Source organism: Kocuria rhizosphaerae, assembly GCF_044462265.1.
In the GTDB taxonomy this organism is placed as follows: domain Bacteria; phylum Actinomycetota; class Actinomycetes; order Actinomycetales; family Micrococcaceae; genus Kocuria; species Kocuria rhizosphaerae.
In genome coordinates this window covers 1-42,869 of record NZ_JBISWL010000077.1, presented here as the reverse complement: position 1 = coordinate 42,869, position 42,869 = coordinate 1, and the positions used below count along the sequence as shown (strand labels likewise).

Annotated in this window: 39 protein-coding genes, 1 tRNA gene and 1 pseudogene; 17 read left to right on the top strand and 24 right to left on the bottom strand. The window is 72.4% G+C overall.

Annotation, left to right across the window (positions count from 1 at the left end; translation table 11 throughout):
- Positions 1 to 33 precede the first annotated feature (33 nt).
- From ACH9EU_RS09210 to ACH9EU_RS09175, 8 genes and pseudogenes are all read right to left on the bottom strand, one after another.
- On the bottom strand, positions 34 to 300 hold the full coding sequence (locus ACH9EU_RS09210) for a DUF4235 domain-containing protein (RefSeq protein WP_396413633.1): 267 nt from the start codon (positions 298 to 300) through the stop codon (positions 34 to 36).
- A 112-nt stretch (positions 301 to 412) separates the two neighbouring features.
- On the bottom strand, positions 413 to 871 hold the full coding sequence (mnhG, locus tag ACH9EU_RS09205) for a monovalent cation/H(+) antiporter subunit G (protein WP_396413635.1): 459 nt from the start codon (positions 869 to 871) through the stop codon (positions 413 to 415).
- A complete protein-coding gene (locus tag ACH9EU_RS09200) occupies positions 868 to 1,140 on the bottom strand; it encodes a monovalent cation/H+ antiporter complex subunit F (RefSeq protein WP_396413632.1) in 273 nt (90 codons plus the stop codon). The genes mnhG and ACH9EU_RS09200 overlap by 4 nt, the downstream gene beginning before the upstream one ends.
- Positions 1,137 to 1,301, bottom strand: a complete 165-nt coding sequence (locus ACH9EU_RS09195) for a hypothetical protein (protein WP_396413631.1) — start codon at positions 1,299 to 1,301, stop codon at positions 1,137 to 1,139. The genes ACH9EU_RS09200 and ACH9EU_RS09195 overlap by 4 nt, the downstream gene beginning before the upstream one ends.
- 164 nt (positions 1,302 to 1,465) lie before the next feature.
- Positions 1,466 to 1,741, bottom strand: a pseudogene (locus ACH9EU_RS09190) (Na+/H+ antiporter subunit E); the annotation flags it as partial.
- A 56-nt stretch (positions 1,742 to 1,797) separates the two neighbouring features.
- Complete coding sequence (locus ACH9EU_RS09185; RefSeq protein WP_396413630.1) at positions 1,798 to 3,438, bottom strand: Na+/H+ antiporter subunit D; 1,641 nt, start codon at positions 3,436 to 3,438, stop codon at positions 1,798 to 1,800.
- Positions 3,435 to 3,926, bottom strand: coding sequence for a Na(+)/H(+) antiporter subunit C (locus ACH9EU_RS09180; protein ID WP_396413629.1), 492 nt, complete (start codon positions 3,924 to 3,926; stop codon positions 3,435 to 3,437). Before ACH9EU_RS09180 ends, ACH9EU_RS09185 begins: the two co-directional genes overlap by 4 nt.
- Entirely contained in the window at positions 3,923 to 7,027 is a 3,105-nt protein-coding gene (locus ACH9EU_RS09175; protein WP_396413628.1) for a Na+/H+ antiporter subunit A, read from the bottom strand. Before ACH9EU_RS09175 ends, ACH9EU_RS09180 begins: the two co-directional genes overlap by 4 nt.
- Before the next feature lie 231 nt (positions 7,028 to 7,258).
- Here ACH9EU_RS09175 and ACH9EU_RS09170 point away from each other — a divergent pair, with 231 nt between their 5' ends.
- Positions 7,259 to 8,581 (top strand): MFS transporter, encoded by a 1,323-nt coding sequence (locus ACH9EU_RS09170; RefSeq protein WP_396413627.1) that lies wholly within the window; start codon positions 7,259 to 7,261, stop codon positions 8,579 to 8,581.
- Between the two features lie 15 nt (positions 8,582 to 8,596).
- Here the strand turns inward: ACH9EU_RS09170 and dcd are convergent, their stop codons facing one another.
- Complete coding sequence (dcd, locus tag ACH9EU_RS09165; protein WP_396413626.1) at positions 8,597 to 9,172, bottom strand: dCTP deaminase; 576 nt, start codon at positions 9,170 to 9,172, stop codon at positions 8,597 to 8,599.
- A 118-nt stretch (positions 9,173 to 9,290) separates the two neighbouring features.
- On the opposite strand from dcd, the gene ACH9EU_RS09160 reads away from it, so the two are divergent.
- The 7 genes from ACH9EU_RS09160 (at position 9,291) to ACH9EU_RS09130 (ending at position 15,669) form a co-directional block, all read left to right on the top strand.
- Positions 9,291 to 9,364: transfer RNA gene (locus tag ACH9EU_RS09160), tRNA-Gly, on the top strand.
- A 172-nt stretch (positions 9,365 to 9,536) separates the two neighbouring features.
- Positions 9,537 to 9,983, top strand: coding sequence for an aspartate 1-decarboxylase (panD, locus tag ACH9EU_RS09155; RefSeq protein ID WP_396413634.1), 447 nt, complete (start codon positions 9,537 to 9,539; stop codon positions 9,981 to 9,983).
- An 89-nt stretch (positions 9,984 to 10,072) separates the two neighbouring features.
- Positions 10,073 to 10,999 carry an AEC family transporter gene (locus ACH9EU_RS09150; protein ID WP_396413625.1) on the top strand — a complete coding sequence of 309 codons (927 nt, stop codon included), beginning with the start codon at positions 10,073 to 10,075 and terminating at the stop codon, positions 10,997 to 10,999.
- 217 nt (positions 11,000 to 11,216) lie between these two features.
- Positions 11,217 to 12,536, top strand: coding sequence for an extracellular solute-binding protein (locus tag ACH9EU_RS09145; RefSeq protein WP_396413624.1), 1,320 nt, complete (start codon positions 11,217 to 11,219; stop codon positions 12,534 to 12,536).
- The gene (locus tag ACH9EU_RS09140) at positions 12,533 to 13,519 is read left to right on the top strand and encodes an ABC transporter permease subunit (RefSeq protein WP_396413623.1); all 987 of its coding nucleotides are present in this window, start codon (positions 12,533 to 12,535) and stop codon (positions 13,517 to 13,519) included. The genes ACH9EU_RS09145 and ACH9EU_RS09140 overlap by 4 nt, the downstream gene beginning before the upstream one ends.
- Before the next feature lie 6 nt (positions 13,520 to 13,525).
- Positions 13,526 to 14,359, top strand: a complete 834-nt coding sequence (locus tag ACH9EU_RS09135; protein ID WP_396413622.1) for an ABC transporter permease subunit — start codon at positions 13,526 to 13,528, stop codon at positions 14,357 to 14,359.
- A gap of 50 nt (positions 14,360 to 14,409) precedes the next feature.
- Positions 14,410 to 15,669, top strand: coding sequence for an ATP-binding cassette domain-containing protein (locus ACH9EU_RS09130; RefSeq protein WP_396413621.1), 1,260 nt, complete (start codon positions 14,410 to 14,412; stop codon positions 15,667 to 15,669).
- A 103-nt stretch (positions 15,670 to 15,772) separates the two neighbouring features.
- On the opposite strand, the gene ACH9EU_RS09125 is transcribed toward ACH9EU_RS09130, so the two are convergent.
- A complete protein-coding gene (locus ACH9EU_RS09125; RefSeq protein ID WP_396413620.1) occupies positions 15,773 to 16,423 on the bottom strand; it encodes a hypothetical protein in 651 nt (216 codons plus the stop codon).
- A 111-nt stretch (positions 16,424 to 16,534) separates the two neighbouring features.
- On the opposite strand from ACH9EU_RS09125, the gene ACH9EU_RS09120 reads away from it, so the two are divergent.
- Positions 16,535 to 17,515, top strand: coding sequence for a hypothetical protein (locus ACH9EU_RS09120; protein WP_396413619.1), 981 nt, complete (start codon positions 16,535 to 16,537; stop codon positions 17,513 to 17,515).
- 34 nt (positions 17,516 to 17,549) lie between these two features.
- Here the strand turns inward: ACH9EU_RS09120 and ACH9EU_RS09115 are convergent, their stop codons facing one another.
- From ACH9EU_RS09115 to ACH9EU_RS09065, 11 genes are all read right to left on the bottom strand, one after another.
- Positions 17,550 to 19,442 carry a thioredoxin-like domain-containing protein gene (locus ACH9EU_RS09115; protein WP_396413618.1) on the bottom strand — a complete coding sequence of 631 codons (1,893 nt, stop codon included), beginning with the start codon at positions 19,440 to 19,442 and terminating at the stop codon, positions 17,550 to 17,552.
- Positions 19,443 to 19,618: 176 nt separating this feature from the next.
- Positions 19,619 to 21,772, bottom strand: a complete 2,154-nt coding sequence (locus ACH9EU_RS09110) for a cytochrome c oxidase assembly protein (RefSeq protein WP_396413617.1) — start codon at positions 21,770 to 21,772, stop codon at positions 19,619 to 19,621.
- A 179-nt stretch (positions 21,773 to 21,951) separates the two neighbouring features.
- The gene (locus ACH9EU_RS09105) at positions 21,952 to 22,506 is read right to left on the bottom strand and encodes a copper resistance protein CopC (RefSeq protein ID WP_396413616.1); all 555 of its coding nucleotides are present in this window, start codon (positions 22,504 to 22,506) and stop codon (positions 21,952 to 21,954) included.
- A 205-nt stretch (positions 22,507 to 22,711) separates the two neighbouring features.
- Positions 22,712 to 22,996 carry an HU family DNA-binding protein gene (locus tag ACH9EU_RS09100; protein ID WP_396413615.1) on the bottom strand — a complete coding sequence of 95 codons (285 nt, stop codon included), beginning with the start codon at positions 22,994 to 22,996 and terminating at the stop codon, positions 22,712 to 22,714.
- Positions 22,997 to 23,069: 73 nt separating this feature from the next.
- Positions 23,070 to 23,375: a 30S ribosomal protein S14 gene (gene rpsN, locus ACH9EU_RS09095; RefSeq protein ID WP_396413614.1), complete on the bottom strand. Its 306-nt coding sequence runs from the start codon at positions 23,373 to 23,375 to the stop codon at positions 23,070 to 23,072.
- 4 nt (positions 23,376 to 23,379) lie between these two features.
- Complete coding sequence (rpmG, locus tag ACH9EU_RS09090; protein WP_017832642.1) at positions 23,380 to 23,547, bottom strand: 50S ribosomal protein L33; 168 nt, start codon at positions 23,545 to 23,547, stop codon at positions 23,380 to 23,382.
- 1 nt (position 23,548) lies between these two features.
- Positions 23,549 to 23,785 carry a 50S ribosomal protein L28 gene (gene rpmB / locus ACH9EU_RS09085; protein WP_396413613.1) on the bottom strand — a complete coding sequence of 79 codons (237 nt, stop codon included), beginning with the start codon at positions 23,783 to 23,785 and terminating at the stop codon, positions 23,549 to 23,551.
- A 275-nt stretch (positions 23,786 to 24,060) separates the two neighbouring features.
- The gene (locus ACH9EU_RS09080; protein WP_396413612.1) at positions 24,061 to 24,930 is read right to left on the bottom strand and encodes a GDSL-type esterase/lipase family protein; all 870 of its coding nucleotides are present in this window, start codon (positions 24,928 to 24,930) and stop codon (positions 24,061 to 24,063) included.
- Positions 24,931 to 24,979: 49 nt separating this feature from the next.
- Positions 24,980 to 27,187, bottom strand: a complete 2,208-nt coding sequence (malQ, locus tag ACH9EU_RS09075; protein ID WP_396413611.1) for a 4-alpha-glucanotransferase — start codon at positions 27,185 to 27,187, stop codon at positions 24,980 to 24,982.
- Positions 27,188 to 27,283: 96 nt separating this feature from the next.
- The gene (locus tag ACH9EU_RS09070) at positions 27,284 to 28,342 is read right to left on the bottom strand and encodes an alcohol dehydrogenase catalytic domain-containing protein (RefSeq protein ID WP_396413610.1); all 1,059 of its coding nucleotides are present in this window, start codon (positions 28,340 to 28,342) and stop codon (positions 27,284 to 27,286) included.
- A gap of 121 nt (positions 28,343 to 28,463) precedes the next feature.
- Positions 28,464 to 29,456, bottom strand: coding sequence for an MsnO8 family LLM class oxidoreductase (locus ACH9EU_RS09065; RefSeq protein WP_396413609.1), 993 nt, complete (start codon positions 29,454 to 29,456; stop codon positions 28,464 to 28,466).
- 158 nt (positions 29,457 to 29,614) lie between these two features.
- Here ACH9EU_RS09065 and ACH9EU_RS09060 point away from each other — a divergent pair, with 158 nt between their 5' ends.
- Positions 29,615 to 30,331 (top strand): HAD-IA family hydrolase, encoded by a 717-nt coding sequence (locus ACH9EU_RS09060; protein ID WP_396413608.1) that lies wholly within the window; start codon positions 29,615 to 29,617, stop codon positions 30,329 to 30,331.
- Positions 30,332 to 30,335: 4 nt separating this feature from the next.
- On the opposite strand, the gene ACH9EU_RS09055 is transcribed toward ACH9EU_RS09060, so the two are convergent.
- Both ACH9EU_RS09055 and ACH9EU_RS09050 read right to left on the bottom strand, forming a co-directional pair.
- Entirely contained in the window at positions 30,336 to 31,181 is an 846-nt protein-coding gene (locus ACH9EU_RS09055; RefSeq protein WP_396413607.1) for an aldolase/citrate lyase family protein, read from the bottom strand.
- Positions 31,182 to 31,290: 109 nt separating this feature from the next.
- The gene (locus ACH9EU_RS09050) at positions 31,291 to 32,367 is read right to left on the bottom strand and encodes a glutathione S-transferase C-terminal domain-containing protein (RefSeq protein WP_396413606.1); all 1,077 of its coding nucleotides are present in this window, start codon (positions 32,365 to 32,367) and stop codon (positions 31,291 to 31,293) included.
- A gap of 190 nt (positions 32,368 to 32,557) precedes the next feature.
- Between ACH9EU_RS09050 and ACH9EU_RS09045 the strand changes: the two genes are divergently transcribed.
- A complete protein-coding gene (locus ACH9EU_RS09045; protein WP_396413605.1) occupies positions 32,558 to 33,283 on the top strand; it encodes a hypothetical protein in 726 nt (241 codons plus the stop codon).
- Positions 33,284 to 33,357: 74 nt separating this feature from the next.
- Complete coding sequence (locus ACH9EU_RS09040) at positions 33,358 to 33,840, top strand: MarR family transcriptional regulator (RefSeq protein WP_396413604.1); 483 nt, start codon at positions 33,358 to 33,360, stop codon at positions 33,838 to 33,840.
- A 375-nt stretch (positions 33,841 to 34,215) separates the two neighbouring features.
- On the opposite strand, the gene catA is transcribed toward ACH9EU_RS09040, so the two are convergent.
- The gene (catA, locus tag ACH9EU_RS09035; protein ID WP_396413603.1) at positions 34,216 to 35,112 is read right to left on the bottom strand and encodes a catechol 1,2-dioxygenase; all 897 of its coding nucleotides are present in this window, start codon (positions 35,110 to 35,112) and stop codon (positions 34,216 to 34,218) included.
- Positions 35,113 to 35,441: 329 nt separating this feature from the next.
- On the opposite strand from catA, the gene benA reads away from it, so the two are divergent.
- The 5 genes from benA to ACH9EU_RS09010 all read left to right on the top strand — a co-directional run bounded on the left by benA (position 35,442) and on the right by ACH9EU_RS09010 (position 42,817).
- Positions 35,442 to 36,824 carry a benzoate 1,2-dioxygenase large subunit gene (benA, locus tag ACH9EU_RS09030; protein ID WP_396413602.1) on the top strand — a complete coding sequence of 461 codons (1,383 nt, stop codon included), beginning with the start codon at positions 35,442 to 35,444 and terminating at the stop codon, positions 36,822 to 36,824.
- Between the two features lie 40 nt (positions 36,825 to 36,864).
- Positions 36,865 to 37,401 carry a benzoate 1,2-dioxygenase small subunit gene (gene benB, locus ACH9EU_RS09025; RefSeq protein WP_396413601.1) on the top strand — a complete coding sequence of 179 codons (537 nt, stop codon included), beginning with the start codon at positions 36,865 to 36,867 and terminating at the stop codon, positions 37,399 to 37,401.
- Between the two features lie 120 nt (positions 37,402 to 37,521).
- Positions 37,522 to 39,096, top strand: coding sequence for a benzoate 1,2-dioxygenase electron transfer component BenC (benC, locus tag ACH9EU_RS09020; protein ID WP_396413600.1), 1,575 nt, complete (start codon positions 37,522 to 37,524; stop codon positions 39,094 to 39,096).
- Positions 39,096 to 39,923, top strand: coding sequence for a 1,6-dihydroxycyclohexa-2,4-diene-1-carboxylate dehydrogenase (locus ACH9EU_RS09015; protein WP_396413599.1), 828 nt, complete (start codon positions 39,096 to 39,098; stop codon positions 39,921 to 39,923). Before benC ends, ACH9EU_RS09015 begins: the two co-directional genes overlap by 1 nt.
- Before the next feature lie 62 nt (positions 39,924 to 39,985).
- Entirely contained in the window at positions 39,986 to 42,817 is a 2,832-nt protein-coding gene (locus tag ACH9EU_RS09010) for an AAA family ATPase (protein WP_396413598.1), read from the top strand.
- Positions 42,818 to 42,869: the final 52 nt, after the last annotated feature.

Genomic DNA, 42,869 nt, shown 5'->3' with positions numbered 1-42,869 from the left:
GGGGCCCCTCGGGCGGGCCGGTCCGGATCTGCCTCAGACCTCGGAGCGGCTCGAGGCCTGCGGCTTGCCCTCGAGCTGGGCCACCTTGCGGCTGATGGCCACCTTGATGACGGTGCCGACGAGACCGGTCACGACCGCCCAGACGATGATGGCGGCCCACGCCTCGTCCGGGTCCGGGTTCTTGGAGGGCGGCGGGTTGCCCGTGACGCGCTGCCACACGGAGCCGAGCACCTTGTGGGACAACGCCACACCGCCCAGGGAGGCGCCGGTGCCGAGGAGGTCGAGGACTCTGGTGTTCATGGGCTGCTGCTCCTTGGGGTCGTGGGAACGGGGTCGTGGGAACGAGGTCGTGGGAACGGTTCCGGGAGGACCGGGCCGCCCGGCAGGGCCCCGGTGCTCCCTCCCGCTCAGCCTAACGTCTTCCCGAGGATCCGTCAGTCTGCTGTCCGTCGGCCTGCTTCCCGTCCGGGCTGGGGACCGGCGGGCCCGGCACGGGCAGGTCCGGCGGGTCGCCCTCTCCCGCCCGCTCGAGCACCTCCCGCAGGTCGTCCTGCGTGAGCGTCGTCCGGTTGAGGTGCTTGGTGCGGTAGGTGGATCGGCCCACCATGTGCGCCGAGACGGGCACCGTCAGCAGCTGGAAGATCCAGCCGAGCGCGATCAGGGGGACCATGACCGGGTCCCGGTTCTCGAGGGCCACCGCGGTGAGCAGCAGGAGCAGTCCGAAGACCTGGGGCTTGGTGCCGGCGTGCATGCGGGTCAGGAGGTCGGGGAAGCGGACGAGGCCGACGGCGGCGGCCAGGGACATGAGCGCCCCGAGGACCAGGCACACGGCCGCGGCGGCGTCGAGGACGCTGTCCAGCACGGCGCTCACCGCCCGTGCTCGGCGGTCTGGGTGGCGAAGCGCGCCACGGTCACGGACCCGATGAACCCGACCAGGGAGACGATGACCATGAGGACGAGATTGTTGAGGTGCCCGTGGTAGGCCATGTCGACGGCGAGGCCGGCCGCGACGATGGCCAGCAGCACGTCGGTGGCCACCACACGGTCCAGCAGGGAGGGACCCCGGGCCAGGCGGTACAGGGTGCCCGCGGCGGCCGCGCCCAGCAGCACGGCCGCGACGGCGACGGCGATCTGGCTCACGAGTGGTCCTCCTCGGTCCGGTCGGTCGGGGCGTCCCCGTGGCGTCCGAGCTGGATCTGCTGCCCGGCGGTGGTCGGGGAGCTGATCGCAGCGCCGTGCCGTCCGCCCCCGGTGCCCCGGGGTTCCGCACGCAGGGCGGCGAGCTCCTCCCGCGTCCCCATGATGCGGATCCACGCCGCCTCGGTCCGCAGGACGGCCCGGCGGAAGGACTCCGCCTCCTCGGGCGTGCGGACGTTGAGGGCGTGGAAGTACAGGGTGGAGGTCGACCGGNCCGGTCGACCTCCACGACGAACGAGCCGGGGATCAGGGTCATGGTGTGTCCGGTGGCGGTCAGGAGGAGGTCGGAGCGGGTGCGCAGCCCCACCGCCACCACGGCGTTGTGCACGCGGGGTCCGACCAGGACGGCGGTGAGCATCACCTGGATGCTCGCCGTGGCGACCTGCCAGACGAAGGTGACGAGGAAGACCGCGAAGTGGAGCGGGTGGAACCGCCCGGACAGCTGCACCGGCGGCAGGTAGAGCATCCAGGTCACGAGCAGGGCCAGGACCGCGCCGACCACCAGGTTGCCCAGACCGAAGTCGCCCCACAGCGCACCCCACACGAACACCAGCCACACGAGCAGCGGGAGCTCCACCAGCAGGGAGTTCTTGGGCCGGCTCACGGGGATCCCTCCAGGACGGGACGGGGCGCCGACTCGGGCGAGAGCACGGCCTCGACGTAGCGCTCGGGGTGGACGAGGTTCTCCGCTGCGTTGTCGGCGAGCTGGAACAGTGGGCCGGCGAAGACCGTCAGCCCCACGCCCACGGCGACGAGCGCGGAGGCCGCGCCGAGCATCGAGGAGGACATGAGCCGCACGTCGCCCTTGCCCGCGAAGCGGCCCGCCCGGTGGTCGACCGGCCCCGAGCTGAGCAGGAATCGCGACCCTGCCGGGACAGGGGCCAGCAGGATGGGGTCCGGGTACTCCGCGTCCTCCGGGCTGCGCAGGAAGACACGGTTCCACACCCGGATCAGGGCCAGGAGGGTCAGCAGGGACACCAGGACGGCGCCGCCGACGAGCACGTAGGTGAGAACGCCCCCCTGGTCCACGCCGGCCTGCAGCAGCCCCGTCTTGCCCAGGAAGCCCGAGAACGGCGGGATTCCCCCCAGGTTGAGCGCGGGCACCAGGTAGAGCAGCGCCAGCAGCGGCGAGAGGCGCGCCATCCCCGCGAGCCGGTCGACGTTGGTCGAGCCGCCGCGGCGCTCGACGAGACCCGCCACGAGGAACAGGCTGGTCTGGATCACGATGTGGTGCGCCACGTAGTACACCGTCGCGGCGAGCGCGTTCTGGCCGCCCACGGCCACACCGAACACCATGTAGCCGATGTGGCTGATGAGCGTGAACGAGAGCATGCGCTTGATGTCGATCTGGGCGAGTGCGCCGAGGATGCCCACCACCATGGTCAGCAGGGCGACCACCATGAGCAGGTCGTCGACGCGTTCGCCGGGGAACAGGAGGGTCTCCGTGCGGATGACCGAGTACACGCCGACCTTGGTCAGCAGGCCCGCGAACACCGCGGTGACGGGCGCGGACGCCGTCGGATAGGAGTCCGGGAGCCAGAAGGACAGCGGGAACACCGCGGCCTTCACGCCGAACGCGACGAGCAGCATGAGGTGGAGCTGCATCTGGGTGCCCACCGGAAGGTCCGCCAGCTTTCCCGACAGGTCCGCCATGTTCACCGTGCCGGTGGCCGCGTAGATCATCCCGATCGAGATGAGGAACAGCACGGAGGAGATCACCGAGACGACCACGTAGGTCACGCCGGTGCGGATCCGCTGGACGGTCCCGCCCATCGTCATGAGGACGTACGACGCCGTGAGCAGGATCTCGAAGCCCACGTACAGGTTGAAGAGGTCGCCGGCGAGGAAGGCGTTGGACACCCCGGCCACGAGGATGAGGAACGAGGGGTGGAAGATCGAGATGGGTCCCTCCGCGTCGCCGTCCGCCACGCCCTGCCCGCTCGCGTAGACGAGCACGGCGAGCGAGACCACCGTGGAGACCACCAGCATGAGGGACGAGAGCTGGTCCACGACCATGACGACGCCGAACGGCGCCGGCCACCCGCCCAGGTGCACGGCCTGGGGGCCGATGTCCCAGGTGCTGAAGAGCACCGTGACCTCGACCGCCAGCGTGAGCACGAGGGAGCCGATGGCCACGGCCCGCTGCAGGGCGTTGCGCCGCAGCAGCACCAGGCTCAGGGCGGCGCCGAGGAAGGGGATGATGACGGCCAGCGGGGCGAGCTGGGCGAGGTTGACGGTCACCGGGCGCCCCCTCTCCCGGCACCGGGGTGGCCCGGCGTCTCGACGGCCTCGTCCGGGTCCCGGGGGCGGGAGGCCTCCTCGAACTCGGTCGTGTCGGCGGGGATCTCGGCGTCGTCCTCCACGTCGTAGGAGGACTGGCGCGCCACGCGGCGGTCCTCGACGTCGTCCTGGATCTCGTCCCGGCGACCGAGCACCCAGGAGCGGTAGATCAGGCCCAGGAGGAACGCGGTGACCGCCAGGGAGATGACGATGGCGGTGAGGATCAGCGCCTGCGGCAACGGGTCGCTGTAGTCCCCGGCCTTGATCGCCCCGTCGTAGAGGGGGGCGTAGCCCGGCACGCCCCCGGCGTGCAGGATGAGCAGGTTCGTCCCGTTGGTCAGCAGCATCAGCCCCAGCAGCACGCGCGTGAGGGAACGCTCGAGCAGCAGGTACACGCCCACGGCGTACAGCACGCCCATCACGACCAGCAGGGTCAGGTTCACGCTCATCGGCGCTCGGCTCCTTCCTCGGCGCGCTCACGGCGTGCTGTGACCGCGGTGGGTGCGGTGGCCGAGGTGACCGCGGTGGACCCTGCCGTCCGCTGGCGCGAGACGCGGATGCGGGTGCCACGGCCACGGGCGCGGCGACGGCGCACGGCCTCCTCCTCGATCCGCTCGTCGATCCGCCCGCCCAGCGCGCGCAGGATGTCCAGGACGAGGCCGACGACGATGAGGTAGACCGCGACGTCGAACACGAGCGCGGTCACGAACTTCACGTGCCCGAAGACGGGGAGGTCCGTCTCGAAGGTGAAGCTCTGCATCACGGACCCGCCGGCGAGGACGGGGGCGACGGCGTACAGGGCCGCGAGCGCGAGACCGGTTCCGAGCATGGTGCCCGCGTTGATCGGCGTCGCCCGCTCCAGCTCGTAGCGCCCGCCCGCCAGGTAGCGCACGGCGAGGGCCAGGCCCGCCATGAGGCCACCGGCGAATCCTCCGCCGGGGTCGTTGTGCCCCGCGACCAGCAGGTACAGCGAGACCATCATGAACGTGTGGAACAGGAGGCGGGTCACGACCTCGAAGACGATGGAGCGCCGTTCCGGGGCCAGGGTCCGGCCGGCCAGCAGATAGGGGTCCGCCGGCCCCTCGGCGAACCGGCGGACCTGCTGCACGTGCGGGAACGCCTCCTCGGCGGGGGTGACGGCCGCGGCGTTGCGGCCGCGGATGACCCGGAGCTGCTCGGTGGTGGGTGCCTCCGTGGACCGGACGATGCGGTCCCCCCGGCCCGTGACGAAGATCAGCGACGCCACGCCGGTGGCCGCCAGGACGAGCACGGTGATCTCCCCGAACGTGTCCCAGGCCCGGATGTCGACCAGGATCACGTTGACCACGTTGTGCCCGTCCCCGAGCTCGTAGGCCATCCGGGGCAGCTCCAGGGAGATGGGGTCGGCCGTGCGGGAGGAGATGCTGAACGCGGCCAGGGCCATCATGAACAGCCCGAAGACCACCGCGATCGTCCCGCGCAGGAGTCTGCGGCCCGAGGGGTTCCGGTGCCACAGGGGAGCCGGCAGGGACCGGAGCGCGAGCACGAAGGCCACCAGCAGGACGGTCTCGACCAGCGTCTGGGTCAGGGCGAGGTCCGGGGCGCCCTGCAGGGCGAAGATCAGCGCGAGCCCGTAGCCGGTCACCGAGACGAGCAGCACCGCGAGGAAGCGTTTCTGGGCCAGGGGCACCAGCAGCGCGGCCACGAGCATCGCCGCGCCCGCGATCAGCTGGGCCGGGCCGTCCGAGATCCGCAGCGTCCCCAGCGGCGGGGTCTCCTGCACGAAGAGCGCGACGAGCGGCACGACGATCGCCGTGACGAGGATGACCGAGAGGTAGAACATCAGCGAACCGCGCTGGGTGCGCCCGGTGATCCAGACCGCGGCGAGGTCCAGGACGTTGATGACCCTGCGGTAGACGAGCTCTCCGGCGGGCAGGGACGGCAGGGAGCGCTGGAAGCCGGCCACGCGGCGGCGCCCGAGGTGCAGCAGCAGACCGGCGGCGACGATCAGCGCCGACAGCCCGAGGGCCGGCGTGAGCCCGTGCCACAGCGCCAGGTAGGGTTCGTGCCCGCCCGTGGCGGGGAACTGGTCGACGTAGGGCCGCAGCATCGCGTCGACCGGCCCCGGCCACAGGCCGTAGCCCACGCCGAGCGCGGAGAGCACCAGCGGGGCCGCCAGGAAGCCGGGCTCGACGCGCTGCATGTCGCTGATCACGGACCGGCCGTCCGCTCCGGCGTCGAGCTCGGAGAACTCGGCCGTCTTCTCCCCGAACCCGCCCCACAGGAACCGGGCGCTGTAGGCGACGGTCAGCACGGAGCCCACCACGAGACCCGCCAGCACGGCGATCGCCGCGGGGCCGTCCAGGTCGTGCGCGAACGCCGTCAGCACCGACTCCTTGGCCACGAACCCGGCCAGCGGCGGCAGCCCGGCCATCGACGCGGCGGAGACGAGCGCGACGGCGAACAGCACGGGGACGCGCCGGGCCAGGCCCGACAGGCGGCGGATGTCGCGGGTGCCCGCGCGGTGGTCGATGATCCCGACCACGAGGAACAGCGCGGCCTTGAACAGCCCGTGCGCGAGCAGCATCGCCATCCCGGCCTGGGCGGTGTCGGCGTCGCCGTGGCCGACCACGACGACGAGGAAGCCGAGCTGGCTGACGGTGCCGTAGGCGAGGATCAGCTTGAGGTCGTACTGGCGCAGCGCCGCCCAGCCGCCGAACAGCATGGTGCCCAGGCCCAGGACCACGACGACGGGCTGCCACAGCGCCGTCTCCGCGAAGCCGGGGGCGAAGCGGGCCACCAGGTAGACCCCGGCCTTGACCATCGCGGCGGCGTGCAGGTACGCGGACACGGGGGTGGGCGCGGCCATCGCGGCCGGCAGCCAGAAGTGCAGGGGGACGAGAGCCGACTTCGCCACGGCGCCGACGAGCAGCAGGAGCACCGCGACGTCCACCACGGTCCCGCGCCCCATCAGCTCGGGCGCCGCCTCGAGCACCTCGGAGATCCGGTAGGTGCCCGCCGCCTGGCCCAGCATGACCACGCCGACGAGCATGGTCAGGCCCCCCGCCGTGGTGATCACGAGGGCCTGGAGCGCCGCGCGCCGTGCGGACAGCCTCGTCCGGCTGTAGCTGATGAGCAGGAACGACAGGACGGTCGTGATCTCCCAGAAGACGTACAGCACGAGCATGTCGTCGGCGGTCACCAGGCCGAACATCGCACCGGCGAACGCGAGGAGCTGCGCGCCGAAGCCCCCGACCCCGGTGGCCCCCGACTTGAAGTAGCGGGCGCAGTAGAGGAGCACGAGCGAGCCCACCCCGAGCACCAGCAGCGACATGGTCCAGGCCAGGGCGTCCATCCGCAGGACGAGCTCCAGTCGCAGGGAGGGGATCCAGCGCGTGCCCTCGGTCCAGCCGCCCTCGCCCCCGTAGACGCGCGGCGCGGAGGCGAGCAGCCACAGCAGTCCCGCGAGGGGCACCGCGGCCAGGACGTAGAAGGCGTTGCGCCCCATGCGGGCGAACAGCACCGGGGCGACGACGGCCGTGGCTGCGTGGAGCAGGAGCACAGCGAGCATCGGGCGCCTCCGGGAGCGGGGAAGAAGGTCTGCGGGCGTCGAGGGACCCGGACGCGGGGCTCGGAGGTCCTGTGCGAGCACGGGTGTCCGGGGGCGCTCCCGGGAACGATCAGGTTATCAAAGGGGGTCTCCGGCCCTGCACGTGGCCGTCCTCACACCCGGCCCGGACGGCCGCCGCCGGGACGCGGGTCCTGCCGGGCCGCGGCCCGCCGCGGGCCTAGCATGGCTGCCATGGACGCCCCCGCCCCCGGCCCCGCCGCCCCGCTGCCCGCCCTGGCGACCGGGCCTCGCGTGCCGCGGCGCTCCCACGTGTGGGCGTGGAGCCTGTGGGACGCGGGTTCTGCGGCCTTCAACGCCGTGATGACCACGTTCGTGTTCACCGTCTACCTGACGGGCGACGCCTTCGGCGGCGAGGACCACGCGTCGCGGGTGCTCGGCTTCGGCATCGGCGCCGCGGGCGTCGTCGTGGCGCTGCTCGCCCCCGTGGTCGGCCAGCGCAGCGACGGCGCCGGCCGGCGCAGGTTCTGGCTCGGCGTCAACACGATGCTCACGGCGCTCCTGACGGCCCTCTGCTTCTTCGTGTACCCCGAGGAGCCCTTCCTCTACCTCGGGGTCGGGCTGCTCGCCCTCGCCAACGTCTTCGACGAGTTCGCGGTCGTCAACTACAACGCGATGCTGCCGGGGATCGCCGGCCGCGACCACATCGGCCGGGTGAGCGGCCAGGGGTGGGCGATGGGCTACTTCGGCGGGATCCTCGCCCTGTCGATCGTCCTGTTCGGCTTCGTGACCCCGGGCCTGCTGGGGCTGCCCGAGGAGGACGCCCTCAACGTGCGGGCGGTCGCCCTGTTCTCCGGGCTGTGGATCGCGCTGTTCTCCGTGCCGGTCCTGCTCGTGGTCCCCGAGGCCCGGCCCACCCGCCGCGGGCCGCGCCCGTCCGTGGCGCAGTCCTACCGTCAGCTGTGGCGGACGCTGCGCCGGCTGTACCGGGAGGCCCCGCAGACCCTGTGGTTCCTCCTCTCCTCCGCGGTCTTCCGGGACGGGCTCAATGCGGTGTTCACCTTCGGCGGCGTGATCGCGGCCGGGACGTTCGGCTTCGCCCTCAGCGACGTCATCGTCTTCGCGATCGTCGGCAACGTGGCCGCGGGGGTGGGCGCGCTCGTGGGCGGACGGCTGGACGACCGGGTGGGGCCCAAACGGGTCATCGTCGTGTCCTTGACGTGCATCGTGCTCGCCGGCGCGCCCCTGCTGATCCTCGACGGGACGGCCGCGTTCTGGGTCTGCGGCCTCCTGCTGTGCCTGTTCGTGGGGCCGGCCCAGTCCGCCTCCCGGACCTTCCTGGGCCGGCTGGTCCCGGCCGGGCAGGAGGGAGCGCTCTACGGTCTCTACGCCACGACCGGGCGGGCCGTGAGCTTCCTGGCGCCCACGCTCTTCGCGGTGTTCGTCTCGGTGCTCGGGGCGCAGCGCTGGGGCATCCTGGGGATCCTGCTGGTGATCGTCACCGGCCTCCTCCTGCTCCTGGGGACACGGGACCCACGGCGCGCGGAGGCCGGCTGACCCGGCGCCAGGCCCTCAGAGGGGGGTGCGGGTGAAGCCGAGGTGGCTGCGCGACGCCGTGGGCCCGCGCTGGCCCTGGTACCGGTTGGCGTAGGCGCCGTCCCCGTAGGGGTGCTCCGCCGGCGAGGAGAGCCGGAAGAAGCACAGCTGTCCGACCTTGGAGCCGGGCCACAGCTTGATGGGCAGGGTCGCCATGTTGGACAGCTCCAGGGTCACGTGGCCCGAGAACCCGGGGTCGATGAACCCGGCCGTCGAGTGGGTCAGCAGCCCCAGCCGGCCCAGCGACGACTTGCCCTCGAGCCGGGCGGCGATGTCCGCCGGCAGGGTCACCTTCTCGTAGGTGGACCCGAGCACGAACTCCCCCGGGTGGAGGACGAACGCCTCGTCCGGGTCGACCTCGACCAGGCGCGTGAGCTCGGGCTGCTCCACGGCGGGGTCGATGTGCGCGTACTTGTGGTTGTCGAAGAGCCGGAACCAGCGGTCCAGCCGGACGTCGATGCTGGCGGGCTGGATCAGGGCGGGGTCGTAGGGTTCGAGGACGACCCGGCCGCCGTCGAGCTCCCGGCGAATGTCGCGGTCAGAGATCAGCACGGTCCCCAAGGTATCGCACGGGCGGGGCGGTGCCGTGTCGCGCCGGTGATCCTCCCCCGGCACGTGGTGTACAGTGTTCAGGTGTCCCCGGCCGGTGCCGCACCGGACGGACCGACGCGCGGCCGTAGCTCAATGGTAGAGCGCACGCTTCCCAAGCCTGATACGCGGGTTCGATTCCCGTCGGCCGCTCCACCACGGCGAACGCCCCGGTCACACATGACCGGGGCGTTCGCCGTCCCCGCGGGCTTGCCGGTAGAATGGGCTGGCGCCCCGACCCGCGCGACGCGCCGGGGCCGCGCCCGCACCGCCCGGCGGCCCGGGCGCACGCCATCCGCACCCGCCCATGAGGAGCACCTCTCCCGTCATGCTGCGCACCATGTTCAAGGCCAAGATCCACCGGGCGACCGTGACCCAGGCGGACCTCCACTACGTCGGTTCGGTCACCGTCGACCAGGACCTGCTCGACGCCGCCGACATCCTCCCCGGCGAGCTCGTCGCCATCGTGGACGTCACCAACGGCGCACGGCTCGAGACGTACACCATCGCCGGCGAGCGCGGCTCCGGCGTCGTCGGGATCAACGGCGCCGCCGCGCACCTGGTGCACCCCGGTGACCTCGTGATCCTCATCAGCTACGCGCAGATGGACGACGCCGAGGCGCGCGCCCACGTGCCCAGCGTGGTCCACGTGGACCGGGAGAACCGGATCGTGGACCTGGGGGCCGACCCGGCCGAGGCCCTGCTCGACGACGTCGCCCGCCCCCCGCACTCCCGCACCCTCGCCGCGGCCCGGGCCGACCTGCCCGTCGCGTGACCCGTGCCGCGCCCGGTCCCGTGCCGGGCATGGGGTAGAACGGTAGGGGCCCGCACCCGCGGACCCGCGGCAGGGCGAGGGAGGGTCCCGTGACCGGAGTGTTCTCGGGGTTCTTCATCGTCTGGGCGGTGATCCTGAGCGGGTGGTTCGTCGGCCGCCGGGGCGTGCTCGGCCCCCAGGGTCAGCTGATCCTGAGCAAGTTCGCCTTCTACGTGGCGAGCCCGCCCCTGCTCTTCCTCACCATCGCGGAGGCCGACGTCCGCCTCATCCTCTCCGCGCCGCTGGTGGTGGCGGCCGTGTCGGCCGTGGCCACCGCGCTCGTCCACGCCGCGATCGCACGCTGGGCGCTGCGCCGGGACGCGGCGACCACGATGATGGGCGCCCAGGCGGCCTCGCAGGTCAACTCGGCCAACCTCGGCATTCCCATCGCCACGTTCGTGCTCGGGGACCCGTCCATGGTGGTCCCGGTGATCCTGTTCCAGCTCGCGCTCAACACCCCGGTGTACCTCACGATCATGGACGTCCTCACGGACGGGCGCCGCCCGAGCCTGGGCAGCATCCTGCACAACGTGGTCACGAACCCGATGATCGTGGGCTCCGGCCTCGGCATCCTCTTCGCCGTCACGGGCTGGCGGCTGCCGGAGGTCGTGGAGGAGCCCGTGCGACTCGTGGCCGGCGCCTCCATCCCGGCGATGCTCATGGCCTTCGGGATCTCCCTGGTGGGAGTCGCCCCCCTGCGCCGGGGCGGCGGTCCGCGCCGCGACGTCCTCATCGCCACGGCGCTCAAGCTGGTGCTGCACCCCGCGCTCGCGTACCTGGTCGGCCGTTTCGCCCTGGGACTCGACGGGCACCTGCTGTACGCGGTGGTGGTCATGGCCGCCCTGCCCACGGCCCAGAACATCTACGTGGCGGCCGTGCGCTACGGACGCGCCGAGCAGCTGTGCCGCGACACCGTCCTGCTCACCACCGTGATCGCCATGCTGACCATGGCCGTCGTGGCGCTGCTGCTCTCCTGAGGGCGGCAGGCGCCCTGGGCCGGGAACCCCGGCGACGCGCCCGGGCTGACCATCAGGTTGCTGGTCTGTGAGGTCCCCCACTCATACACTGAAGCTCCGCGCAGGAGTGGTCGGGTCGGCAGCACGCACCGCCGGCAGTCCCGCCGACCGGGTCCCCCGAGGATCCTCTCGACACCCCTCGCGGGCCGCCACATCGCCGAAGGGGAGGAACAAACCGTTGACCACCACCTCACACCCCTACCGAGCACCGGGCAGGCGCCGGCTCGGCGCCGCAGCCCTCGGTGCGGTGGGCGCCCTCGTCCTGTCGGGCTGCGGTGACACCGACGCCGGTGCCGCCCCGACCCTCACGTGGTACATCAATCCGGACGCCGGAGGACAGGCGGAGCTCGCGGCCCGATGCTCCGAGGAGTCCGGCGGCCGCTACAAGATCGAGGCGGCGCTGCTCCCGCGCGACGCCGCCGGCCAGCGCGAGCAGCTCGCCCGCCGACTCGCCGCAGGGGACAGGTCGATGGACATCATGAGCCTCGACCCGCCCTTCATCCCCGAGCTGGCGGAGCCCGGATTCCTGGCCCCGGTCCCCGCCGACGTCGAGGAGGCCACCACGCAGGACGTCCTGTCGGGCCCGCTCGAGGGAGCCATGTGGGGCGACGAGCTGGTCTCGGTCCCGTTCTGGGCCAACACGCAGCTGCTCTGGTACCGGAAGTCGGTGGCTGAGGCCGCCGGCCTGGACATGGACGAGCCGGTGACGTGGCAGCAGATCATGGACGCCGCCCGCGAGCAGGACAAGCACCTGGGGGTGCAGGGCACCTCGGCCGAGTCGATGACGGTGTGGGTCAACGGCCTGATCAAGTCGGCGGGCGGGGAGATCATCGAGAACCCGGAGGCTCCGGCCGACGAGATCGTGATCGGCATGGACTCCGAGGCCGCCACGAAGGCCGCCGAGATCGTCGGCACCATCGGCCGGGACGGTCTCGGCGGACCCGGGCTCCCGACCTCCGACGAGGGCTCGACGATGGCCCAGTTCCAGTCCGACAGCGGGTCCTTCATGGTCAACTGGCCGTTCATCTACGCGGCCACCGCGGCCGCCGTGGAGGGGGGGTCCGTGGAGCAGGAGATGTTCGACGACATCGGCTGGGCCCTGTGGCCGCGGGTCAACGCGGACGAGCCCTCCGCTCCCCCGCTGGGCGGCATCAACCTGGGTGTGGGCTCCACCTCGGAGCACCAGGACCTCGCGTGGGAGGCGGTGGAGTGCATCGTCCAGCCCGAGAACCAGGCCTACTACTTCGTGACCAACGGCAACCCGGCAGCCTCCGAGGCGGCCTACGAGGACCCCGAGGTCCAGGAGACCTTCCCGATGTACGAGACCATCCGCGAGTCCCTCGAGCAGGCGGCTCCCCGCCCGCAGACTCCCTACTACAACGAGGTCTCGACCGCCATCCAGCAGGAGTGGACCCCGCCGGCGTCCGTCACCGAGAACACGCCCCGTGAAACCGCCGAGTTCATCGAGGCCGTCCTGAAGGGAGAGAAGCTGCTATGACCACCGCTGTCCACTCCGGCACGTCGGGTGCCGCCGCGGAAGAGACTCGGCGGCGCACCGGACGCCGCAGCGCCAGGCCCGCCATGTCCGACCGTTCCCGCTCGGAGCGCAAGCTCGGCTGGATGCTGGCGGGCCCCGCCTTCGTCGTGATGCTGCTCGTCACGATGTACCCGATCCTGCAGGCCCTGTGGGACTCCCTCTTCTCGTTCCGCCTCACCGCTCCCGACGAGAGAGCCTTCGTCCTCTTCAGCAACTACGCCACGGTCCTCTCCGACGTCGTGTTCTGGCGGGACCTCGGCGTCACGCTGTTGATCACGGTCGTCACCGTGCTCGTGGAACTGGTCCTCGGCTTCGCCCTGGCGCTCGTGATGAACAACGCGGTCCGCAACACCCGCGGACTGCTGCGCACCGCGATCCTGGTCCCCTACGGCATCATCACGGTGGTCTCGGCGTTCGCCTGGTTCTACGCGTTCGACATCACGACCGGCTACATCAACAACTGGTTCTCCTGGGTGCCGGGCATCAGCACCGACTTCAACTGGTTCTCCTCCCCCGGCCCTGCCCTGTTCGTGATCATGGCCTCGGAGATCTGGAAGACGACGCCCTTCATCTCGCTCCTGCTCCTCGCGGGCCTGGCCCAGGTGCCCAGCGAGTACACCGAGGCGGCGAGGGTGGACGGGGCCACCTGGTGGCAGCGGATGTCCCGCGTGGTCCTGCCCAACATGAAGGCCGCGATCATGGTCGCCGTCGTGTTCCGGGCCCTGGACGCGTTCCGCATCTTCGACAACATCTTCATCATGACCCAGGGCCAGTACGGCACCGAGACGCTGTCCCTGCTCGCGTACCGCACGTCCATCGGCCGACTGGAGATCGGGCTCGGCTCCGCGGTCTCCGTGATCCTGTTCGTCTGCGTGCTGCTGATCGCCTTCCTCGCCATCAAGGTGTTCAAGGTCGATCTCGCCGGCGCCGGGAAGGGAAGGTAACCGCCCATGTCCACCAAGCACAAGGTCGGATGGGCCGTCGTCTCGGTCCTGGTCCTGATCTACGCCCTGTTCCCCGTCACCTCGATCCTCATGACGTCCTTCAAGGCGCCGGCAGACCTGTCCTCCGGGAAGTTCCTGCCCGCCCAGTGGGTCGGTGAGAACTACTCCTCGCTCTTCGTGGGCACGGCCCGGGACCTGTTCCTCCCCTCCCTGCGGAACTCGATCGGCATCTGCCTCATCGCGACGTTCATCGCGGTGGTCCTCGCCACGCTGTGCGCCTACGCGATCGCCCGCCTCGACTTCCCCGGCAAGAAGATGATCCTGACGGTGGCCCTGGCAGTGTCCATGTTCCCCGTGGTCTCGATCGTGACCCCGCTGTTCAACCTGTGGCGCCAGATCGGCCTCTACGACACGTGGCCCGGCCTGATCATCCCGTATCTGTCCCTGACGCTGCCGATCTCGATCTGGACGCTGACGGCCTTCTTCCAGCAGATCCCGTGGGACCTCGAGCGGGCGGCCCAGGTGGACGGCGCCACCACCTGGCAGGCGTTCCGCAAGGTGATCGTGCCGCTGGCCATGCCCGGGGTGTTCACCACCGCGATCATCGCGTTCTTCATCGCGTGGAACGACTTCGTCTACGGCATCGGCCTCACCTCCACCGAGGCGGCCCGCCCGGTGCCCGCGGCGCTGGCGTTCTTCACCGGCGCCTCGCAGTTCGAGGACCCGGCGGGCGCGATCTCCGCGGCGGCCATCATCGTCACCATCCCGGTGGTGCTCCTGGTGCTGCTCTTCCAGCGCCAGATCGTCGCCGGCCTGACCCAGGGCGCGGTCAAGGGCTGAGCCCGCCCCGCCCCCAGCATTCCCAGACACGAACGAAGGACTGAGTCCAGATGGCATCCATCACCCTCAACCACCTCGTCAAGCAGTACGGGGACGGTTTTCCCGCGGTCAACGACGTCTCGATCGACATCGCCGACGGCGAGTTCCTCATCCTCGTGGGACCCTCCGGCTGCGGCAAGTCGACGCTGCTGCGCATGATCGTGGGTCTCGAGGACATCACCTCGGGCGACCTGCTGATCAACGGCGAGCGGGTCAACGAGAAGGAGCCCCGTGAGCGCAACCTCTCCATGGTGTTCCAGAACTACGCCCTCTACCCGCACCTGACCGTGTACGAGAACATCGCGTTCCCGCTGCGCCTGTCCAAGGGCAAGTTCTCCGCCGAGGAGATCGACCGCAAGGTCCGCGTCGCCTCTGAGACGCTCGACCTCAACGACCACCTGGAGCGCAAGCCGGCCAACCTCTCGGGCGGCCAGCGCCAGCGCGTGGCGATGGGCCGGGCGATCGTGCGGGACGCGGACGCGTTCCTCTTCGACGAGCCGCTGTCCAACCTCGACGCCAAGCTGCGCGGCCAGATGCGCGCCGAGATCGCCCAGCTGCAGCGCCGGATGGGCATCACGGCCGTCTACGTGACCCACGACCAGACCGAGGCCATGACCCTCGGCGACCGCGTGGCCGTGCTCAAGAAGGGCCTGCTGCAGCAGATCGCCTCGCCCCGGGAGCTCTACGAGCAGCCGGCGAACCTGTTCGTGGCGGGGTTCATCGGCTCGCCGTCGATGAACTTCCTCCCGGCCCACGTCAAGGGCAACGTCTTCGACACCCCCCTCGGCGACATCCCGGTCCCCGAGAAGGCCGCCGGGAAGCTGCCCACGGACGGCTCGATCGTGCTGCTGGGCCTGCGGCCGGAGCACTTCGAGGACGCCAAGTTCGTGGAGGAGTCGAAGGCCGCCGGAGGGACCACCTTCGACGCCCGGTTCACCCACACCGAGTGGATGGGCAACGAGCAGTACGGGTACATCCACTACCGGCCGGACGAGGCCGTCCAGGCCAAGCTGAACGAGCTGGCCCGTGACCTGGACGGTGACGAGATGCACCCCCAGCTCGTCGTGTCCCTCGACTCGACGTCCCGCATCCGCGGCGGGGCCGAGGGCCGGATCTGGATCGACACCAGCCGGATGCACATCTTCGACCCCGAGACCGGGGACAACCTGACACGGGACGAGGAGGCCGGGGCCGAGCTGACCCGCGAGGCGGTCGAGGAGCGCAAGGCCGAGATCGAGCGAGCACGTCAGCAGATGGCCTCGGCCGGCTGAGACACCCGCCGCGGCGCAGGAGCCCGCCGTCCCGTCCGGGGCGGCGGGCTCCGGTCCGTGCGGAGACCTCCGGCGGGTGCCCGGTGGCCGTGCCGGGGACGGCTCAGGTCCCGCCCTGCTGGACCAAGGACAGCCCTGTCACGAGGGCGAGGACGGCCAGCACGCCCGCGGTGCCCGCAGCGGAGCTCAACCGCGGGTGCCGGAGCCGCCAGGGCACGAGCCGGGGCCAGCGCGCGGCGGCCTCCCGGGCTGTCGTGCGCTCGACATGGGTCCGCGGCACGCCCAGGGCCGCGGCCACGTCCTCGAGGGCACGGGCGTCCCATACGGCGCCGTCCAGGCCGAGCACGCGGCGACCCGAGCGGTCCGCGGCCCACAGGTGGGGCCGGGCCGACCGCCGGGAGCCGTCGGCCGAACGCTGCAGGGCGCCGACAGTGACGACGTGGTCGAGGTCGGCGAGCGCCGTCGCGGCGAAGCCCACGGTGCGGGAGCGCAGCACGTGGCTGTCGGTGCGGACCACCAGGGCGGGGCGCAGCCGCACCCAGGCCGCCGCGGCCGCCAGGAGCACGAGCACGAGTGCGACGGCCGCGACCCCCGGAGCCGGCCGCCGGGACCAGAGGAACAGGACCAGCACGGTCGCCACGAGAAGCGGCGTCGCCGAGCCGAGCAGGCGCCGGCCGTAGGAGCCCAGGCGGGGCCGGAGGACGTCGCGGACGGGACCGTACTTCTCGGGGACCTGCCGGACGGCGTCGGCCATGGGGTTCAGCTCCGGACGGGATCGGCGACGGGGGGACGTGTGGCGCACAGGAAGCCTACCCGCCGCGGCCCGACGGCGGTGGCGGGGCCCCGCATCGGCTAGCGTGAACGGATGGAGTCGAACGTCCGCGTGCTCAAGGCCCTCGGGGCCTGGCTGTTCCTGGTGCTGCTCGGCGTGGCCGCCGCGGCCGTGACCATCGCGCTGGTCAACAAGTACATGTACGGTCCCGAGACCGACGTGCGCGCCTACTTCGAGGACCTGCGGGACGGCGACGGCGGAGAGGCCCTGGGCCTGCTCAACGCCGAGGTCCCCGAGGCCAACGCGGCGATGCTCGACGGCGACCCGCTGCAGGCCGCGGCCGGGGAGCTGACGGACGTGGACGTCACCACGGTCACCGACGACGGCGAGCAGGCCGTCGTGCGGGCCGACTACACCCTGGCCGGAGAGCGCCACAGCTCCGAGTTCAGCCTGCACGCCACCGACACGCAGTGGGGCTTCTTCACGGTGTGGGCCTTCGACGAGACCCCCCTGCCCGTGCTGACGGTGACCATGCCGGGGGCCACCTCGGTGGACGTGAACGGCATGTCGGTCGCCCTGCCCGGATCCACCGGGACGTTCTCGGCCTTCTTCCCGGGGGCGTACACGGCCTCCTACACCTCCGACCTCGTCGAGGCGCGGCCGGTGCGCACCGTGGTGACCGATCCGGGCCAGCGGGCCGAGATCGTCCTGGAGCCGCGGCCCACCGAGGCCCTCGAGACCGAGGTCGACCGGCAGCTGAAGGAGTACCTGGACGGCTGCGCGGGGCAGAGCAGCCTGTACCCCGCCGGCTGCCCGTTCTCCTTCGAGTTCGACGGCCGGGTGGAGGGCGACGTGGAGTGGACCGTCGAGTCCTACCCGGACCCGGAGATCAGCGTGGGCTCCACCGCCGAGGGCTGGTCCCTCGAGCCGGCGCGGGGCACGGCACGCATCGCCTTCGACTCGCTGGACCTGTTCACGGGCGACGTCGAGCGCGTCGAGCGGACGGTGCCGTTCGAGGTCGCGGCCGACCTCGCCGTCGACGACTCGACCGTGCGGGTGACCCCGCGCGGCTGAGCCGCCGCCCGGGACGGGTCCGCAACCGGCCCCGTCAGTTCACGCCGCGCAGGTCCAGCACGAGCTCCGCCTCGCCGTCGGCGTCCAGCACGAAGGGGATGCCCCAGTCCTGCTGGTACAGGTGGCACGCGGCGTGGTCGGGGATCTCCCCGCCCGGCTCCCCGTCGCACGCCGCGGCGCGCGCCGTGATGTGCAGGACACCCTCGGTGGTGCCGCCGTCCAGCACCAGCTCCCGGCGCAGGCCCCGGGCGGTGCCCGCGCCCTCGGCCAGCGCGTCCGCGGGCGAGGACGAGATCTTCAGCTGGGTGGGATCCCCCCACCGGTCGTCGAGCTTCTGCCCGGTCGGGGCGCTGAAGCGCACGTCCACGGTCAGCCCGCCGGGGGCGAGCCGGGTGCGCGGCCGCTGGGTCCGGGAGGCGCCCTCGTCGACGCGCTGCGCGGTCGCCGGGACCGGGACCCGCACCAGCCGGTGGGCGTTGGACTCGACGACCACGAGCAGCGGCTCCCGGCCCGAGACGTCCAGCAGCACGTCCGAGGGCTCGGCGAGGCCCCGGGCCAGGGTCGTCACCTGCCCCGTGCGCGGGTCGTAGTGGCGCACCGCGCCGTTGTACGTGTCGGCCACGGCCACGGAGCCGTCCGGGAGCTGGGCGACCCCCAGGCAGTGCTGCATCCGGGCCTGGCCGGCCTCGCCGTCGCGGAAGCCGAAGTCGAACAGCCCCTCGCCCACCGCGGTGCCGACCGTGACGGCGCCGTCGTCGTCGAACCGCAGGACGCGCAGGGCGGAGGTCTCCGAGTCCGCGACCCACACGTTGCCCCGGTGGTCCTCGGCCAGGCCCGAGGACTGCGCGAACCACGCCTCGGCCGCGGTGCCGTCCTTCAGGCCCTCGTCGCCCGTCCCGGCGAGCACGCCGAGCCGGCCGGAGCGCGGGTCGAAGGAGAACAGCTGGTGGGTGCCGGCCATGGCGACCACCAGCCGGTCCGCCCGCGTGGACCACACGACGTCCCACGGAGAGGACAGGGCCACGGTGCGCGGGTCGGCGCCCTCGGGGACGGAGTTCGGGTCGGCGCCCCGGGCGCGCTCCTCGTCGAGCAGCCGCTGCACGCCGCTGCCGGCCACCGTGGTGACCGTCCCGGTCGCGAGGTCCACCCCGCGCAGGCGGTGGTTGACGGAGTCGGCCACGACCACGTCGTAGCCGACGGCCGCCCGCACATCCTCCGGCAGCAGGGTGAGGCCCTGGGGCTCCGTGAAGCGGGCCGTCCCCGCGTCCCCGTCCGCCCAGCCCTTCCCGGCCCCGATCACGCGCCGGACGGTCCGCAGGTCGCTGCCCAGCTGGACGAGGCGGTGGTGGCCCGTGTCGGAGACCAGGAACGAGCCGTCCGGCAGGGGCAGCACCTTCCCCGGGAAGCGGAGGTCGCCCTCGGGCTCGGGCCGCGGGACGTACGGGCCGTCCCCGCGGTGCAGGGTGCCCTTCGCCTCGTGCTCGGCCACGAGCTCCTCGACGAGGGACACGAGGCCCTGCACGTGCCCCTCTCCCGACAGGTGCGCCACGATGTAGCCCTCCGGGTCCACGACCACGAGGGTGGGCCACGCCCGCGCCGTGTAGGCCTCCCACGTGGTCAGCTCCGGGTCGTCGAGCACGGGGTGGTGGATCTCGTAGCGGTCCACGGCCGCGGCCAGCGCCTCGGGGTCGGCCTCGTGCTCGAACTTCGGGGAGTGCACGCCCACGGTGACGAGGACGTCGGCGAAGCGCTCCTCGAGGGGCCGCAGCTCCTCCAGCACGTGCAGGCAGTTGATGCAGCAGAAGGACCAGAAGTCGAGGACGACGACCTTGCCGCGCAGCGCGGCCAGGTCCAGCTCCTTCTCGCCGGTGTTGAGCCAGGCGCGGCCCTGCAGCTCGGAGGCGCGGACGCGGGAGGTGAGGCGCATGGGCGATGGTCCTTTCGGTGCGGTGCGAGTCGGTGCGGTGCGAGTCGGTGCGGTGCGAGTCGGTGCGGTGCGAGTCGGTGCGGTGCGAGTCGGTGCGGTGCGAGTCGGTGCGGTGCGAGTCGGTGCGGTGCGAGTCGGTGCGGTGCGAGTCGGTGCGGTGCGTGTCGGTGGCGTGCTCAACGGCGGGCGGCCCGGTGGTCGCGCTCGGCGAGGCCGGCCATCATCTCGTTGTAGGCCCTGAGCTCGGCGTCGTCCGTGCGGTCGGCCCGGCGGTCCACGCGCCGGTTCTCCCGGGAGCCGTCGATCGCCCACATGACGGCGACGACGACCGCGACGACGACCGTGGGCAGCTCGCCGATGCCCCACATGAGTGCCCCGCCGAGCTGCTGGTCCTCGATGGCCGTGCGCCCCCAGTCCCGCCCGGTGTTGCCGAACCAGGACGCCTGAAGCAGCGTGTCGGAGCCCATGAGGGCCACGCCCACGAACGCGTGGTAGACCATGGTGGCGAGCAGCAGCACGAGCCGCATCATGTAGCCGGGCCGGCGCGGGATCGGGTCCACCCCGATCAGCACGAGCATGAACAGGTACCCGGTGAGCAGGAAGTGGGTGACCATGAACACGTGGCCCACGTGGTAGTGCAGCGTGAAGTGGAACAGCGGGGTGAAGTAGAAGACCACGATGGAGCCGGCGAAGTTCACGGCGGCGACGATCGGGTGGGTGACGACCCGGCCGAACGTCGAGTGCACGAGGCGCAGGATCCACTCGCGGGGCCCCCGGGTGCCGTCCCGGCGGGGCTCCAGGGCCTTGAGCAGCAGGGTGACGGGGGCACCCAGGACCAGGAAGACGGGCACGACCATGGTGAGGGCCATGTGCTCGACCATGTGGGCGGAGAACAGGACACGGCCGTAGACGGCCACGCCGCCCGAGGTGACGTAGAACAGCAGGCCCAGGCCCGTCAGCCACGACACGGCGCGCAGTGCGGACCACGTGTCCCCGCGCCGGCGCAGCTGCGCGAACGCGCGCAGGTAGACGAGGGCCAGGACGACGACGACGGCCAGCCACCACCAGTCCACGCGCCACGTGGTGAACCACGACGCGGCCGTGGGCTCCGGCGGCAGCGGGTACCACGTGAGGATCTCGGCCGCGGACGCGTCCGGGGCGAGCTCCTCCGGCACCGGCGGCGCGGTCCGGGACAGCGCGACGGCCACGCCCATGACGGCGCCCATGACCACGAGCTCGCCGAGCACGAGCTGCCACACCGCCCGGCGGGCCGTGAGGCGACCCGTCTCCAGCGCGGGAACCAGCCACCGGCGGTGGGCGAGGCCGGCCAGCCCGAGGCCCAGGGTCAGGACGGTCTTGACCAGCACGAGCCGGCCGTAGCCGCTCAGCAGCTGCTCCCAGGTGCCGATCCGCACGGCGGCGTTGACCGTGCCCGAGAGCAGGACGAGGAAGAAGGCCCCGAACGCGACCGCGGAGAAGCGCCGCAGCACGACGGCCGCGATGGGCACCCGGGGGCGGTCCCCGGAGGACGCGCGCCCGCGGGCGGCCCCCACCGGGAGGGTGCCGGTCCCGGCGTCGGGGGCGCTCAGGCGCGGTGAGAGCCACCCGAGGACCGCGAGGCCGCCCGTCCACAGGCACACGCCCAGCAGGTGCAGGCCCAGGGAGTTGACGGCGGCCATGTGGTCGTCCCCACCCGCGGAGTGTCCGGTGAGGGCCATCGCCACGAGGGCCGCGCAGGACAGGAGGAGCGTGAGCAGCAGTCCGAGCAGGGCCCGGACGCCGAAGACGAGCGTGGTGACGGCGGCGGCGACCACGGCGATCACCGCCTGGGCCTGGCCCGTGGGGATGTCGGTGGCGTAGTGCAGGAGCTGGCCCGTGTACGTCGCGCCCGCGCCCACGGGTACGCCGGCGACGTCGGAGTAGGAGAGCACGAGCACGGCGAGGGCGGCGACGGTCCACACCACTGCCGCGGCCTCGGCGAGACGCAGCGTGGCGGAGAAGAGGGGGTGCTCCGGTGCGGGGACGGGATCCGCCGTGTCCGGGCGGCGCCCCTCCGTGCGGGTCCTCGGCACGACGCCCACCGCGAACAGCAGGGCGCCCAGGACCACGACGAGCGCGCCGTCGTGGAGGAGCTCCGCGGCGGGCAGGCCCCAGCGGACGAGGGCGCCCGGGTCCGCGGCCAGCCGCGCGGCGCCCGAGCCGGTGGCGGCCATGGCGACGACGAGCGCGACGAGGGCCACCACGGGCACGACCGCGAGCAGCCAGGGGTCCAGTCCCCGGCCTGCCGGCGGCGCAATACGACCGGAGCGCTCGGCCGTCCTCGAACTCATGGTGTCTCCTTCGTCCGCTCCCCGGGCGCCCGCCCCTGCGGCATCCGCTCCCCGGGTCTCCGCCCCGTGCGGGACGGCTCCGTCCATTGTGCCCCGCCGCGCCGTCCGGGGCGCCCCGGTGTGTTCCGTCCCACCCGGCGGGCACGCTCCCCGCCGCGGGTCGCGGTCCCGTGCCGGGCTCAGTGTCCTCGGCGCCGGCGCGAGACGACGCTCACGGCCGCCAGCAGCGCCACGGCGGCCACGCCGCCGAGCACGGCGACGAGCCACAGCGGCACGTCGCCGGAGGCCGCCTCGGAGGCCGGGTCCCCGGTCCGCTCGGCGGGGTCCCCGGCGGGGGTGGTCGAGTCCGGGTCGGGCTCCGCGCCGGCGCCGACGTCGTACCGGAAGGTCCCCTCGATGGGGTGGCCGTCGCCGGAGACGACCCGCCACACCACGTGGTACGACTCGGCCGAGTCGCCCGTGTCCGCGAGCGGCTGGACCACATCGTTGCCGCGCGTCTCGAGCGGTCCCTCGGTCACGGAGCGGCCCGAGGAGTCGGTGACCGCCACCTCGTGGCCGATCTCCATCACCTCCCCGGAGAAGCTGAGCCGCACCTGCTCCGGGGCCGTCGTCAGGACGGACCCGGGCTCCGGGGTGACGGCGGTGAGCTCGTCGTGGGCCGTGGCGGGGAGGGCGGGCAGCAGGGCCAGGGCGACGGCGGCGAACAGCGCCGCGGCGCCTCGGGTAGCACGCATGGGACGGTGTCTCCTCCTGTGCCGCGGGGGCACTTGTCGGCGGCCGGGACCGCCTGCCGGGTGGAACGGGGCATCGGGGCGGGGGCCGGGCGGGACGGCACGGCCGGCCCGAGGTCCGGACACGCCGAAGGGGCGGCCTCCGTGCGGGGGCCGCCCCTTCGGACGAAGCCTCGGGACGCGGTCCTGGACGGACCGGCGGGTGTCCTCACTTGTTGGACACAGCCGCCTTGAGCTTGGAACCAGCGGTCAGCTTGACGCCGTGGCCGGCCGGGATCTCGATGCTCTCGCCGGTCTGCGGGTTGCGACCCGTGCGGGCGGCACGGTCGGTGCGCTCGACGGCCAGCCAGCCCGGGATGGTGATCTTCTCACCGTTGGCGACGGACTCCTCGAAGACCTGGAACAGCGCGTCCAGGACGCCGTTGACGGCGGTGTTGGTGGTGCCGGCCTTCTCGGCGACCTCCGCGACGAGTTCACTGCGGTTCTTGGCCATGTTCATGTCCTCCTGGACTTGGGGTCGTGGGGAAGCGCGGCGCCGGAGACCGGTCGCGCTCCTGCGTCAGAAATTACCAGCTGGACTTGGTGATGCCGGGCAGCTCGCCACGGTGTGCCATCTCGCGGAACCGGACGCGGGAGATGCCGAACTTCTGGAGGGTGCCGCGGGGGCGGCCGTCGATCTGGTCACGGTTGCGCAGGCGCACCGGCGAGGCGTCCCGGGGCAGCTTCTGCAGGCCCAGGCGGGCCTCCTCGCGGGCCTCGTCGGTGGCGTTCTCGTCGATGAGGGTCTTCTTCAGCTCGGCACGCTTCGCGGCGTAGCGCTCGACGACGACCTTGCGCTGCTCGTTCTTGGCGATCTTGGACTTCTTGGCCATGGATTCAGCGCTCCTCGCGGAAATCGACGTGCTTGCGGACGACCGGGTCGTACTTCTTGAGCACCATGCGGTCCGGGTCGTTGCGGCGGTTCTTGCGGGTCACGTAGGTGAAACCGGTGCCGGCGGTGGACTTGAGCTTGATGATGGGACGAACGTCCTTGTCCTTGGCCATGCTAGATCTTCTCCCCACGTGCGATCAGGTCGGTCACGACGGCGTCGATGCCACGGGCGTCGATGACCTTGATGCCCTTGGCGCTGACGTTGAGCGTCACGCTGCGGCGCAGCGACGGCACCCAGTACCGCTTCTTCTGGATGTTCGGGTCGAACCGGCGCTTGGTACGGCGGTGCGAGTGCGAAATGCTGTGCCCAAAGCCCGGCTGAGCTCCGGTCACCTGGCAGTGCGCTGCCATAGTGTTCTCCTCCAATGTTGACGAAATGACGGCACGCAGTGGGTACCGCGGATGATCACTCACCTGCGGACGGGCGTCCCGTCACCTGAGAATTGCCACCGTTCGCCAACCGGGCCCTCTCGTGGAACCCGCGCCGGAACCGGCGAGGCCCCGCCACGATGAAGACGGTGAAGATCAAGGTGCCGGAAGGTGGACTCCACCACACACGACAGCCTTGAATCCTAGGCCCGCGCGGACTCTCCCGCAACTCGACGTCAGGCGTGACCAGCTTCGGGTCAGTCTACCGGCTCCCCCGACCCCCGCAAACCCGGGGCCTCGGGGCCCGCGGGGACCACGTCCCGGGGGTGCGGCGTCGTGTACCGGGGGTGCCGCGCGGAGACCACGTCACCCGAGGACGTGCCGCGCAGGCGCCGGACGAGCCACGGCAGCAGGTACTCCCGGGCCCACAGGAGGTCCTCCCGGAGCACGCCCGGGCTCGCCGTCACGGGAAGCCGATCCGGGGGCGGCAGCTCGAGGCGGTGCTCCACGCCGAGCAGCTCCAGGACGGCGGCGGCCACGCGGGTGTGGCCGGCGGCGGACATGTGCAGGCGGTCGACCGCCCAGTAGCGCCAGTCCTGCAGCTCGCGCATCCGCCAGTAGTCCAGCAGCAGGCACGCGTGCCGGTCGGCGATCTCGCGGACGTGCTCGTTGTAGAGGGCCTGCCGGGGCCTCGTCCAGGAGGTCGGGGCGCCACGGCCGGGGTCGAAGGCCGTGAACAGCACCACCTGCGCGCCCGATGCCCGCAGCCGCACGACGGCCTGCTCGTAGGCCGCCATGAGCTCGTCCACGTCCACCCGCGGGCGGAGCATGTCGTTGCCCCCGGCGTAGAGGCTCACGAGCGTGGGCTCCAGGGCCAGGCAGGGCTCCAGCTGCTCCGCCAGGATCCCGCGGAGCAGCCGGCCGCGCACCGCCAGGTTCGCGTACCGCGTGTCCGGGCGTGCGGCGGTGAGCTGCTCGGCCACGAGATCCGCCCAGCCACGGACCCCGTTGGGACGGGCGGGGTCGGGGTCCCCCACGCCCTCCGTCATCGAGTCGCCCAGGGCCACCCACCGGACGGGCCGCTCCGGCGGCAGGACAGCCGGGGTCGCCGTCGTCGGCTCCGTCATGCGCCGCTCCCTCCCGTGAGGTCCACTCCGGTCCCGCGTCCGGCGCCGGTCAGGGCACTGTGGGGTCGGGCTGGTGCGGCTGCTCGGGCTCCCCGACCTGCCGGAAGCGGGAGCGTCCCCCGAGCGCCTCGTTGACGGCCCGCACGAGGGAGTTGGCCCGCGGGTCCTCCGCCAGCCGCTCGAGCAGGACGGGATTTCCCTCGCCGTCGGCCAGCGGAACCCGCCAGTTGGGGTACTCGTCCCCGGTGCCCGGCTGGTTCTGCATCCGCCGCTCGCCGACCGCGTCCACGAGGGAGACGTTGAGGAGCAGGGCCGGGGTCTGGGCCAGGTAGCGGTGCAGGGCCTCCACGACCTCCTGCTCGCCGGCGGACTCCGCGTCCGCGAGCAGCCCGGCGTCGGCCACCGCGGAGAGGAACGTCTCCAGCTGGCGCCGGGCCTCGGCCCGCTCCTCCTCGACCGGACGGGCGAGCAGGCCGAGCTGCTCGCGGACGTCCACGTGGACCCCCTGGAGGAATCCGGCCGTGGGCGGGAAGTCGTGGGTGTTGACCGAGGCCATGCTCAGCTCCCGGTACCGGGAGGGCGGCAGCGGCTCGTCCCCGTCCACCTCGAACCACAGGATCGAGGTGCCCAGCACACCGCGCTCCGCGAGGTACTCCCGCACCCACGGCTCCAGGGTGCCGAGGTCCTCGCCGACGACCACGGCCCCGGCGAGCTCCGCCTCGAGCGCGAGGATGCCGACCATCGCCTCGTGGTCGTAGTACACGTAGGCCCCCTCGGAGGCCTCGTGGCCGTCCGGGATCCACCACAGCCGGAAGAGACCCAGCACGTGGTCCACGCGGATGCCCCCGGCGTGCCGGAAGATCGTGCGCAGCATGTCCCGCCAGGGCAGGTAGCCGGCCTCGGCGAGGCGCTCCGGGTGCCAGGGGGGCTGTGACCAGTTCTGGCCCTTCTGGTTGTACATGTCCGCCGGCGCGCCCACGCTGACGCCCGGGACGAGCACGTCCTGGAGGGTCCACGCGTCGGCGCCCTGCTTGTGCACCCCCACCGCGAGGTCGTGGATCACGCCGATGTCCATCCCGGCCAGGTGGGCGGCGCGCTGGGCGGCCTCCAGCTGCTCGTCGAGCAGCCACTGCATCCAGACGTGGAAGTCGATCCGCCGGGACAGCCGCGTCCGCGCCTCGACCGCGTAGGGGGAGCCGGGGGTCGCGGCGCCGTCGTCCCACTCGGCGGCGTCCTCGCCGAGCTCCTCCCGCAGGGCGCACCACAGGCCGAAGTCCTGCAGCCCCTGTCCGCCCTCGGCCACGAACCGGCGCAGCTGCTGCTGCCGGTGCGGGGAGCGCCGGACGGTGAACAGCAGCTCGAGGCTCTTGAGCTTGGCCGCGTAGGCCGCGTCCCGGTCGATGGTGGAGGTGTCGAGGTTCGCCCGCCGCTGGATCGCGGCCAGGGTGCTGACCACCTCGAGGTCGGCCGGGCGCAGGTAGGCGTACTCGGGGACCTCGGCGATGCGCAGGTAGAGGGGGTTGAAGAACCGGCGGCTGGTCGGCAGGTACGGCGAGGGCTCCACCGGCGGGACGGGCTCGGCGGCGTGCAGCGGGTTGACCAGCAGGTAGTCCGCGCCCTGCTCCCCCGAGACCGCCGCGAGGCTCGCGAGGTCCGAGACGTCCCCGACGCCCCACGAGCGGCCGGAGGTCACGGAGTAGATCTGCGCCATGTACCCCCAGCGCCGCCGGCCGTGCAGCCGGTCCGTGGTCGAGAGGTGCCGCGGGGTCACGGCCAGCGGCGCGGTCACCGCACGGCCGTCCTCGACGTCCGCGCACTCCACCCGCAGCTCGTACCAGCCGACGGGGCAGCCCTCCGGGACCTCGAAGGTGGCCTGACCGGTCAGCACGCCGTCGACGTCGCGCGGGGAGCGCCAGTTGTCGACCGCCGGCGCGGTCGTGCGCGACCCGTCCTCGCCCACGACGGTGACGCGCACCGGGGACCCGTGCGGGACGTGGACGGCGAACCGGGTCCGCTCCCCCTGGACGGCGACGACGACGGGCGGCAGCGTCCGCCGCCACGGGGCCAGCTCCCGCTGAGCGAGGCAGGCCTCGATCGCGTCGTCGCCGTCGGCGTCCGCGCCCAGAGCGGTGAGCACGGCGCGCAGCGTCGCCTCCGGGACCTCCCGCTCCTGCCCGTCGAAACCGGAATACGTCGTGGAGACGCGGTACGCCTCGGCAAGCCGGCGCAGCGCGCCGTCAGTGGTGGTGTCGGCCATGGTCCCCACTCTAACCAGAGGCCCCGGCCGGACGCGGGGCCCCGGCGGTCCCGCGCCGACCCGAGGGGCGTGCGAGCCGCCGGGCCCGTGGGCGCACTACGCGCCGGCGCGGGCCAGGGTGCGGGCGACGTCGACCACGAAGCGGTAGCGCACGTCGGAGGCGACGACCCGGTCGTAGGCCTCGTCGACGTCGTCGGCGCCGATCACCTCGATCTCGGACTCGACGCCGTGCTCGGCGCAGAAGTCCAGCATCTCCTGGGTCTGCGGGAGCCCGCCGACCATCGACCCCGTGAGCACCCGCTGGCGCGCGGCCAGGGCCATGGGCCGCACGCTGTACGGCTCCGGGGGCAGGCCCACCGAGCACAGCACGCCGTCGACGCGCAGCAGGGACAGGTACTGCTCGACGGGGAGGTCCGCCGAGACCGTGTTGAGGACCAGGTCGAAGCGGCCCCGGTTGCGCTCGAACGTCTCCGGGTCCTTCGTGGCGAAGTAGTCGCGGGCGCCGAAGGCGAGACCGTCCTGCCGCTTGGCCAGGCTCTGGCTCAGGACGGTGACCTCCGCGCCCATCGCCGCGGCGATCTTCACGGCCACGTGGCCGAGCCCGCCCATCCCCACGACCGCGACCCTCCGGCCGGGCCCCGCGCCCCAGCGGCGGAGCGGGGCGTAGGTGGTGATCCCGGCGCACAGCAGCGGCGCGGCCCGCGCGGGGTCGAGGGCCTGCGGGACGCGCAGCACGAACCGCTCGTCGACGACGACGCCGCGGCTGTAGCCGCCGCGGGTCACGGACCCGTCCGGCAGCGGGGTGTTGTAGGTCGCCACGACCCCCTCGGCGCAGAAGTTCTCCCGGCCGTCGGCGCAGTACTCGCAGGTCCCGCAGGAGTCCACGTAGCAGCCCACGCCCACGGTCTCGCCGGGTGAGAAGCCGGTGACCTCCTCCCCCACGGCCAGCACCCGTCCCACGATCTCGTGGCCGGGGGTCACGGGGTAGGAGGTGGCGCCCCACTCGTCGCGGGCGATGTGGATGTCCGAGTGGCAGATGCCGGCCCAGTCGATCTCGATCTCCACGTCGCGCGGCCCGACGGGGCGGCGGTCGATCTCGGTGCGGCGGAAGCCGGAGGCCGCGGAGACGGCCTCGAGGGCGGGGACGGTGCTCATGGGGTGCTCCTTCCGTGGGGCGTGGCCCCTCGTGGTGCGGTGGATGCTCGTGCGGTGGATGCTCGTGCGGTGGATGCCCGTGCGGCGGGACGGACGGGGCCGGGGCGGCGGGGTGCGGCGCTCACCAGGCGTGGGCCACCAGCTCGTAGGAGCGGGCGCGCACCTCGGGGTCGTGGGCGTAGCTGTTGAGCATCAGTTCGTCCGCCCGGGTGATCTCGACGATCTGCTCGAGGTCGGCGACCACCTGGTCCGGCGTCCCGACCGCGGAGACGGCGAGGTGCTGCTCGACCATGGCGGCCTCGGCCGCGCTGAGCTCGACCCGGTCGGCCGGCGGCTGCAGGGGCCGCCGGTCGTTGCGGGTGATGCCCCGCACGAGCAGCTGGTGGGTCGTGAACTGGCGCCGCGCCTCCTCGGCCGTGTCCGCGGCGAGGACGTTGGCGGCCACCATCACGTGCGGACGCTCGACCGTGGCGGTGGGCGCGCCTGCGTCGAAGCGCTGCCGGTAGAGGGCGATCGCGTCCATGATCATGGCCGGGGCGAAGTGGGAGGCGAAGGCGTAGGGCAGACCGAGCCGCGCGGCCACCTCGGCCCCGCCGGTCGAGGAGCCCAGGATCCACAGGGGCACGTCCGCACCGCGGGCGACCACGGCCTTCACGTGCTCCTGCTCCTGCCCGCCGAACAGCCGGACGAGCCGGCGGACGTCGGACTCGAACGTGTCGTGGCCGGCCTGACCGCGGCGCAGCTCGAGGGCCGTGCGCATGTCCGTGCCGGGCGCGCGCCCCAGCCCCAGCTCCACCCGCCCGGGATGCATGTGGGCGAGGGTGCCGAAGGACTCGGCCACGGTCAGCGGCACGTGGTTGGGCAGCATGATGCCGCCCGAGCCCACCCGCAGGGTCCGGGTCGCGGCCAGGGCCTGCCCGATGAGGACCGCCGTGGCCGACGAGGCGAACGCCTCCGTGTTGTGGTGCTCGGCGTACCAGAGCCGCCGGTAGCCGGAGGTCTCGAGCCGCTGGGCGAGCGCCACCGCCTCGTGCAGGGCGTCCGCGACACCGCGGCCCTCGGACACGGGGACGAGGTCGAGCGCGGACAGCGGAACACGGGTGGTGGCGGGCACGGGAGGGACTCCTTCGTCGGCGGGTGGGAGCTCGGATCGCGCTCAGGGGATCCGGTGGCCCCAACACCCGGGGCGGGGCCGCTTATTCCGGACCGCCGCCGACGTCGTCCTCCTCACACCCCGGCCACGTCCGGGCCCGGGTGCGGCACCATGGAACCATGACCTCCACGCGGCCCTCCGCCCACCCCGTGCCCGACGTCGCCCACGAGCTGCCCGAGCCGGCCCCCGGCTGGGCACCGGCGTGCGTGGTGTTCGACTGCGACGGGATCCTGATGGACACGGAGGCCACCTGGGCCCGCGTCCAGCGGATCGTCGCCGAGCGCAACGGACTGGCGTACACCGAGGCCACGCAGCGGCGGATGATGGGCTGGTCGGCGGGGGACGTGGCCGCGGCCATCGCGGACGCCGCGCGGGCCGACCGCGCCGCGGTCCTCGCCGACGTGCTGCGCACCGAGGCGGAGGCCCTCGAGGGCCACATCGTGGCGCTGCCGGGCGCCCTCGAGACCGTGCGCTCGTTCGCCGGGCGGATGCCCGTGGCCGTCGCGAGCAACTCCACCCGCACGATCCTCGGGGTCAAGCTGGAGCAGGCGGGCTTCGCCCCGCACCTGACCACCTGGGTGTCCTCGGACGACGTCGCGCACGGCAAGCCGGCCCCGGACATCTACGCCGAGGCCGTGCGGCGGCTGGGCGCAGCCCCCGGCGAGGCGCTCGCCGTCGAGGACTCCGTGGCGGGCGCCGCCTCCGCCGTGGCCGCGGGCCTGGTGGTCGTGGCGGTGCCGTCGGTCCCGGACGGGGACCCCGTGCCCGCACACCTGCGGGCCCCGTCCCTGACGGACCCGGCGTTCCGGGCCCTCGTGGCCCGCTGGGCGGGCTGAGGGCTCAGCGGTTCCAGAGCCCGTAGGTCTGGGCCAGCTCGGAGACCTTGCGAGCCCGGGCGAGCCGCGGCAGGTAGCTGCCGTCCCCCACCACGTGCCCGGAGTCGTGCTGCTCGATCAGCTCCCGCGCCCAGGTGATCTCCTGGTCGCTCGGGGCGAGGTGGCGGTTGATCCCGTCCGTCTGGGCGGGGTCCAGGCACAGCTTGCCCGTCATGCCCATGGACTGGGTGACGGCGCAGGCCCCGGCGAGCTCCTCCTCGGCGGCGCCGACGGACGGACCGTCGATGGGCCCCGGCAGCTCCCCCACCCGGGACGCGACGACGAGGCTGGAACGGGCGAACGCCAGTGCCATCGGGTCCGCGCTGACGCCCGTGTCCCGGCGGAAGTCGCCCACGCCGAAGGCGAGGCGGAACACGCCCGGGGCCCGGGCGATGTCGTTGGCGTTCATGATGCCCACCGCCGACTCGACGAGGGCGACGACGGGCGTGCCCGCGGGCGCCATCATGGCCGTCTTGGTGATGTGGTCCGGGTGCTCCGTCTTCGCCAGCACGATCCCGCGCAGGTGCCCCACGCGGCTGAGGGCCGCGAGGTCCTGCTCCCAGTAGGGGGTGGTGATGTCGTTGATCCGCACCCAGGCGCTGGCTCCGGCCTCGAAGGCCTCCACGACATTGCGCCGCGCCTCGTCCTTGCCGTCGGCCGGGATCGCGTCCTCGATGTCGAACACCACCGAGTCCGCCTCGGAGGCGAGCGCCGTGGGGAAGACGGAGGGGTCCGCGGCCGAGGTGAGCAACCACGAGCGGGACAGGCGGGCGGGCAGCGCGGCGGCGCGCTGATTGCGGTAGGGGGCCACGAGGGGTCCTTTCCGGACGGGCGGACGGGCACGGCCGGCCCCGGTGACGTGCACGGCGGGGCCGGCCGGAGGGTTCAAGTCTAGGCGCCGCCCCGGAGCGCGGCGCCCCTCAGGCGGGCAGAGGCGTGTGAGCTCGCTCAACCCGCTCCCCGGGGCGCACCGGCCCCGGCCCGGTGCCGTCCCCGAACGGGGAGCCGCCGAGCGCCTCGCGGCCGTGCTCGGCGAGCCAGTTGCCGAGATCGGGGCCGACCGGCACGATCTGCGAAGGGTTGATGTCCTCGTGGACCACGTAGTAGTGCTCCTTGATCTGCACGAAGTCCACGGTGTCCCCGAAGCCGGGCGTGCGGAACAGGTCACGGGCGTAGCCCCACAGATGGGGCATCTCGGTGAGCTTCTGGCGCGAGCACTTGAAGTGCGAGTGGTAGACCGGGTCGAAGCGCACGAGCGTGGTGAACAGCCGCACGTCGGCCTCCGTGATGTGCTCGCCCATGAGGTAGCGGCGGGTTCCGAGCCGCTCCTCGAGCCAGTCCATCGCGGACCACAGCCGCTCGTAGGCCTTCTCGTAGGCCTGCTGCGACCCGGCGAACCCGCAGCGGTAGACACCGTTGTTCACCTCGGTGTAGACGCGGTGCATGACCTCGCGCATCTCGTCCTCGACACCGGCGGGCCACAGGTCTGGAGCGCCCTCGCGGTGGAAGGCCGTCCACTCCTTGGCCAGGTCCTCGGTGATCTGCGCGAAGTCGTTGGTCACGACCTGGCCGGTCCCGATCTCGACGATCGCCGGCACGGTGATCCCGCGCGGGTAGTCGGGGAAGCGGGCGACGTAGGCCTCCTGGAGCCGCTCGATGCCGAGGACCGGGTCCCTGCCGTCGGGGTCGAGGTCGAAGGTCCACGACCGGGCGTCGTGCACCGGCCCCGGCAGCCCCACGGAGAGGACGTCCTCCAGGCCCAGCAGGCGGCGGACGATCAGCGTGCGGTTGGCCCACGGGCAGGCGCGGGCCGCCACGAGCCGGTAGCGGCCCGGCTCGACCGGCCAGGCACGCGCGCCCTCCGCGACCGAGGCCGAGGCGGGGTCGCGGACGATGCGGTCCTCGATGTACGTGGTGTCCCGGGTGAACTCCTCACCACGGTGCACGTACGCACCGGCCGTGCTGTGCTCGTGATGCTGGGTGCTGCGCTGCGACATGGGGGCTCCTCGACGGTTCGTGGTGTGCCGGGCGACGTCCCCGGCACCGGGCTCGGCGGCGGGACGGCCGCGACTCCTGCCCCGCGCTGTGAGGATATGTCCATCAAACGTCGCCGGGCCAGGGGTGCGTGTCGGCGCCGAGGTCTACAGTGGAGTCATCAAGCACCGCCCACGTCCGGAACCGCCTCCCATGAGCACCCACGTCCCCGAGCCCGAGTACGGGCAGCGACTGCCACACCAGGACCGTCCGGCGAGCCCTTCCCGCCCCGTGCGCACGGTCCCGCCGCTCGCGGCCCGGCGCATGGTGCGCGGCCTGTCGTTCACGCTCGTGCTCCTGGGCCTGCTGGTCGGCGCGGGCCTGGCCGCGCTGGGCCACTCGTGGGGATGGGCGGCCGGGACGCCGCTCGTGCTGCCCGGCCTGGCGGGCTTCGTGCTGGCTCAGCGCCATCCCGCGCTCCGGGACCCGGCGGCGTCACCTCGGCCGCGGTCACGGCTGTGGCTCATCCCCTGGAGTCTCCTGCTGCTCGGCCTGCTGCCCCTCGCGGGAACCTTCGCCGTGGACCCCGTGCCCGGGGGGTCCGGCCGGGGCGCGGAGGCCGGTGAGCACGTGGCCGTGCTCGTCGTCGCCGGCATGACCCTCGTGGTCGCCGCGGCGATCGGCTTCGCGCTGGTGGCCGTGGCCTCCTTCACGGTGCGTGACGACGACGACTCCCCCCTGCGGCCCACGGGCTACGCCGAGCGCGACCGCCGCGCCGGCCGGGACCCCGGTCCGGGCACGCCCGGGAACCACTACGACTCCGAGTGGGTCCGGCGGCCCCGCCGGGTCGACAGGGAGCCGCGGCACGGCGGATCCGCACGGCACGGCGCAACCACACGGCACGGCGGCGACACACGGTACGGCCCTGCGCCCGACTGAGGGGAAGAGCTTGACTTTTGTTGACGCGTCAATAGAATGTGGAGGATTCCCCGGCCCGCAGAGAGGACCACACCATGACCCACCCCGAGACCACCGAGGTCAACTGGCTGACCGCCGAGGAGCAGCGCGTGTGGCGCAGCTTCCTGGCCCTGAGCCGCGGCATGCAGACGGCCATCGATCGTCAGCTCGCCCGGGACAGCGCGTTGTCCGGCTCGGAGTACGAGGTCCTGGTGCTGCTCTCCGAGAGCCCCACGGGCGTCGTCCGGTCCCGGGACCTCCTGGGCGAGCTGGGCTGGGAGCGCAGCCGCCTGTCCCACCTGCTCTCGCGGATGGCCCGGCGCGGCCTGCTGGAACGGCTGCCGTGCGACAGCGACGCCCGCGGTCTCGACGTCCGCGTCACCCCCGAGGGGCGCGGCGCCATCGAGGCGGCGGCGCCGGGACACCTCGAGATGGTCCGCGCCGCCCTGATCGACCAGCTGACACCGCAGGAGATGGACACCCTGCGGTCCATCGCGGACAAGGTCGTCCCCCGGGTCAAGGACATGGGACTGTGCTGACCCGAGGCCGGCACGAGGACAAGGGCACGAGGACAAGGGACAGGCCCTGCCGCATGGGGGGATCGGCAGGGCCTGTCAGGTGTCCCGATCGGGGGAACGGGACACCGGACGCCGGCAGGAACCATCCGGACGCAGATGGGGGGATCACGTCCGGGCCATCGCCGACGACAGATCCACTCTAGGCCCATTGATCTGCATGGGCAAGCCGACCTCGCACGACCCGCCCAGGTTTCTGCGGACGTTCCGTCCTCCCGAGATTCCGTCCGAGCGGCTCCGGACCCCGCCCGGGGAACGCGCACACCCCCGGAGCCGCGGCTCCGGGGGTGTGCGCGCGGGGCGGACCGCCGCTGACAACGGACCGCCGCTGCCGCTCGCCTACTTGTGCTCGCCCTCCTTGGCCAGGACGTAGTCGTAGACGGCCTCCTCGCCCTCCCCGCCGTCGGCGCGGGGCTTGGGCTCGAGCATCAGCTCGGGCTTGACGGCCGAGGCGATGTCGTCCTCGTTGTGCGGGTCGCCGGGGAAGTACAGCTGCTGGGTGACCAGCTGGTAGCCGGGGGCCGAGACCTTGATGTGGATGTGCGCCGGGCGCCAGGCGTGCCAGCCGGCCGCGGCGATCAGCTGCCCGCAGGCCCCGTCGGTGGGGATCTGGTACGGGGCCGGGCGCTTGGTGTTGATCTCGAAGTACCCGTTCTCGTCGGCCTTCACCGTTGCCCGGAACAGCCACTCCGGCAGCCCCGGGGCGTACTGGGAGTAGTACCCGGCCGCGTCCGCGTGCCAGATCTCCACCTGGGCGTCCTGGATCGGGTTGCCGGCCGTGTCGGTGAACCGGCCCTTGAGCAGGAACGGCGTGCCCTCCTCGTCCTCGCGCATCTCCAGCGTGGCCGGGGTCTGCAGCACCGGGGCCCCGGGCACGTAGTAGGGGCCCTCGATGGTGCTCGCCGCCCCGGGCCGGTCCTTGGAGTTGACGTCCTCGATGGTGTGCTCCAGCCACACGTCCAGGAACAGGGGCCACTCCCCGTCGGTGCCGACCTTGATCAGCCACGCCTTCAGCGCGTTGTACTCCTCGTAGGTCACCTGGTGCTCGACCGCGATGTCGTTGATCGCCTTGATGGCCGCACCGGCCAGCAGCGACACCCGCTCCTTCGGGACCTCCAGCTTCGCCAGCTTCCCCGAGGCCGTGAACCGCTCCGTGGCCTTGGACCCGGCCTCCACCGCCGTGCCCTCTTCCGCCCGGCGCGCCGCCGCCGCCTGCTCGGCCTGCGTGTTCGTCATGATCTTCTCCACTTCCGTCGTCGTTCGTGCTCGGACCGCCGACGCCCCGCGTGCCTCGCTCCCCGATCGGGCCGGAGCCCCGGGCTGTGACACCGGACACGTCGACGTCGTCCCTTACAGAGTAAGGACGGGATCAGGACGCTACAAATATTGATTGAGTGATTTCTATGCACAAGAGGTGACATAACACCCCCCTGGGTCAGACCTAGGGGTTCGCCTGATGTGAGCGCCGTCACGGGGGTCCAGAATGGTCGTCATGCTCTCCGGCAGGAGCCGGCCGGATCGGCCGTCCCGCCCCGATCGCACACCCCGTCCAGAAGGAGCACGACATGACCGAGAACCTGACCCACGTCCGCGAGGTCCTCTCCGACGCCGTGGTCGACGACCGCGAGAACGGCGTCATCCGCGCCAAGCGCGAGATCTTCACCGACGAGGAGATCTTCGAGCTCGAGATGAAGTACATCTTCGAGGGCAACTGGGTGTACCTGGCCCACGAGTCCCAGATCCCGAACGTCGGCGACTACTTCACGACGTACATCGGGCGCACGCCGGTCGTCATCACGCGCGACAAGGACGAGAAGCTCAACTGCATCGTCAACGCCTGCTCCCACCGCGGCGCGATGCTGTGCCGCCGCAAGACCGACAACCGCACGACCTTCACCTGCCCGTTCCACGGCTGGACCTTCAAGAACTCCGGTGAGCTGCTCAAGGTCAAGGACGCCCGCAACGGCGGCTACCCCGAGAACTTCAACAAGAACGGCTCGCACGACCTCACCAAGGTCGCCCGCTTCGAGTCCTACCGCGGCTTCCTGTTCGGCTCCCTGAACCCGGACGTGCTCTCCCTCGAGGAGCACCTCGGCGACGCCACCAAGGTCATCGACTCCATCGTCGACCAGTCCCCCGAGGGCCTCGAGGTCCTGCGCGGCGCCTCGACCTACACCTACGACGGCAACTGGAAGGTGCAGGCGGAGAACGGGGCCGACGGCTACCACGTGACGTCCGTGCACTGGAACTACGCCGCGACCACCGCCCGCCGCACCGCCGGCGACTCCGCCAACAAGACCAAGGCCATGGACGCCGGCAAGTGGGGGAAGGTCAAGGGCGGGTTCTACTCCTACGAGCACGGCCACCTGCTGCTGTGGCAGGAGTGGACCAACCCCCAGGACCGCCCGCTGTGGGACCGCCGCGAGGAGCTCGTCGAGAAGTACGGCGAGGAGATGGCGAACTTCATGATCAACATCTCGCGCAACCTCTGCCTGTACCCGAACGTCTACATCATGGACCAGTTCTCCTCGCAGATCCGTCACTTCCGGCCGATCTCCGCGGACCAGACCGAGGTCACCATCTACTGCATCGCCCCCAAGGGCGAGTCCCAGGAGAACCGCTCGAAGCGGATCCGCCAGTACGAGGACTTCTTCAACGCGACCGGCATGGCCACCCCGGACGACCTCGAGGAGTTCCGCTCCTGCAACAAGACCTACTGGGCCACCTCCGCCGCGTGGAACGACATGTCCCGCGGCGCGGCCCACGAGATCCAGGGCCCGGACGAGCAGGCCCAGGCCCTCGGCATGACCCGGGTCATCGCCTCCGGCGTGCGCACCGAGGACGAGGGCCTGTACCCGATCCAGCACACCTTCTGGAAGGACGTCATGGACAAGGGGCTGGCCGCGGAGGAGCGCACCGCCGAGCAGTCCGCTCCCGCCTCCGTCTGACCCGGACCACCCCGACCCCACAGAAAGAGTGCAGAACACCATGGCCAACGTGATGAACCCTCCCCAGGCGCTCAAGACCGCCGAGGAGATCGCGACCCTCGAGACCGTGCGAGCCTTCCTCTACAAGGAGGCCAGGCTGCTGGACGACCGCCGGTTCGACGAGTGGCTCGAGTGCTACCACCCCGACTCCGAGTTCTGGATGCCGGCCTGGGACGACAACGACCAGCTGACCGAGGACCCGCAGAACGAGATCTCCCTGATCTACTACGACAACCGCGGCGGCATCGAGGACCGGGTCTTCCGGATCAAGACGGACCGTTCCTCGGCCACCTCCCTGCCGGACCCCCGCACCGGGCACAACATCACCGACGTGGAGGTCCTGGCGCAGGACGGCAACCAGGTGGAGGTCCGCTTCAACTGGTTCACGCTGTACTTCCGGTACAACACGACGGACACGTACTTCGGCACCAGCTTCTACACGATCGACCTCTCGGGCGAGCAGCCCGTCATCCGCAAGAAGAAGGTCGTGCTGAAGAACGACTACATCCACCACGTCGTGGACGTGTACATGGTCTGACGGGCTCTCGCCGCGGCCGGCTCCGGGCCGGCCGCGGCGCACCCGTCAGCACTGCTCCCGAGCACCCCGCACAGACTTCTCCGGCCGCGACCAGGCGGCCGACCCCACCAGGAGGACATCATGGGCCATCAGGTAGCCCTCAGCTTCGAGGACGGCGTCACGAAGGTCGTCAAGGTCGGCGACTACGAGACCGTCCTGGACGCCGCGTACAAGGCGCGCATCAACATCCCGGCGGACTGCCGCGACGGCGCGTGCGGCACCTGCAAGGCCTTCTGCGACTCCGGGAGCTTCGACCCGGGGGACTTCATCGACGACGCCATGACCGAGGACGAGCTCGAGAAGGGCTACATGCTCACGTGCCAGGCCGTCCCGGAGTCGGACCTGTCGATCCAGATCCCGGCGACCTCGGAGTCGGCGAAGACCTCCGCGTCCACGTTCACCTCGACGCTCAAGGAGCTCGACAAGCACTCGGAGACCACGATCTCCTTCACGCTCGAGGTCCAGGACCGCGAGAAGCTCGCCTACCTGCCGGGCCAGTACGTCAACATCAAGGTCCCCGGCGCCGACGCCGAGCGCTCCTACTCCTTCAGCAGCGGCCCCGAGGTCGAGGACGCGTCCTTCATGGTGCGCATCACCCCGCAGGGCGCGATGTCCGAGTACCTGCGGGACCGCGCCGAGGTGGGCGACGCGATCGAGTTCAGCGGCCCCTACGGCTCCTTCTTCCTGCGCGAGCCCAAGCGTCCCCTGCTGCTGCTCGCCGGCGGCACCGGTCTGGCGCCGCTGCTCTCGATCCTCGAGAAGCTCTCCGCCAACCCGCCGAGCACCCCGGTGCACCTGATCTACGGGGTGACCCGCGAGGCGGACATCGTCGGGCTGGACTGGATCCGTGCCTACGAGACCCGACTGCCGAACTTCACGTGGGACTACATCGCCTCGGAGGAGGGCACCTCCGCCCCCCACACCGGCTACGTCACCCAGATCATCGAGCCGGGCCATCTCAACGGCGGCGACGTCGACATCTACCTGTGCGGCCCGCCGCCCATGGTCAACGCCGTCTCCCAGTGGCTGGACACGGAGGGCGTCGAGCCCGCCAACTTCTACTTCGAGCGCTTCGCCCCGAAGGAGACCACCGGCGGCGACGCCGAGACCGGCGCTCCCGCCCCGGCGGAGAAGGTCCAGGAGGAGGGCGACACGATGACCCGCGCCGAGGCGGTCTCCTCGATGGAGACCGGTCGGCTGGAGTTCCGCAAGGAGGACAGCTTCGCGCACCTCGACGCCCGCATGGGCCTGGAGCTCGCCGTCACCGAGCTCATGCTGGGCCGGCTCACCGAGGAGCAGCTGCGCCAGTTCCGCCGGCTGGCCGAGGCCACCACGCGCTCCGTGGGCGCCGGCACGGTCTCCGACCCCGAGGAGTACGTGCGGACGAACGAGGAGTTCCACGAGTACCTCTTCATGATCTCCGACAACCCGGCGCTGCTGGAGTCCTACCGCCGCCTCGACGTGCAGCAGCAGATGGCGGCCACCTTCGAGGAGGGCACCGAGATCTTCGCCCGCGTCGCGCAGGACCACCTCGACGTCGTCGACGCCTTCGAGCGTCAGGACAAGGAGCGCGCCCGCGAGGTCATCATGGCCCACGCCCGCGACGCCAAGGAGACCATGTCCCGCGCGATCGACGTCAAGGAGGCCGGCAACTGATGGGCGCACCGTACGCCGGGCAGTTCCTGACGCCGGGCCGTTTCGCCGGGAAGGTCGCCGTGGTGACCGGGGCCGCGCAAGGCATCGGGCAGAAGGTCGCCGAGCGGATCGGCGCCGAGGGCGGCGCCGTCGTCCTGGTGGACCGCGCCGAGCTCGTGCACGACGTCGCCCGGGGCATCACCGAGGCCGCGGAGGACTCGGCCTCGGGCGGCTCGGCCACGTCCGTCACCGCCGACCTCGAGACGTTCGCGGGCGCCCAGCAGGCCGTCGACGCGGCGCTGGCCGCCCACGGCCGGGTGGACGTGCTGGTCAACAACGTCGGGGGCACCATCTGGGCCCGTCCGTACGAGGAGTACGACGAGGAGAAGATCGAGAAGGAGATCCGACGCTCGCTCTTCCCCACGCTGTGGTCCTGCCGCGCCGTGCTGCCCACGATGCTGGCGCAGGCCTCCGGCACGATCGTGAACGTCTCCTCCGTGGCCACCCGGGGGATGCACCGCGTGCCCTACGCCGCCGCGAAGGGCGGGGTCAACGCCCTGACCCAGTCCCTGGCCATGGAGGTGGCCGGCCGCGGCCTCCGCGTGGTCGCGACCGCCCCCGGCGGCACGGAGGCACCGCCCCGCAAGGTCAAGCGCGGGCCCGAGGCCGAGTCGGCCACCGAGAAGCAGTGGTACCAGGCGATCGTCGACCAGACCGTCGACTCCTCGTTCCTGAAGCGCTACGGCACCCTCGACGAGCAGGCGGCGCCGATCGTGTTCCTGGCCTCCGACGAAGCCTCCTACGTCACCGGAAGCGTGCTGCCGGTGGCCGGCGGCGACCTCGGCTGACCGGGCCAATGTCCGGCGCCCGCCGTCGGGGGCGGGGAACCCGGCGCGGTAGACTCGCGGGCATGACGGGGGGCCTCCAGCACGGTGATGCCGGCGAGGCGTTCCCCCTGGCCGGGCGGGCCGACGTCTTCGAGGAGCTCCTCGAGGTGCTGCGCACGGTGCGCAAGGGCAACGTCAGCACCGTGGTGCTCCAGGGCCCGTCCGGCTCGGGCAAGACCGCTCTGCTGGACCTGTTCCTGGAGCACTGCCGGTCCTCGACACGGGGGATCCGCGTGCTCAGCGCCACGGGGGACGAGTGGGAGGCGCAGCTGGCCCTGGCCGGGTACTCCCAGCTCATGCTCAGCTCACCGTTGCGCTCCGCCAAAGGGTTCGACGGCGCCCCCGCTCCGCCCTCGGCTCCGGTGGCCGAGCTCAGCCCGGCCCAGGCCGTCAACTACGCCGCGACCCTCGGCACCCACCTCGACGGCCTGCAGTCCCGCGGATCCGTGGTCGTCGCCGTCGACGACGCCCACCGGCTGGACGAACAGAGCCTGCGCATCCTCGTGTTCGTGATGCGCCGCCTGCACGAGAAGCGGGTCATGTTCGTGCTGACGCTGGACCCCGACCGGGCCGAGAACCTCCCCGCCGGGGTGCTCGACTTCCTCACCGGCCACCAGGTCCGGAGCCTCGTGCTCGACCCGCTGTCGCCCGAGGACGTGCGCGACCTCGCGCGGCGGCGCTTCGGGATCGACCTCAGCGCGACCGCCGCCCACGGACTGGTCCGCCACACCGGCGGGATCGCCCAGCACGTCGTGGAGCTGCTCCGCGAGCTGCCCGAGGAGACCTGGCACTCCTGGTTCCCCGACCTGCCGGCGAGCTCCCGGGTCCGCGCCCGGGTGCGCAGCGTGCTGGCCGCCGCCTCCCCCGGGCTCGTGCGCGCGGCGGAGGCCGTCGCGGTGCTCGGGCCCGGCGCCGGCCTGCCGGAGGTCGCCCACGTGAGCGGGGTGGGCTCCGTTCTGGACGCCCTGGACGAGGGCCACCGGACGGGCCTGCTGCGGTTGACGGTGGACCAGGCCCGGTCCCACGTCGAGTACGTGGAGGCCGGCGCCGCCGCGGCGGTCTACGAGCAGATCGTGCCCAGCCGGCGGATCGAGCTGCACCGGATGGCGGCCGCCGTGGTGCAGGACGAGGCCGACCGCCTGGGACACCGGGTCTCGGCGACCCCCGGCGCGGACGAGCCGCTCGCCGCCGAGCTCGAGGACTTCGCCCGGAGGCAGGCCATGGTCGGCGCCTGGCAGGACGTCGCGACGGCGCTGTTCTCGGCGTCCCGGCTCTCCGCCGACCGGCGCACCCGCAACGACCGGCTCCTGCGGGCCGTGGACGCCCTCGTCGGCTCCGGCAACATCGCCCAGGCCGACATGTGGACGGCGGCCGTGGACGCCATGCCCCCCTCGCCGCTGCGCTCCTCCGTCCTGGGCTACCTCTCCACCGTGTCCGGACAGAACCGCAGCGCGCAGGCCCAGCTGGAGATGGCGTGGCGCACGAGCAACCCCCGGCAGGACCCCGCGGCGGCCGCGCAGGTGGCCCAGCGCTTCGTCCTGCACGGCGTGGCCTCGTGGGACGGCCCCCTGATCACCCGGTGGGCCGAGACGGCGATGTCCCTCACCGAGCCCCGGACCCCCGCGCACATCGAGTCCGAGGCGATCTACGGACTGGGCCTCTTCGCCCAGGGCCGGCTGGGCGAGGCCGAGCGCGCCTACGAGCGGGCCTTCGGCCGGGCGGCGGAGAACGCCCAGAAGCAGCGCGTCCAGATGGGCGCGGGCTGGCTCGCGCTGCGGGCCGACGACGTCGAGACCGCGCTCGTGAACTTCGAGGCGGCGGCACCCACCGAGCACCGGGGCGGGTCGTTGCGCATCTCCCTGTGGGCGGAGGCCTGGCTGGCCCGCACGCAGCTCGTCCTCGGCGACTGGGACGCCGCCGCGGCGACCGTTTCCCGGGCATCCGTACGGCTCGAGACCTCCCAGATGCCCCTCATCCGCCCCCTGCTGTACTGGACCGCCGCGGAGCTGTGGTCCATGCGCGGGGACTGGGACCGGGCCCGGCACTACGTCTCGCAGGCCGCGGTGCAGCCCGGCACCTACCGTGCCATGCAGGTCCCCGCCAACCTGGCCCGTGCCCGCTTCCACGAGGCCCGGGCGGACTACGAGAGCGCCCTGCAGGTGCTGGAGCCGCTCACGGACCTCGACCCGTGGACGGACGAGCGCGTCTCGTTCTGGCCGTGGCAGGACACCTACGTCAACGCCCTGGTGATGACGGACCGGCTCGAGCGGGCCGAGGCCTTCCTCACCGCGTTCGAGGGGGTGCGGCGTGAGCGCGACATCCCCTCGGACCGGGCGCGGATGGCCTGGGCCCGGGGCCGGCTGGTCGCGGCGCAGGGGGACCCGGACGCGGCCCGGGAGCACTTCGAGGCGGCGCTCGGCCACCTGCGCGGGCTGCACCGGCCGTACCTGCGCGCGCGGATCAGCTTCGCCTACGGGCAGAGCATGCGGCGCGCCGGCAAGCGGCGCCTCGCGTCCTCGGTGCTGCGGGCCGCCCGGGACCTCTACGACGCGCTCGGTGCCGCCACCTACGTGGAGCGCTGCGACCGGGAGCTCAAGGCCACCGGCCTCGACATCGGGAACCTGCCGGACCCCTCGGACCCCGTGCTCACGGCCGCGGGGCGCACGCAGGTGCCGCTCACCGCGCAGGAGCAGGCGGTGGCCGAGCTGGTCTCGGCCGGGGCCACGAACAAGGAGACCGCCCGGGCCCTGTTCCTGGCCGAGAAGACGGTGCAGTACCACTTGACCCGCATCTACGGGAAGCTCGGGATCCGCTCCCGCAGCGAGCTCGCCGCCCGCTACCGCCCGCCCGACTGAAGTCCCCTCCGCTCCCTCCGGCCCTCCGGACCCTCCGGCCCCTCCGGCCGCG

Bases quoted from the DNA above. Each gene is read 5' to 3' on its own strand.
- ACH9EU_RS09210 (WP_396413633.1), bottom strand. From the start codon at position 300: ATGAACACCAGAGTCCTCGACCTCCTCGGCACCGGCGCCTCCCTGGGC.
- ACH9EU_RS09195 (WP_396413631.1), bottom strand. From the start codon at position 1,301: ATGGGGACGCGGGAGGAGCTCGCCGCCCTGCGTGCGGAACCCCGGGGC.
- ACH9EU_RS09180 (WP_396413629.1), bottom strand. From the start codon at position 3,926: ATGAGCGTGAACCTGACCCTGCTGGTCGTGATGGGCGTGCTGTACGCC.
- ACH9EU_RS09175 (WP_396413628.1), bottom strand. From the start codon at position 7,027: ATGCTCGCTGTGCTCCTGCTCCACGCAGCCACGGCCGTCGTCGCCCCG.
- ACH9EU_RS09170 (WP_396413627.1), top strand. From the start codon at position 7,259: ATGGACGCCCCCGCCCCCGGCCCCGCCGCCCCGCTGCCCGCCCTGGCG.
- panD (WP_396413634.1), top strand. From the start codon at position 9,537: ATGCTGCGCACCATGTTCAAGGCCAAGATCCACCGGGCGACCGTGACC.
- ACH9EU_RS09140 (WP_396413623.1), top strand. From the start codon at position 12,533: ATGACCACCGCTGTCCACTCCGGCACGTCGGGTGCCGCCGCGGAAGAG.
- ACH9EU_RS09135 (WP_396413622.1), top strand. From the start codon at position 13,526: ATGTCCACCAAGCACAAGGTCGGATGGGCCGTCGTCTCGGTCCTGGTC.
- ACH9EU_RS09130 (WP_396413621.1), top strand. From the start codon at position 14,410: ATGGCATCCATCACCCTCAACCACCTCGTCAAGCAGTACGGGGACGGT.
- ACH9EU_RS09125 (WP_396413620.1), bottom strand. From the start codon at position 16,423: ATGGCCGACGCCGTCCGGCAGGTCCCCGAGAAGTACGGTCCCGTCCGC.
- ACH9EU_RS09120 (WP_396413619.1), top strand. From the start codon at position 16,535: ATGGAGTCGAACGTCCGCGTGCTCAAGGCCCTCGGGGCCTGGCTGTTC.
- ACH9EU_RS09115 (WP_396413618.1), bottom strand. From the start codon at position 19,442: ATGCGCCTCACCTCCCGCGTCCGCGCCTCCGAGCTGCAGGGCCGCGCC.
- ACH9EU_RS09110 (WP_396413617.1), bottom strand. From the start codon at position 21,772: ATGAGTTCGAGGACGGCCGAGCGCTCCGGTCGTATTGCGCCGCCGGCA.
- ACH9EU_RS09105 (WP_396413616.1), bottom strand. From the start codon at position 22,506: ATGCGTGCTACCCGAGGCGCCGCGGCGCTGTTCGCCGCCGTCGCCCTG.
- ACH9EU_RS09100 (WP_396413615.1), bottom strand. From the start codon at position 22,996: ATGGCCAAGAACCGCAGTGAACTCGTCGCGGAGGTCGCCGAGAAGGCC.
- rpsN (WP_396413614.1), bottom strand. From the start codon at position 23,375: ATGGCCAAGAAGTCCAAGATCGCCAAGAACGAGCAGCGCAAGGTCGTC.
- rpmG (WP_017832642.1), bottom strand. From the start codon at position 23,547: ATGGCCAAGGACAAGGACGTTCGTCCCATCATCAAGCTCAAGTCCACC.
- rpmB (WP_396413613.1), bottom strand. From the start codon at position 23,785: ATGGCAGCGCACTGCCAGGTGACCGGAGCTCAGCCGGGCTTTGGGCAC.
- ACH9EU_RS09080 (WP_396413612.1), bottom strand. From the start codon at position 24,930: ATGACGGAGCCGACGACGGCGACCCCGGCTGTCCTGCCGCCGGAGCGG.
- malQ (WP_396413611.1), bottom strand. From the start codon at position 27,187: ATGGCCGACACCACCACTGACGGCGCGCTGCGCCGGCTTGCCGAGGCG.
- ACH9EU_RS09070 (WP_396413610.1), bottom strand. From the start codon at position 28,342: ATGAGCACCGTCCCCGCCCTCGAGGCCGTCTCCGCGGCCTCCGGCTTC.
- ACH9EU_RS09060 (WP_396413608.1), top strand. From the start codon at position 29,615: ATGACCTCCACGCGGCCCTCCGCCCACCCCGTGCCCGACGTCGCCCAC.
- ACH9EU_RS09050 (WP_396413606.1), bottom strand. From the start codon at position 32,367: ATGTCGCAGCGCAGCACCCAGCATCACGAGCACAGCACGGCCGGTGCG.
- ACH9EU_RS09045 (WP_396413605.1), top strand. From the start codon at position 32,558: ATGAGCACCCACGTCCCCGAGCCCGAGTACGGGCAGCGACTGCCACAC.
- ACH9EU_RS09040 (WP_396413604.1), top strand. From the start codon at position 33,358: ATGACCCACCCCGAGACCACCGAGGTCAACTGGCTGACCGCCGAGGAG.
- catA (WP_396413603.1), bottom strand. From the start codon at position 35,112: ATGACGAACACGCAGGCCGAGCAGGCGGCGGCGGCGCGCCGGGCGGAA.
- benA (WP_396413602.1), top strand. From the start codon at position 35,442: ATGACCGAGAACCTGACCCACGTCCGCGAGGTCCTCTCCGACGCCGTG.
- benB (WP_396413601.1), top strand. From the start codon at position 36,865: ATGGCCAACGTGATGAACCCTCCCCAGGCGCTCAAGACCGCCGAGGAG.
- benC (WP_396413600.1), top strand. From the start codon at position 37,522: ATGGGCCATCAGGTAGCCCTCAGCTTCGAGGACGGCGTCACGAAGGTC.
- ACH9EU_RS09015 (WP_396413599.1), top strand. From the start codon at position 39,096: ATGGGCGCACCGTACGCCGGGCAGTTCCTGACGCCGGGCCGTTTCGCC.
- ACH9EU_RS09010 (WP_396413598.1), top strand. From the start codon at position 39,986: ATGACGGGGGGCCTCCAGCACGGTGATGCCGGCGAGGCGTTCCCCCTG.